The sequence below is a fragment of the Marinobacter sp. LV10R510-11A genome (assembly GCF_900215155.1).
Lineage (GTDB): Bacteria > Pseudomonadota > Gammaproteobacteria > Pseudomonadales > Oleiphilaceae > Marinobacter.
This window is the reverse complement of the sequence record NZ_LT907980.1, coordinates 688810-746480: the sequence shown is the minus strand read 5'-3', so window position 1 is coordinate 746480 and position 57671 is coordinate 688810. Positions and strand designations below refer to the sequence as shown.

The 57671-nt window shown below is 51.2% G+C and carries 43 protein-coding genes and 1 riboswitch (2 of these 44 only partly in view); of the genes, 16 read left to right on the top strand and 27 right to left on the bottom strand.

The window, feature by feature from the left end; translation table 11 throughout:
• From prsR to CPH80_RS03560, 6 genes are all read left to right on the top strand, one after another.
• On the top strand, positions 1-928 hold the 3' portion of the coding sequence (gene prsR, locus CPH80_RS03585; protein WP_096275654.1) for a PEP-CTERM-box response regulator transcription factor. 446 nt of this gene lie to the left of the window's left edge; the window shows 928 of its 1374 coding nt (coding positions 447-1374); its start codon lies off the left edge, out of view; its stop codon occupies positions 926-928.
• 51 nt (positions 929-979) lie between these two features.
• Positions 980-3616 carry a tetratricopeptide repeat protein gene (locus CPH80_RS03580; protein ID WP_096275653.1) on the top strand — a complete coding sequence of 879 codons (2637 nt, stop codon included), beginning with the start codon at positions 980-982 and terminating at the stop codon, positions 3614-3616.
• 188 nt (positions 3617-3804) lie between these two features.
• Positions 3805-3887: riboswitch (cyclic di-GMP riboswitch) on the top strand.
• A gap of 36 nt (positions 3888-3923) precedes the next feature.
• Positions 3924-4646: a PEP-CTERM sorting domain-containing protein gene (locus CPH80_RS22270; RefSeq protein ID WP_096275652.1), complete on the top strand. Its 723-nt coding sequence runs from the start codon at positions 3924-3926 to the stop codon at positions 4644-4646.
• 119 nt (positions 4647-4765) lie between these two features.
• On the top strand, positions 4766-6187 hold the full coding sequence (locus tag CPH80_RS03570; protein ID WP_096275651.1) for an exosortase/archaeosortase family protein: 1422 nt from the start codon (positions 4766-4768) through the stop codon (positions 6185-6187).
• Positions 6188-6426: 239 nt separating this feature from the next.
• Positions 6427-8052 (top strand): FAD-binding oxidoreductase, encoded by a 1626-nt coding sequence (locus CPH80_RS03565; protein ID WP_096275650.1) that lies wholly within the window; start codon positions 6427-6429, stop codon positions 8050-8052.
• A gap of 59 nt (positions 8053-8111) precedes the next feature.
• Positions 8112-8915 carry a PEP-CTERM/exosortase system-associated acyltransferase gene (locus CPH80_RS03560; RefSeq protein ID WP_096275649.1) on the top strand — a complete coding sequence of 268 codons (804 nt, stop codon included), beginning with the start codon at positions 8112-8114 and terminating at the stop codon, positions 8913-8915.
• 90 nt (positions 8916-9005) lie between these two features.
• Here CPH80_RS03560 and CPH80_RS03555 read toward each other — a convergent pair whose 3' ends face one another.
• Positions 9006-9812 (bottom strand): THxN family PEP-CTERM protein, encoded by an 807-nt coding sequence (locus CPH80_RS03555; RefSeq protein WP_096275648.1) that lies wholly within the window; start codon positions 9810-9812, stop codon positions 9006-9008.
• Positions 9813-10398: 586 nt separating this feature from the next.
• Between CPH80_RS03555 and CPH80_RS03550 the strand changes: the two genes are divergently transcribed.
• The 7 genes from CPH80_RS03550 to CPH80_RS03520 all read left to right on the top strand — a co-directional run bounded on the left by CPH80_RS03550 (position 10399) and on the right by CPH80_RS03520 (position 20223).
• Positions 10399-11325 carry a phosphotransferase gene (locus CPH80_RS03550; protein WP_096275647.1) on the top strand — a complete coding sequence of 309 codons (927 nt, stop codon included), beginning with the start codon at positions 10399-10401 and terminating at the stop codon, positions 11323-11325.
• A 201-nt stretch (positions 11326-11526) separates the two neighbouring features.
• Positions 11527-14112: a hypothetical protein gene (locus CPH80_RS03545; RefSeq protein WP_096275646.1), complete on the top strand. Its 2586-nt coding sequence runs from the start codon at positions 11527-11529 to the stop codon at positions 14110-14112.
• A gap of 2 nt (positions 14113-14114) precedes the next feature.
• On the top strand, positions 14115-14711 hold the full coding sequence (locus tag CPH80_RS03540) for an acyltransferase (protein WP_096275645.1): 597 nt from the start codon (positions 14115-14117) through the stop codon (positions 14709-14711).
• A complete protein-coding gene (locus CPH80_RS03535) occupies positions 14711-16444 on the top strand; it encodes a hypothetical protein (protein ID WP_096275644.1) in 1734 nt (577 codons plus the stop codon). Before CPH80_RS03540 ends, CPH80_RS03535 begins: the two co-directional genes overlap by 1 nt.
• Entirely contained in the window at positions 16431-17789 is a 1359-nt protein-coding gene (locus CPH80_RS03530) for a phenylacetate--CoA ligase family protein (protein WP_096275643.1), read from the top strand. The genes CPH80_RS03535 and CPH80_RS03530 overlap by 14 nt, the downstream gene beginning before the upstream one ends.
• A complete protein-coding gene (locus CPH80_RS03525) occupies positions 17786-18778 on the top strand; it encodes a glycosyltransferase (protein ID WP_096275642.1) in 993 nt (330 codons plus the stop codon). The genes CPH80_RS03530 and CPH80_RS03525 overlap by 4 nt, the downstream gene beginning before the upstream one ends.
• A 518-nt stretch (positions 18779-19296) precedes the next feature.
• Positions 19297-20223, top strand: coding sequence for a phosphotransferase (locus CPH80_RS03520; RefSeq protein WP_096275641.1), 927 nt, complete (start codon positions 19297-19299; stop codon positions 20221-20223).
• 59 nt (positions 20224-20282) lie between these two features.
• Here CPH80_RS03520 and CPH80_RS03515 read toward each other — a convergent pair whose 3' ends face one another.
• The 19 genes from CPH80_RS03515 to CPH80_RS03420 all read right to left on the bottom strand — a co-directional run bounded on the left by CPH80_RS03515 (position 20283) and on the right by CPH80_RS03420 (position 44652).
• Positions 20283-21434 carry a hypothetical protein gene (locus tag CPH80_RS03515; protein ID WP_096275640.1) on the bottom strand — a complete coding sequence of 384 codons (1152 nt, stop codon included), beginning with the start codon at positions 21432-21434 and terminating at the stop codon, positions 20283-20285.
• Positions 21435-21867: 433 nt separating this feature from the next.
• The gene (locus tag CPH80_RS03510; RefSeq protein WP_157746845.1) at positions 21868-22422 is read right to left on the bottom strand and encodes a glycosyltransferase family 4 protein; all 555 of its coding nucleotides are present in this window, start codon (positions 22420-22422) and stop codon (positions 21868-21870) included.
• A gap of 23 nt (positions 22423-22445) precedes the next feature.
• Positions 22446-24013, bottom strand: a protein-coding gene (locus tag CPH80_RS03505; protein ID WP_227520279.1) for an IS3 family transposase whose coding sequence is annotated in 2 segments (ribosomal slippage) — positions 22446-23525 and positions 23528-24013 — 1566 coding nt in all. Because the reading frame shifts where the segments join, the coding sequence is not laid out codon by codon here.
• A gap of 33 nt (positions 24014-24046) precedes the next feature.
• Entirely contained in the window at positions 24047-24607 is a 561-nt protein-coding gene (locus CPH80_RS03500) for a hypothetical protein (protein WP_157746844.1), read from the bottom strand.
• Positions 24608-24699: 92 nt separating this feature from the next.
• Entirely contained in the window at positions 24700-26166 is a 1467-nt protein-coding gene (locus tag CPH80_RS03495; RefSeq protein ID WP_096275637.1) for an oligosaccharide flippase family protein, read from the bottom strand.
• A complete protein-coding gene (locus tag CPH80_RS23260) occupies positions 26163-26549 on the bottom strand; it encodes a glycosyltransferase (RefSeq protein ID WP_157746929.1) in 387 nt (128 codons plus the stop codon). Before CPH80_RS23260 ends, CPH80_RS03495 begins: the two co-directional genes overlap by 4 nt.
• A 323-nt stretch (positions 26550-26872) precedes the next feature.
• Entirely contained in the window at positions 26873-28231 is a 1359-nt protein-coding gene (locus CPH80_RS03485; protein WP_096275635.1) for an O-antigen ligase family protein, read from the bottom strand.
• Between the two features lie 42 nt (positions 28232-28273).
• Positions 28274-29419, bottom strand: coding sequence for a glycosyltransferase (locus CPH80_RS03480; RefSeq protein WP_096275634.1), 1146 nt, complete (start codon positions 29417-29419; stop codon positions 28274-28276).
• Positions 29416-31311, bottom strand: a complete 1896-nt coding sequence (asnB, locus tag CPH80_RS03475) for an asparagine synthase (glutamine-hydrolyzing) (RefSeq protein ID WP_096275633.1) — start codon at positions 31309-31311, stop codon at positions 29416-29418. Before asnB ends, CPH80_RS03480 begins: the two co-directional genes overlap by 4 nt.
• Positions 31311-33668, bottom strand: a complete 2358-nt coding sequence (locus tag CPH80_RS22260; protein WP_227520335.1) for a glycosyltransferase — start codon at positions 33666-33668, stop codon at positions 31311-31313. The genes asnB and CPH80_RS22260 overlap by 1 nt, the downstream gene beginning before the upstream one ends.
• Entirely contained in the window at positions 33665-34771 is a 1107-nt protein-coding gene (locus CPH80_RS03460; RefSeq protein WP_096275632.1) for a FemAB family XrtA/PEP-CTERM system-associated protein, read from the bottom strand. Before CPH80_RS03460 ends, CPH80_RS22260 begins: the two co-directional genes overlap by 4 nt.
• Positions 34761-35888 (bottom strand): GNAT family N-acetyltransferase, encoded by a 1128-nt coding sequence (locus tag CPH80_RS03455; RefSeq protein ID WP_172898581.1) that lies wholly within the window; start codon positions 35886-35888, stop codon positions 34761-34763. Before CPH80_RS03455 ends, CPH80_RS03460 begins: the two co-directional genes overlap by 11 nt.
• A gap of 21 nt (positions 35889-35909) precedes the next feature.
• Positions 35910-37736, bottom strand: a complete 1827-nt coding sequence (locus CPH80_RS03450; protein WP_096275631.1) for a carbamoyltransferase — start codon at positions 37734-37736, stop codon at positions 35910-35912.
• On the bottom strand, positions 37733-38728 hold the full coding sequence (locus tag CPH80_RS03445) for a polysaccharide deacetylase family protein (protein ID WP_096281357.1): 996 nt from the start codon (positions 38726-38728) through the stop codon (positions 37733-37735). Before CPH80_RS03445 ends, CPH80_RS03450 begins: the two co-directional genes overlap by 4 nt.
• 8 nt (positions 38729-38736) lie before the next feature.
• Positions 38737-40092, bottom strand: a complete 1356-nt coding sequence (locus CPH80_RS03440; RefSeq protein WP_096275630.1) for a hypothetical protein — start codon at positions 40090-40092, stop codon at positions 38737-38739.
• Between the two features lie 4 nt (positions 40093-40096).
• Positions 40097-40978: a polysaccharide biosynthesis protein gene (locus CPH80_RS03435; protein ID WP_096275629.1), complete on the bottom strand. Its 882-nt coding sequence runs from the start codon at positions 40976-40978 to the stop codon at positions 40097-40099.
• The gene (locus CPH80_RS03430; RefSeq protein WP_096275628.1) at positions 40978-42561 is read right to left on the bottom strand and encodes an XrtA system polysaccharide chain length determinant; all 1584 of its coding nucleotides are present in this window, start codon (positions 42559-42561) and stop codon (positions 40978-40980) included. Before CPH80_RS03430 ends, CPH80_RS03435 begins: the two co-directional genes overlap by 1 nt.
• Positions 42561-43199, bottom strand: a complete 639-nt coding sequence (locus tag CPH80_RS03425) for an XrtA/PEP-CTERM system exopolysaccharide export protein (RefSeq protein ID WP_227520334.1) — start codon at positions 43197-43199, stop codon at positions 42561-42563. Before CPH80_RS03425 ends, CPH80_RS03430 begins: the two co-directional genes overlap by 1 nt.
• A 46-nt stretch (positions 43200-43245) precedes the next feature.
• A complete protein-coding gene (locus tag CPH80_RS03420; protein WP_096275627.1) occupies positions 43246-44652 on the bottom strand; it encodes a TIGR03013 family XrtA/PEP-CTERM system glycosyltransferase in 1407 nt (468 codons plus the stop codon).
• A gap of 302 nt (positions 44653-44954) precedes the next feature.
• On the opposite strand from CPH80_RS03420, the gene CPH80_RS03415 reads away from it, so the two are divergent.
• From CPH80_RS03415 to CPH80_RS03405, 3 genes are read left to right on the top strand one after another with little or no spacing between them, the layout of a single operon-like run.
• Complete coding sequence (locus CPH80_RS03415; RefSeq protein WP_227520333.1) at positions 44955-45863, top strand: XrtA system polysaccharide deacetylase; 909 nt, start codon at positions 44955-44957, stop codon at positions 45861-45863.
• 20 nt (positions 45864-45883) lie between these two features.
• The gene (locus CPH80_RS03410; protein WP_096275626.1) at positions 45884-46927 is read left to right on the top strand and encodes an ExeA family protein; all 1044 of its coding nucleotides are present in this window, start codon (positions 45884-45886) and stop codon (positions 46925-46927) included.
• Positions 46928-46976: 49 nt separating this feature from the next.
• Positions 46977-47366 carry an MbcA/ParS/Xre antitoxin family protein gene (locus CPH80_RS03405; RefSeq protein ID WP_096275625.1) on the top strand — a complete coding sequence of 130 codons (390 nt, stop codon included), beginning with the start codon at positions 46977-46979 and terminating at the stop codon, positions 47364-47366.
• A gap of 125 nt (positions 47367-47491) precedes the next feature.
• On the opposite strand, the gene prpD is transcribed toward CPH80_RS03405, so the two are convergent.
• The 7 genes from prpD to mdoH form a co-directional block, all read right to left on the bottom strand.
• Positions 47492-48976 carry a 2-methylcitrate dehydratase gene (gene prpD / locus CPH80_RS03400; RefSeq protein ID WP_096275624.1) on the bottom strand — a complete coding sequence of 495 codons (1485 nt, stop codon included), beginning with the start codon at positions 48974-48976 and terminating at the stop codon, positions 47492-47494.
• Positions 48977-49011: 35 nt separating this feature from the next.
• Entirely contained in the window at positions 49012-50187 is a 1176-nt protein-coding gene (prpF, locus tag CPH80_RS03395; protein ID WP_096275623.1) for a 2-methylaconitate cis-trans isomerase PrpF, read from the bottom strand.
• Between the two features lies 1 nt (position 50188).
• Positions 50189-52801 (bottom strand): Fe/S-dependent 2-methylisocitrate dehydratase AcnD, encoded by a 2613-nt coding sequence (gene acnD / locus CPH80_RS03390; RefSeq protein WP_096275622.1) that lies wholly within the window; start codon positions 52799-52801, stop codon positions 50189-50191.
• A 125-nt stretch (positions 52802-52926) separates the two neighbouring features.
• Positions 52927-54057 (bottom strand): 2-methylcitrate synthase, encoded by a 1131-nt coding sequence (gene prpC / locus CPH80_RS03385; protein ID WP_096275621.1) that lies wholly within the window; start codon positions 54055-54057, stop codon positions 52927-52929.
• A gap of 17 nt (positions 54058-54074) precedes the next feature.
• Positions 54075-54962, bottom strand: coding sequence for a methylisocitrate lyase (prpB, locus tag CPH80_RS03380; protein ID WP_096275620.1), 888 nt, complete (start codon positions 54960-54962; stop codon positions 54075-54077).
• Between the two features lie 33 nt (positions 54963-54995).
• Positions 54996-55676 (bottom strand): GntR family transcriptional regulator, encoded by a 681-nt coding sequence (locus CPH80_RS03375; protein ID WP_096275619.1) that lies wholly within the window; start codon positions 55674-55676, stop codon positions 54996-54998.
• A 142-nt stretch (positions 55677-55818) separates the two neighbouring features.
• A protein-coding gene (gene mdoH, locus CPH80_RS03370) for a glucans biosynthesis glucosyltransferase MdoH (RefSeq protein ID WP_227520332.1) crosses the window boundary here: on the bottom strand, positions 55819-57671 show its 3' portion. The gene runs 268 nt beyond the window's last position; only the last 1853 of its 2121 coding nucleotides appear in the window; its start codon lies off the right edge, out of view; the stop codon is at positions 55819-55821.

The window sequence follows — 57671 nt, the reverse complement described above, 5'->3', positions numbered from 1 at the left end:
AAGCCCGCAAATGGTGACCCTCTGCCGCACCCTAGAAAAAGTCGCCCCCACAGATATAACAACACTCATCACCGGCGAAACCGGAACAGGCAAAGAAGTCCTTGCCCGCGCACTGCACGACCTAAGCCCCAGAGCCAATCAGGTCTTCGCAGCCATTAACTGCGCCGCCATCCCCGAGAACCTTCTAGAAAGCGAACTGTTTGGCTTCGAAAAAGGCTCCTTTACCGGGGCGACACAAACTAAGAAGGGCAAGATTGAAAGCGCCAACGGTGGCACCCTCTTCCTTGATGAAATTGGCGATATGCCGATGTCGCTCCAGGCCAAGCTGTTACGCTTCCTGCAAGAACGGTCTGTCGACAGAGTGGGCTCAATAAAGCCGATACTCGTGGATGTTCGTGTCGTGTGTGCCACACACCAAAATGTCGCCCAATTGATTGCAAACGGTGAGTTCCGTGAGGATCTGTACTATCGGATTAGCGAAATAACCCTCGACGTCCCGGCCGTAAGAGAACGGGACGGCGACGCGTTGGTGATTGCCCAATCCTTGTTGAAATCCCTTGGCAAACAAATGGACAGGCAAAACCTCACGTTCGCCGACGACGCCGTAAACGCCATCAACAGCTACTCGTGGCCAGGCAACGTGCGAGAGATGATCAACAAGGTGAAGCGGGCCACCATCATGGCGGATGGTAAGCGCATAACCAGCGAAGACCTGGCGCTACCTGCGTGCGAGCAGCCCGAGGTAAGCCACTTAAACCTTCGCCAGGTGCGCGAACAGGCTGAAAGTAAGGCCATCATCCAGGCTCTTAAAACCAGCGGCTACAATATGACCCAGGCCTCCCGACTTTTGGGCGTCACCCGCCCCACTCTCTATAATCTCACCGACAAATATAAAATCGACACTGCGGCAGCGGCTTCGGAAGTCTGAGTAACTTTCCAGCATGCGATGGTAGCGAACGACTCAAGGAGCAGGGTTTACATGATAAAAAGACAAACAATCGTTAAGTCACTTCCCGGGCTGATGCTTGCAGGCAGCCTACTGCTTACAGCCCCACTACTCACCGGCTGTAACAATGGCCCAGATTCATCAGAAGCTCTGTCTCACATTAGCCGAGCAGAGACTTACTCAGAGCAGGGCCAATTTCGCTCCGCCCTGCTTGAAGTCAAAAACGCCATCCAGAAAGACCCCAGTAACGTAGAGCACATAGTGCGCTTGGCCGATCTGTACCTGCACGTAGGCGCCGCCAAACACGCCTCAGAGCTGCTCGAACCTTGGTTGCAAGAACAGCCTGATGCCGTGGCTCTCACCCTTGCCCGGGCCTACGTAGAACAAGGCAAGCACCTATCAGCCACAGAAACCCTTGCGCTAACAACACCAAGCACCCCAGAAGGTAAGCTGGAAGCAGCTTTAATACGTGCTGAAGCAATGCGGAAGTCTGGAGAAGCCGCCAAGGCGCTGGCCGCATACAACAACCTCGCCCCCAGCAACCCTGCAAATACAGAAGTGATCACCGGAACCCTGCAAGCGCAAATCAATCTTGGCCAAAACACACAGGCCATAAACACTGCCAGCGCATGGTTAGATAAAAACGCAAAAGCACCGGAAGTCCTGTACTGGAAAGGGCTGGCTCAGTACCGCATGAATCAACTGGAACAAGCATCCGCCACGCTCACAGATGCCGTGGGCGTACTCCCAACATCGGATATGTTCCTGCCCATACGCCGCAACGTGCTGACCACCCTCTCCCGAGTACTTACAGAACAAGGCCAAATTACCGAGGCCCAGATTTATAACCAAATATTGGCAGAGAACCAAAACACAGGCTCACAGGAACAAGCTGCGGCCGCAGTTGCTGCCCTGAAAGACGGCAATTTCGACGAAGCAAAAGCCATCCTTCGAGACATCCTTAAACTAGACCCGGAAAACGAAAAAGTTGCGTTAATGCTAGGAGCGATTTATGCAGGCACCGGCGAGTTGGAGGAAGGCACCCAGCTGCTCACAGAAAACCTAGACCCAGAAACAACACCCGTACAATTTATTCGGGCCGCCACCATGGCCCAGATTGATACAGGCGACAGAGAAGCCGCCCTTAAAACCCTAAGCCGCGCCATAGAAGCACGCCCCAACGACAATGAACTCTTGGCCATGCACGGCATTCTGGCGCTTAGCCTGCCAAGCCATGAAGACGCCGGCATCGCCAGCCTCAGCAAAGCCATCAGTAATGCCCCCGAACGCGTGCGGTTCCGGCTCGCACTTGCAAAACACTACTTACAAAAAAACATGCCCGAACAGGCACTTGGGGAACTTCGGATGGCCTTCACCGCCAACCCCGCAGATTGGGCCACCACCAGCACCTACCTTAACGTATTGCTGCAGCAGGGAGAGAAACAGGAAGCTGCTGAAATTCGCGACTCGTTGCTCAACGGTTATGGTAATCATCCCCGGGCCGTGTTGCTGGCAAGCCTTGCAGATACCCAGCTAGGGAACCCGGATGAAGCCACAGCACGGCTTGAGAAGCTTGTTAAGGAAAGCCCCGAGCTACAAGCTCCAAAGGTTGCACTTGCCAGTCTCTATGCCCAATCTGGCCAGCGCGAAAAGGCCATTGAGTTGCTGGTAGATGCCGCCACAATAACCCCAGACGCGATACGCCCGCTTCAGCAGGCTGGCCAAATCTATACGCTAGATCACTCAGCAGCCGAAGCCAAAACCTGGCTAACTGATGTGGCCAAAGCCCACCCGGAGTTGAAGCGCAACGCCGACACGCTTACGGCGCTGATAGACATCAGCCAAGGCGAACTGCAACAGGCACGATCTACCCTCGCTCAATTGAAAGACTCTGAATCAGCAGCCTCAAAACGCGCATATGGGCAACTGCTGTTGGCCGAAGCTCAGATGGCCGTGAACAACAAAGAATGGGGCGAGGCCCGGGCCAGAGCCGCCGAAGCCATAGCACTTGAACCCGAAAACCTCGCGCTCGCATTGTTACCGATAAGAATCGCCCAGATGGAAGGCAAGATCGACGACGCCTTCTCGGCTCTGGATGCAGTAGAGGAAACCCATGGCGAAGTGACAGCAACCATGCTTACCCGAGCAAAGTTGCTCACACAACAGCAAGGGTCAGAAGCCGCCTACGAATACCTTTCTGAAAGATGGAAAGACACCAAAGATATACAACTGATGCCCGCCCTTGTCGGGCTGGCTAAAGAGGAAGCCCCAAGCTCACTTGACGGCCTCACAGAAAGTTGGCTAAACGAAACACCACAAAATCTTGCAGCACACTTGGCGAGAGCCGAATGGCTGATGATGAACAACCAGGAAACAGCTGCAACAAGCCACTATGAACAAGTTCTTACACGGCAGCCCACTAACGTTGCAGCAATGAACAACCTAGCCTGGATACTTCGCGAAGAGAACTCAGAGCGAGCAATACAGCTCGCCGAGCAAGCAAGCGAATTGGCCCCCAATAGCGCGGCCGTTCTGGATACCTACGGCTGGATTCTTCACCTGACCGGCAAGCACGCAGAAGCCAAAACCGCCATAGAAAAGGCCTTTGCACTTGAGCCAGGCAATGAAGAAATAGCGGCGCATCTTGAGACAGTAAAAAAGGCGCTGTAAAGAAGTTCGGCGGTAGCGCCGAAACATGTAAAAAATAAAGGCCTGAGGTGTAAAGATTTCAGGCCTTTTTTTTATTTTACCGTCGAATTACTTTACACGCTCACCCAGGACATGCACGAATAATTCATTAAATCAATAAGTTGTAAAGTTGGCATACTTATCGCTATATGTATCCAAGATCGGCAGTTCCGGTCGTATGCCAAACCATTCGCGAGGATGGGACGGAAAGCCAAGGATCTCTTAAAAAGAATGAGACGGCCAGGTTGCAAGAAAAATGGAATTCGAATCAGACAACCGGAGTAGAAACATGAATATTAAAACCACGCTATGCGCAGCAGCGTTTTGCCTTAGCTCTGCAAGTGCTTTCGCTGTACCTAACTTAGGCGACATTCTAGGAGATAGCAGCTATAGCGGATACACAGATACAGGGTACGAGTCAGCTGTGCTAACTGACGATAGCAACACCAACGATGATATTACCGCTTTCTTGTTTCTTGAGTTCGCTGGGTTCAAGGACAACAACAATTTCGGCATATACGACTTTTCGTATGACGGCTCTGGAAACCTTGTTGTAGGTGACATGCTTGAGCTGTTTGCTGGCTCACAAAGCCCATCCACCGGCTTTGGCACAACAGATACTTCTGTGCATTTTGACCTTCTTGCAGGCACTGCGACAAATGCAAGCGCCGGCGATGTTAGAAACATTGGGCGGAACTTCGGTTTTTACCTTAACAACACCGTTGATAATGACGGGTTTACTTGGTATAGCCACTCAGCAAACAACTCAGATGGGTTTGATCATATGCTCATGTTCGACACCGCTGACAATGCGGTATCGGGCTTGAGCGGTAGCGACGTAGTCCTCGCCTTTGAAGATCTCTGTGAAACAGATTGCGGTAATGACAGCGACTTCAACGATATGGTCATTGGTATTTCTGACGTCATGCCTGTACCCGAGCCCGGCACCCTAGCTCTCCTAGGCCTAGGTCTTGCAGGTCTTGGTGCAGCTCGTCGTCGTCAGAAATCCTGATTTCGGTTGAGTAATAGAAAAGCCAGCTTCGGCTGGCTTTTTTTTGCTTTGAATTTGAGTTTTATGTAAACGCTTTACACAGTATCCTGTCGATTGGTTAGTAGTCTGGCGGAAAAGCAATGTTAAGGAAGACATTAAACAACGTACCTCTATCGAGGCCTTATCTGATTACCACAGCAATCGCTGTGCTGATCTTTTATCCTACCTGGATAAGGCTCGCGGAAGCTTGGCTTGAATTCGAGCAGGTTCTGGCGCACGGCCTTGCAACCGCCGTCATCTTTTTTGTCCTTTTGTTGATCCACCCGCCCGCTCATGCCAAACGCCAAACACAGCCAAAACCCTACCACCTTGCCGGTGCTGTGTTATTAGTCGTCACAACGTTGATTTGGGGCGTGCTCGAGCTGGTTCGCATCGATACCCTTGCCTACCTACTGCTCCCCGCCGGGCTAATTACCACTGCCTGGACGCTACTAGGGCTAGCGCGAACATTAATGTTCATTCCCTACATACTCCTTTTGTCCCTTTCTCTACCCATCTGGGCAGATATAGTTCCAGCGCTTGTAGAGCTCGCAAGCGTCGTTGTCGGAACCTGGGTAAGTTGGTTTGGAATGACCGCCCTTATTGAAGGGAACAGCATCACCCTGCCCTACGGTCGCCTTCTCATTGCCGATGGCTGCTCGGGAATACGCTATTTCGCGATTTCAGTTTTGCTGGCAATGATGTCATCCATCCTTAACGACTACCGCTGGCGCGGTTGGTTGATCACCCTGCTGGTCGCAGCCACACTTGGCCTTATCGCTAACTGGGTGCGCATAACCATCCTGGTCGTCGTTGCCTACGAAACCGATATGCAAAGCGAAATGCTCGCGGATCACGAAACCATGGGCTGGGTTGTGTTTGGCGCCTTCATCCTTCCGGCACTGTATTTTTCGCCGGTTCGCAAACGCACCATAACCTCAAACTTGCCGTCCGGCGGCAACCTATACAAGAAAGGCATTATCGCGGTTGCAGCCGCCATTGTGCTTGGCCCCATTGCACTCATGCTTGCTCAAAATACCGCCAGCCAAAAACCGGATTGGGTCATTAACCTCCCCGAGTTCCGGCAGACCCAAACCGGCAAATTGCCATTACCAATCTCTCTTCCCACGGAGCTAAATGCGCAAGCCTGGCAGTCAAACAATACCTGGGTCTCATTCGCACAAAGCCAGAAAAAAAGCGCTGATGAAAAGCTCGTACCCTACCTGCCGCAAATGTTCGACAAATCGATTTGGCAGGTTGAAGAGCAACTGGAGCCAGGCCTTAATGTTTACCGGAATATTCTAACCAGAAACAAAGTACTGATGGCCCAGTGGTACAAAGTGGGTTCGCGAAAAAGTTGGAGCTACCGTAACGCCAAATTACTCCAAATTCCGGCCGCTCTTAGAGGCGAAACGCGATTTGCATTGATTACTATACAAACATTCTGCGGCTCTCGGGACTGCATAGATGCGCTCCCCAAAATGCGCGACACAGTGACCGAAATTGAAGGGTTAAGGGAGTAAACCTAAGCTCACTTAACATTATTTAACAAAATCCCTCTCCGCAGCATTTCTATCATTTCGCTGCAACTCCCTGTTTACATTTCCATTCTTCAACGGAAATCGCTCGCCTCCCGATAATCACACTACATGTTTTGTCAACCCCATCTCATTTATAATTTTCGCCCACTTAATGAATAATTCGGCAGAAAAATTGATCGACACATTCATCTGAAAATTATCGACAAACCGTGGAAACGCCAGTGAATAGCACCTCTACAGAGTCTGCAATCGCCGAATGGACAACTATTCTAGGTGAATCAGGAGTCGTATCGGCTCGTGCAGCAGATTTCGGCGCCTCAACCATAGGAACCAAACGCTATATTCCGGCTGTGCTCCGCCCAGAATCCCAGGAGCAAATTTCAGCGGTTCTACAGGTCGCGCAACGCTGGGGCGTCGCTGTTTACCCCGTAAGCACAGGCAATAATTGGGGCTACGGCAGTGCCAATCCGGTTGAAGATGGCAGCGTTATCCTTGATCTTAGCCGGCTTGATAAAATTTCCGGTTTTGATCCCGAAATGGGCGTTATTACCGTTCAGCCAGGCGTAACCCAGGGCGCCCTGAGGGAGTTCCTAGATCAGAACGAAGGCAACTACCTCGTTCCCGTAACCGGAGCAGGCCCAACTTGCAGCATTCTTGGCAACGCGCTTGAGCGGGGTTACGGCATCACCCCGATCACAGACCATTTTGCTGCAGTGACAAAAATAGAAGCAATCTTGCCCGACGGCACCCTTTACAGAACGCCGCTTAGCGAGCTTGGCGGCGCGGAAGTAGACGGGCTTTTTAAATGGGGGCTCGGGCCATACCTAGATGGGCTTTTCAGCCAAGGGAATTTCGGCGTGGTTGTAAACATCACCATTGCCCTTGCGCCAGCTCCCGATACCGTAACTGCGTTTTTCTTTTCCATAAAAGACGACGCCAAGTTGGAAGCCCTAGTGCCGACCGTTAGGGCTGTATTGCGAACGCTCGGCGGCTCAGTTGTAGCGATTAACCTGCTCAACAGCCAACGCATGCTCTCAATGATGACCCCCTTCCCTGAAGACAAAGCCGTTGACGGTGTGCTCCCTGCTCACGAAGTAGAAAGTCTCGCAAACAGTCATGGCGTTCCGGCATGGAGCGGAATTGGCGCGATTTACGCCTCAAAGGAGGTAGCCCAAGCGGCACGGCGTACGCTACGCCGGCTTCTCGGCCCAGCGACCGACCGCCTCATTTTTATCAACCGGCGAAAAGTTGATGTCGCGCGGAAGTTTGCCCGCGTACTTCCTGGCAAGTTGGCAACACGGGTAAAGGGCATGGCGGATACGCTCGCAGGCGCGCTGGAAATCATGCACGGCACCCCCAATGATGTCGCGTTGGCACTGGCATATTGGCGCTCAGGCGCTCTACCCGCACCCGGGCAACCAAAGAACCCGGCACGGGATGGTTGTGGGCTTATATGGTTCGCACCGCTGGTTCCCATACGGGGCAAAGACGCTCGCCGCTACATCAATATGATTGAAAACATTTGCCCTCAGTACGGCATCAATCCGCTCATTACACTAACAACCGTAAACGATCGCTGCTTCGATTCTACCGTCCCCCTGCTTTTTAATCGCAGTGACGCAGATGCAACAGCTCGGGCCAACGCCTGTTATCGCGCACTGTTCAAGGCGGGGCAAAAGGAAGGCTTCCTGCCCTACCGCCTCAATATCGACGCAATGGACATTCTGAATCCCGAAGGCTCTGCCTTCTCTACGCTTGCCCGCAAATTGAAAGCAGCAGTAGACCCCAATTCCATCCTGGCGCCCGGACGTTACGTGCCCAGACTCAAGCGTTCCGAGGTCAGGTGAGTTGTAACCTCGATACACCCGGTATAACAGCTCCCTGAACGGGAACATGAGGACTTAAAATGCAAACAGACCAACAAGCCCAGGAAGACGTCAGCACCATTTTCAACTCGGTATTCAATGTCCAACTCGCGACGTCTCCAGAGATAATTAACGAAGTGTTCGAACTTCGGTATCAAGTTTACTGCATCGACCGACCCTTTGAGGATCCAGATTGCTTTGTAGACAACCGTGAGCACGATGCATACGACCCGAGATCTGCACACGCCTTGATCCGACACCGAATGACGGAAGACAGCGTAGCCGCTGTTCGTCTCGTTATGGCAGGTGATAACCCGTTGCAAGGCGATTTTCCCATGGAAGCCCCCTGCCTCCACCATATGGATCAGAATGCACGAAACGCAATTGCCGGTGCACCTCGAAACCAAGTAGCAGAAATATCCCGAATGGCAGTCAGCCGGGAGTTCCGGCGGCGTCTCACCGAAGACAAAGCCGTCTCCGGCATCAGCGAGCCGGCCTATTATGCCGATTCAGAAAACGGAAAACGCGCCATGCCCTTTATCAGCCTCGGGCTCTTTGCCGCTATTCTTCAGATGTCGGTCAAACATGGCATTACGCACTGGATGGCAGTGATGGAGCCTGCTCAGTTGCGCTTGTTAAAGCGATTTGGTGTGGAGTTTGATCACGTGGGGCCAGTGTTGGAGTATCACGGCCGTCGGCGCCCCGCCTTCACCGAAGCAGCCTCACTGATTGAAGGCATGAGGAATCGTCGCCCGGATGTTTGGTCTCTGGTAACTGACGGTGGGCGATACTTGCCTGCAGAACCAAATATCGACTACAGGGCAAACATCAGAAAGGTTGCATAACCCCGCATCACAAAAAAACCCCCGCTTCATCAATGTCGCGGGGGTCTCTTTTATCAGCTCCATCATCTAAACGTTATAATTTCTCAAACGTTATGACTTTGCTGCACTTTTCCTGCGTGACAGACCAAGCCCAGCGAGGCCCAAGCCCAACAGTGCTAGCGTGCCTGGCTCAGGTACCATTTCGGTAGCAGTAATACGGAACCGAGTCTGGAAGTTGTTAACGTTATTCTCTTCGGTCACGAGACCTATACATCCGGCTGGCGCACCCGCTGCTGCGCAGCTTGGACCGGCCAAAGCCGCCAGGCCAGCCAACTCCAAGAACACGGTGTAGGTGTAGCCGTCGAAGTCAAACGCCGAATTGAATTCGAAGTTACCAAATTCATTTAACGTTGAGCCCGTCACATCACCAATAGTGAATATGTCAGCGCACTTAGGACCTGCTGTCTCTACACAAGTACCCCCATTGCCCGTTTCGATAAAGAAACTCTGGAAAGTAGAATCAGCTGCTGGCAGAGAAGCACCAGGCGTCGGCGCAAACGGTGTCAGCGTAAGCGCGGATGATAGGTCAAAGCTACTCAGGGCAAGGCCGTCGGACGGGAGAATGTTGTTAGTATGAGTGAATATCCCACCGTCTACGTAGCCCCCACCGGTCATAAGACCGCTTGTTTCACTTACATCTGTGATCGAAACAGAGGACTGTGGTCCAATGCCCCATGTCAGGGTGTTAGTGTTGTTTCCGGTAAGAGTGCCGGTCCCGCTGGTGGCAGTCGCATTTTCGAAAATGCTGTCCACCTGATAACCCCAATCAGTAACCAATGCCGCGCTGGCAGATTGCGCGCTCAACGCAAAAGGCACGATAAGAGATGCTAAAAGCGTTTTTTTAAATGTGCTGTTCATTGTTATCTCTCCTTGATGATGGACGCTGCCCCTGTAATGCAAGTTAGTCAGCCAGCGGTAACTAGTTGATAGCAGCTTCCATGCCACGTATTTAAATCCGTTATCTTTCAATAATGTAAAACAATGTTAAATAAAAATTTAATGGGTCTGGGAATCCGAATGTAAGTATCTTCGACAAAGAAGCGGCGTATATATATCGCCTAAGATTGCATGTCCTTTAAAGCGAAGTATTAAAGGGGACCGATTAGACAAAAACATCTAAAAAAGTCGGTTTATAGCTATTTAAAGACTAAAAACGCACCCAAAAAGCGTGTTGGCCTCTAGGTACGTAAATTATGCTGACGCCATGGAAGCCTGCTTTTTAATGCATCCTGCAGAATATGGATCAGGTTAGCTTTTTGATTAGAACTTGAGTTTTATGTAAACTAAATACACAGTACGCTATCGATTCTTAGTAGCCTGGTGGACAAGCAATGTTAATGCATACCTCAGAAAAGCCATCCTCCACTAGACCCTTTGGAGAAATTCAAGCTCAGGAACACGCACTTCTGGTAGTATCTTTAATACAAGCAGAAGGCAATCCAAAATGAGCTTGTCAAATGCAAAGGTGCACGTTAACCCCCGCAGCACAGGGATCAGTTCGGCACAAACCTACGAGAAACATACCTCAGAACTGAGTCTCAAGCCCGAAGCACTGGAGCTCGCGCGCTGTCGCGACCTGGATATTCAGACGGAACATGTTAAAACGGTTGAGCTAATCAACTTTGATGAATCGACAAATCGCCTGACGACACGAAAGGTGGATGGGCAAGAGCTATTCCACACTGTATGGAACCCAACTTACCTTCTAGGGCGTCTCAAAGGCCATCAGTTAGATGATCCAGACGTGATTCGAGCTCGAATCATCGAAGCTGGTAGTTGGCTGCGGAAGTACCATGAAAGCTCTGCCAGCAGCCTACCAGAAGGCCCGGATGGTAATTGGATGGAGGCAGAGTTCTGTCGAAAAATTGAAGACATAAGAAAAGGTCGTCTAATCCCGGAAGCAAAGCTAGCAAGGATAGAAAAAAAGTTTGGCGCGGAATTGAGCAAACTGAGTCAGCCAGCTTACCTTGAGGCCAACAATGCATTTGCTTGTCGTGTTCATGGCGATTTCGTGATCTACAATATCCTGATAGATAAGCAAAAAAATCTTCATGTTCTGGATTTCGGCGAAACCTGTATTTCGGGCAACCTAGATGATGTAGCCAGATTTTACAGCAGCCTGTGGGCAATCGCTGAAACCAACTCGACTCGGCGCAAGCTCCTTGGGGATTTACCTGCGCGTTTTCTGAATGCCTATGGTGTATCCCCTGAAATAGTAGAGACGCCCTATTTTCGCTGTAGTCTGGTTCACAATTTCCTTACTCACTTCTCAGGACAGTTTTACATGAGAGACCTGCTGTCTTGGAACTCGAATCGGGAGATGAGTCAGATCACTCGGGCAGGTATTAAGTGGGTTTACAAGCAGATCTAAAGAAATTTGGTGCATCTCAGGAAGGGTCTTTAGGCGTTGATGGCGTTAAAATACAATAGTTGTGACTCTTCATACACGGCAAGTATTTAAGGAGCTTTTGCACGCCCACAAAGTAATAGCCTCATTAAAATGTAGCTTTATGTTACCAGTCTGACAGACTATCCTATACATCAAACAGGGAGTTAGGCAGTAGGCAGACTTATGGAAAAAATAGCCATTCGAATAGAAGAAAAAAACGGCATTGCTCGCATCAAAGAACCAGTAGGCCTTGGCATCCCACTACCGAAAGGCACCGTTCACGCTATCCACCAGCTTGCACTTACGGATAGCCATAAATCTATCAGCGTGCAGTTTGACCCTCTCGCACACTGGCCAGATGGCAGCATCCGGTGGGTTCACGCCAGTTTTCTGATCAGCCTGAACCCCGGCTGCCAAAAAGAACTATTACTGTCCAGACTACCGCCCCCCTCCACCGCTATCCCTGAACCTGTTTTTGACCAAACGGCCGAAGATCTTGTGATACACACCTCAACGGGTGGCGTCGCTTTACATTCCAGCAGTTTGGCTTGGCGGAACGTTAATGGCAGTGATACAGCGATTCCATCGAAGATCACTCTGCACGATAGCGTAGGTGTACCCTGCACCGCTAAATCGGAAACCAGCTGGGAGATTACCCACATAGGCCCCGTTTTTGTCGCAGCAACGTTAAAAGGGCAATGGTTACGGCAAAATAACGATTTGCTGGCTCGATTTGAATGTGAACTGCGTATTTTTCTAGAAACGGGTCTCGTTCAGGTGGAGCTGACAACACACAACCCAAAACGTGCCCGCCATCCTGCCGGTTTGTGGGATTTAGGGGATCCAAGCTCGGTATACTTCCGGGAATTGGCCGTAGTCACAACGCTGCCAGCCCAGAGCGTGGCCCAAGTGACTCCGCAGGCGACCGATAAAGCGCCTGAATTTTTTAACGTGCCCGATTTCAACCTTTACCAGGACTCCAGTGGCGGAGAGAATTGGCAAAGCCGAAATCATATAGACCGCAACGGTGAAGTCAGCACTCAGTTCTGTGGTTACCGGCTCTCAAACCCAAGTGAGCTCCTGTATGAGGGTAAACGTGCTAACCCGCTAGTTAGCATTGAGCATGGATGCGGACAGCTCGACGTGGCAATACGGAACTTCTGGCAAAACTTCCCAACTAGCCTTCGCAAAACAAGAAACGCGCTAACCATCGGTCTGTTCCCGAAAGATGCAAAAAACGCCTACGAGCTACAAGGTGGGGAACAGAAAACTCTCCACTGCTTGATGGCGTACAGCTCCAATAACAGTATTAGTTCAACAGCGTATGCCCCTCTCATGCCGGTGCTTACTTCAGAGTGCTACGAGCAAGCTGACGCCTTCCCATGGTTCAAGGCCAATACTCAACCGGATGCTCTCGACCAACTCATAGCTGAAGGGCTAAACGGAAGCTCTAACTTCTTTGCAAAGAGAGAGGTTATTGACGAATTCGGCTGGCGTAACTTTGGCGAAATTTTCGCAGACCATGAAACTCTCTACCAAGCCCAGGGAGAGCCAGCATTCATCTCTCATTACAACAACCAGTATGATCCAATCTACGGCTTCGCCAGGCAGTTCGCGCTCACAGGTGATAAGCGCTGGTTTGAGTTGATGGATGATCTAGCCCGACACGTCGTAGACATCGATATTTACCATACTGAAGAAGATCGATCGGAATATAACAACGGTCTATTCTGGCACACCGACCACTACCTAGATGCCCAAACAGCAACCCACAGAACCTTTTCCCGACACAATGACACCAGCTCTACCCCAGGACAAACCGGCGGAGGTCCCGCTCAAGAGCATTGCTATTCAACAGGCCTTCTCTATCATCATTACCTTACGGGTAGCGACAAATCACGGCAGGCCGTTCTTAAACTTGCGCGCTGGATGACAGCACTCCATGAAGGCCAAGGCGGGTTTCTTGAACAAATGCTGGCGTTAAAGAAAAGAGAAATTCCAGCCTTGAAAAAAATGATCCGCGGCAAGCAGGTATCCACCCATAGATACCCCTTTAACCGTGGAACCGGAAATTACCTCAATACCCTTCTGGACGCATGGATCCTTGATGAACATGGATCCTGGCTTCAACAGGCTGAAACGATAATCAGGAAAACGATACATCCTATGGATGTGATTGAGCACCGGGATTTGCTCGACGTTGAAAACAGATGGTCCTATCTCGTTCTCCTTGCTGCCCTTTTTCGCTACCTTTATTTGAAACGTCAGCTCGACGGCGAAGACGACCAATATGAGTACACCAAAGCATCACTTCTACATTACACCCACTGGATGCTTAAAAATGAACGCCCGTTCATGGCTGACAAAACTCAGCTTGAATTTCCGAATGACACCTGGGTAGCCCAGGACGTGCGAAAAGCGATGCTCATGTTCCAGGCGTCTGAGCTTGACCATGAAAACTCCGATCAGTATCGGAAACTAGGTCAAAAGTGGCTCGGAGAGTTTACGGGGACACTCGAACGCAGCCAGGAACGTCATTTCTCCAGAATACTCATCATTCTCATGCAGAATCATGGCCCCCAGTTACTAGCCGCTTCAAGTCCTCTAGCACAGGATCCGTGTACTTCCACACATCGACACTGGACTCCTCCGATCCTTACATGGAGACTCCTCATGGCACGAATCGGGGGTCGTGCGCTACGCGCTCTATTAACCTTTAAACTGTCTCGCGAGAGGCTCTGGCTGAACACGCGACTGGATCGATCCTGAACATGCGCCAGACACTCAAAAGAACGATCAAAAACATCTTCCTTTTGCTGGTTTTGCCTCTCTATGCGCTCTACTTACTCCTCAGCTTATTGGGAAGTCCAGACGGCACATTCCAGACCTTCTCTCAGGTACTTAGCCTGATTCCTGGGAAAGTAGGCATCTACTGTCGCGCTGCGTTTTATCGGCTTGCCTGCTCAAATACCTCCGACGATATCCTCGTAGGCTTCCTAACGGTATTCTCACATCGTGATACGTCTATCCATAAAGGCGTGTACATTGGCCCACAGTGCAATATAGGGAAATGTACGATTGGTGAGAATACGCTTCTAGGTAGTGGGGTACATATACTGAGTGGCAACGAGCAACACAATTTTCACGATCCGCAAACACCTATTCAGGAACAAGGTGGCAAGTATACGAAAGTTAGAATCGGCGAAGACTGCTGGATTGGGAATAGCGCGGTTTTAATGGCTTCTGTCAGTGACAAATCGATAGTTGCTGCAGGCTCAGTATTGACCCGGCCCATCGAGGAATTTGGGGCCATTTGGGGCGGAAATCCAGCCGCCAAGATCAGCTCAAGGAATAAAGAGAGCACATAATGTTAAAGCCGAACTCATTTCTCGTGATCGTTGGAACTGACGATACGAACACCGCTGAGATACAGTCTTCTGATACAAAAGTGTCCCTCCAAGTGAAGGATATCAATCCTTTCTATATCCGCCACGAAGCTCATGAATCTGGGGACTTCAAACTTTTTTTCGGCGAAAGAAAGGACAGCAAAACCGTGGATTTCGACGCGCCAATCAATGGGACATCGATAACCTACTCTGTCGACCGTAGAAAACTGACAGTCAGATCAGATTTGGCAGGCGCCGAACCGGTATACTATCGGAAAAGTGATTCCACAGTTCTGATATCGAATCGTCTGGACAACCTGATCGGAAACAGCGAAAGCCCCGACTGGGACGCGATTCACTGCTACCTCTCATTTGGCTACACATTGGGAGAAAGCTCCTTCTTCGAAAATACTCTGCAGACACTACCTAACCAAAGGTTAGAGGTAGACACTGAAACTCTGGAGATAACCAAGCAGGTTTCTGATGTCACGCCACAAAAACTAAATTCCGAAACGCTCCCGAATAACGGCAGAACGTTCGCCAAACTGTTTAGCGACATCATGCTGACCTACAGCCCAATGGTGTTAATGATGTCGGCAGGTTGGGATTCTAGAACACTACTCGCTCCCCGCAAGTCGCCCATAACCCTAGCCTATACCCATGGCGACACATCCAGCCGAGAATGCACTATTGCAAAAAAGCTCTCAGGTACTATTCGAACGGATCACTACTTTAAAGATGTTAGAGGAATGGTGATAGATACAGACTTGCTCGATGAGATGTTAGAGCTCCACGGACACTGCCTATGGCCGATTTGGCATTTATCCAGCAAGTTTTTATCAGAGAAATTATGCCTACCCATTGCCAGTGGCGTAATAGGTGCCAGGCTTGGAGGGCACAATGGTTTTCCAAGTGTAGGAACCCGGTTCCAGAAAACCTTTAATTCTTTACACCTAATGAACCCAAAAATAGCTTCGAAAGAAAAAATCATAAACGACGTCAAGAGAAGTGCGACCGCTCCTGAAAAATTCTGGTTTACCAGCGACAAAGGCGATCAGATTTTTAGCCGGACAGCTACAAGCACAACTCAAAAAATCCATGACACCCTAGATAATTACTTAAACGAGACTGACGATTTTTCTTTTGCGATCGAGAAATTCAACTACGACCACGTCAGTCGCCAGTACATGATGAAGCAGCCAAGCATGGCAAAGCCTTTTCAAGGGTATTACTCCCCTCTTAGCCATCCAGATTTACTCAAACTGGTCTACAACATTCCCTTCAAACAAAGGGTTCAAAACCGCTTAACCAAAAAGGTAATTGCCGAACTCAACTCGGATTTATTAGAATTTCCGATGGCGGCTACCCTGGTAAGAGCAAAACAGCCCATCTTCATCCAAGAGCTTTCAAGGATTTTACGAATAATTTTCGAAAAAACGATCTTTAAGTTAAAGAAAAACCGCCCTAACCTGGGATGGTTTAACTACGAACATCTCTATTCAGGCGACTTTTTCGAAACCACAATTCAATCGTTAAAATCCGATATTTGGTCTAAGGATCGAATGTTGAAAACGATCGCTTCAAATCAAAAAAATGCAATAGATGCTGGCTCGACCATGGACATGGTCTGTAAAATAAAAACAATCGATTATTTTTTAGCCATCGGCAATAAGGCTACCGAAGGCGGAGGCGAAGTTTACGATGAAAATCGCTGAAAACTTATACTTTAGATCTCCTCCATTGCTTCAGAATTTTTTGATATCAGCCTATGGGTATATGCTTTATCAGAGGCGATACAAAGGCCTGTATTACGAAATTCGCAAAGAGCTGGAAAGAGCCAAGGGATTTAGCGTAACAGAGATCAAAGCGTTCCAGGAAGAACGCCTGCATCAGATGGTAACCCACTGCGCAAACCAAATACCTTATTATCAAAAGCTTTTTGCGCAGCACGGGCTACGTCCAAACGATATTACACAGCTTCAGGATCTAAAAAAGCTGCCGATCCTGAATAAGCAGACAATACTGGAGCAAGATCATAACTTTCGGCCGAAAGATGCGCCAAAACCTTTTATGGTTCAGCATACAAGCGGTAGCACGGGTACACCGCTAGCGCTCCAGGTCGATGAGCGTACTTATAAATTAGCTATGGCGCTGCTGGTCGATCATGAAGAAAGTCACGGCGTTCCATTTGGCTCAAGACGAGCAACCTTCGCTGGAAGAATGCTCAAGCCCGCTAATGACATGCAGCCCCCTTTTTCCCGCTTTAACCGATCTGAAAATCAGCGACTGTTTTCCAGCTATCACCTTAATGAAAATACCTTTCCCCACTATAAAAAAGAGCTGGACAGGTTTCAGCCAAAAGAACTGATCGGTTACCCATCCGCGATTTATGATCTGGCAATTCACTACCTGAAGTCCGATTCTAAACCGGGCTTCCAACCGAAAGCCATTATTACGAACTCCGAGACACTCCTTTCATGGCAAAGGGAAAAAATAGAATCTGTTTTCAGCTGCCCCATTTACGACTACTATGGAACAGCCGAATATGTGATGTTTGCCGGGCAGGACAAGACTGGAATCTATCAGTCAAATCCGCTCATTGGCATTACAGAGGTTGAAATAAGTTCAGATTCAAATGACACAGGAGCATTACTGGCCACCTCTCTGACCAACGAACAAATGCCATTACTCCGATACAATCTTGGCGATACGGCAACGTTAGCGAATGCGTCCGAAGCAACGATTGGCACACCAGGGCTAAAATCCATCAACGGTAGGCTAGACGACTACATCGAAACAAGTGACGGGCGCCTAATTGGGCGTATTGACCATATTTTTAAGGGTGTCGAGGGTATTCGGGAAGCCCAAGTTGTTCAAAGTCAACCTGGCTGGGCGACCATAAAATTAGTTAAGGATCAGCTCGCTGATGCTGATGAGAGCGTCCTTGTTTTCAACTGTAAACAACGGCTTGGGGACGACTTTCAAGTGGTGGTAGAGCATGTGTCAGCAATTCCGCGTGGCCGTAATGGCAAATTCCGCTCGGTGATTAGAGAAAAATGACTGCACGAATCGAAGCAGAGAGTGCCTCTCCCTATTTTTCTATCGTGATACCCGCCTATAACGAAGAAGACCATATTGGCTCATGCCTTCAATCTATTTTCACCTTAAACTACGACAGTGCTAAATATGAGGTAATCGTAGTGGATAACGGCTCCCAAGATCGTAGCTATGAGATTGCTCTTAACTTCGATCAAGCAAAAGTGTTTCAGCTATTGGAAGGAAATGTCGGAGCGGTACGAAATCACGGAGCGGCGCAGGCCAGAGGGCAAATACTCATTTTCATCGATGCAGACTGCCTTATGGACGAGGACTGGTTAAATAGAGCCGAACAACTAATTAATGACTGGCCCAACTACGTTTATGGGGGCGGTGTCAAGTTACCCATCGACGCGACTTGGATTGAAACATCATGGTTGTTAGAGAGCAAAGGCCAGCCCACCTTGCCTAAACACCTAATTGGTGCGAGTACGGTACTGTCAACGAAACTTTTTTGGGAAATAAACGGTTATAATGAATTAGTATCATCTGGGGAAGACACGGATCTACACAATCGGCTAACTTCAAATAATTCACCTGTGCTTATTGACCATGCATTGGATGTTACGCATTTAGGCAACGCTAAAACCCTCATGCAGTTTTTACAGCGCCAAATCTGGCATTCGGAAAACTATATATCAAATATTATACAATCCGTAAAAGATCCAGTTTTTTTAGCAACGTCAGTCTTTATAATATTGCCATTTTTTGTGCTCATACAAAGTATTTTTCTATCAAGTTCAAATATAACTATTATTAGTCTATTATCATGGGGTTCTATTCCATTTCTACTATCATTAAAGCGTATGTCAAGATCGAGATACTTTACACTTAATCCAATAAATATATTTTCAATATATGTATTGGATTTTATTTATCTCGCGGGACGAAGCCTAGGCCTATTAAAAGGATTCTTCAATTTAGTAAGATTGCATGATTTTGGGAGTTCTTAATAACACTCCCCCTCTGCATACACAGGATTTATCGCAAGTAAGGTCTTTCGACAACTAAAGACAGAAAGACTTTACATGGAATGATCAAAATTTTTTGTAGCCAAATATTTAAAATCATGAAACAAGCCGAAATTTAAATACCGATTCCTTAGCTTTTTCGCTCGAGCGGATTGGCTAACGCAAGTTTCTACAAATGGCGTCTGAAGTTCAAGTGGGGTGGGTGGAGTGATCGACTGAATGTGCTGGAGAACAGGAACCGTCGCCTCAAAAAACGTACGCTGAACAGTGGCATCAAGTAGGCTCATACAGCGCGCGCTCAATAACTAAGTGTATGCTATCTATCTCTAAGTCAAACTCCTGCATATTGCCGCCCTTGTCAAAGGTGATAGTCAGTTTGGGCTATTTAATTTACAAAATCCGTGCAAGCAACGTCGTTGCGAGCATGCCTTTGCAAAAATCTAGATACAAAGACATATAATAAAGTCACGGCTATTAGTACAAACATAAGGTACCATCCAATGAGCCAGCACAATGCGAAAGTATGCGTTAACCCCCGCAGCACTGGAATCAGTTCTGAGCAAACCTATATAAAACACACATTGAAACTCAGCCTTAAGCCAGAAGCACAAGAACTGGCCCGCTGCCGCAACCTAGACATTCAGACCGAACATGTCAAAGCAGTTGAGCTGATCAGCTTCAATGAATCGACGAATCGGCTTACCACGCGGAAAGTGGATGGGCAAGAGCTATTTCACGCCGTCTGGAACCCTACGTACCTTTTGGGACGGTTGAAAGGTCATCGGCTACCTTACCCCGATACGGTTCGCGCTCGTATTACTGAGCTTGGTAGTTGGTTGCGCAAGTATCATGAAAGCTCCGCTAGTAGCCTATTGACGAGCCCCGATGGGGATTGGATGGAAGCAGAATTTCGTGGTAAAATTGAGTATATAAGAAAAAATCGCTTAATCTCGGAATACAATCTAGCAAAGATTGAGAGGCAGTTCGGTACAGAGTTCAGAAACCTGAGCAAGCCAGAATACTTGGCCGCCAACAACTCATTTGCCTGCCGCGTACATGGCGATTTTATTATCTATAATGTTCTGATTGATAAGCAACGGGATTTACATATTCTGGATTTTGGTGACACTAGGGTTTCAGGTAACCTAGATGACGTAGCCAGATTTTACAGTGGCCTGTGGGCGATAGTGGCAACTAACGCCACTCGGCGAAGGCTCTTCGGGGATTTACCTCAGCGTTTTCTGAATGCCTATGGTGTTTCGCATGAAATAATTGAGACCCCCTACTTCCGCTGCAATCTGGTCTACAATTTCCTTACTCACCTTTCAGGTCAGCTTTATATGAGAGACCTACTATCTTGGAACTCAAATCGGGAGATGAATCAAATCACACGGGTAGGCATTAAGTGGGTATACCAACAAATCTAAAAAGATTTGGTGCAACTCACAAAAAGAACTTCCTTCATCGAACACCATCAGGCATCCAATCACTCAATCTCAATGCCCAACGGCGGATTGGGTGCCACTGTGTGTTTTGAATTATCTCTTAGGTCGTCTGGTATATCAGTCAACACCCTAATATCATCAATGGCGTACCACTCCTCGTGACGGTCTTCGTTTGGATAGGATTGAAAGAAGTCATTACCACCAAACCCTATAACATTCCACGCAATACCATTCTTGTCCGATGGCACCCAGTTGATTGTGTTTTGATAAAGGATTTGAGTGTCGTCAATCCATTGAATAAGAACGCCATCATTGACGCCTTTCGCAGAGTTCAACTTCACAAAGAAAGCAACTTTGGTGTACGAGCCTGGCGGACCAAACAAGCGCTCCATCGTCGCGCTGCCTCCACCCGGTAGCATGTACCCGCTGCTCTCTTTATCTTGTAGCTTGGCGTCACCGCCGTCGAGGGCCATGTCTGCCAGACTCGATATGTAACTAAGAGAGAAATCCCCGCCGTGTTGCCTGCTCGGCATATCGGGGTAATTCGCATCATCGTTGTGCATTCCGTATAGCGACAGCTTGTTACGGAGTCCGTATTTAAATGGTTCTCCGTCGATTGCCCAAACAAGCTCTGGATGCGTTGCGCCAGCGAAATAATCAAACGGGGCGTCCCAGTCGCCTGTGAAGCCATATATTCGAAATATCTTTGAGGTGCCTACCCCCTCAGGGTTGTTATTGAAGGTGTCATAGGTTTCTGGCGAGAACGCAACATAGAACTCAACGTACACCTGATTTTGGTTTCCTATCCTTTTGAGCAATATGCCATCGGAGTTCCATCGTTTCCATCCAGGGTCATGGCTGTCTCGCCAGTTCACCATTGCCTTACCCTTACCACCGCGAGCTTTGGCGGAATCTGCCCTCTTGATCTCAAACGACTCGTGACGATCCATGTGCCCGCTAGAGGGCGCCCACGTCGCTTCAGATCGCACCAAATCCCACCCTACAGGTATAATGTCTCCCTTTGATACGTGCCGAGAATTATCACTGCTTGGGCTTGGATCCGTCATTTTATCCCAGTCCGGCTGATCATCGAAGTTTTCTGAGAAGATGACCTCTGCATGAATAACTGATGCATCCAACAGCATAACGCTCGCCAAGATGCAGCTAATGAGTAATTTGTTTTTCAAAATCATAGTCCGTTCCTTCACTCAGTATGAGTGGAGATTAAAGATAACCAAGATACCTGAGCTAAACCGTAACAGGAAACAAGTTATCTAAAATAGTTTCGAATAACTGTGTTGCATTCGTGACTGTCTATCAACGCTACGAAAATATATAACTTTTTACACATCTGTTACATCGAGAAATTCGGCTTCCTCTACTGTAAGCTTAGAATACTCATTTTACCCAGAATTAAAATAAAATAGTGTATTAGCCCCGCAATAAGAAAACCCGTAAGCGCTCGACAAACTACACTGGAATGGTTTTGCCCTGGTTCAAAGGCAACAGCCGGTCGAGTTCATCGTCGGTTGTCGGTGTTGGCAGGTTGCCGCCAACCTATTAACATCCCTCACCTCTAAAAAATGTTGGAGTTATTGACCTTGCCCGCAGAATAATTTAGCAACGTTACGGCGCAGCTGATATGAGCCTAAGGTATTCTCGAGCGATTGTTGCCCAGTCAAATCGACCTTCCGCATAGGATGTGCGCTCAGCATTGCTGTTTGCATCGATGGACGACGCACCGTAAAGAGAGAGTGCTGTAAGCCATTCATTCACATTTATATTTGGCATAAGGCAGCCCTGAACTTTTCCCTCAATGATGTCTACCGGCCCTACGGTTCTTGTACTTACCACGGGCGTACCGAAAAATAGTGACTCAGCCACTACCATTCCATAGATTTCGTAATTGCTTGGTAGAATGAATACATCTGACTGCTCGTAAAGGGCAGGCAGTTCCTGCTGGTTCAGCCGACCGATCAGATGGAGGTTATTAAGAAAACGTTCCTTTTGGACTGCTACGACTTCAGCGCGGCAGAGCCCCTCACCCACCATAACAAAATGCTGATCAGGGCTAGCTTTGCTCGCCAACTCGGCGATGAATAGGGGGTTTCTGCGCTGCTCAAGGCTACCTACGTACAAAATCAATTGTTCATTTGCCCCGATATTTACGGTGATTTGCAACCCAGTTGTCCATATAGCTGCGTTTAAGCAGCCTGTTTATTGCGCTCAATTTCCTGCAATTTTCCAGGGTTGAGGGATACGGCTCCGGCGACTGCCCAGTTTCGAGTATCACCAGACCAACGCCTAGGATTCAGACTCTTTGCTCGTTCATAAACCGCTTCACGTTTGGCTAACAACTCTGCATCAACACCCTGGTGCCGTTGTGCGGGCGTCACGAAGTTGATGCCGCTGTGCAGGTGCTCTTCGTTGTAAGCCTGCTCGAACAACAGCATCCATTTGCGCACCGCCGTTAGTGATGAAAAGCCCTTGGCTGGCCATTTTGGACAGTACTTTAGCGTCTTGAACAACGACTCTGAGTAAGGGTTGTCGTTGCTTACTCTGGGTCGGCTGTGAGACATCAGCATACCCAGGTCTGCCAGCCGCGCTTTCAGCGTGTAGGACGTCATCGGCGCGCCGTTATCTGAGTGCAGCACCGGTGGGTTTTGCCAACATCTCTCGCGTAACAGAGCTCGATCAATGAGCTTTTTGGCAAGCTCGCCAGACTCTGATTCGTGGATTTCCCACGCCACGATTTTGCGACTGTAGATGTCCATGATCAGGTACAGATACCAGTGCTGACCGCGCACCTCTGAGGGGCAATAGCTGATGTCCCAGCTCCACACCTGGTTCGGGCCTGTGGCGGTAAAGCTGGTGGGCTCAGGGACCTTGCGCGGCGGTTTCATGCGGCCCCGATGATTCACTTGCTGGTACTTTTTGAGCACTCGGTAGAATGAGGACTCAGAGGCCAGGTAAAGCCCTTTATCAGCCAGTCGAGGCACGATCTGGGACGGTGGCAAGCTCTGGTACTCCCGTTCATTGCAGGTGTCTAGAATGGCCGCTTCTTCAGCGTGAGTGAGCTGGTGTGGCTGCACAACGCGCTCCGCTTGCGGGCGTTGATCTTCCGCTACAGCGCCATTAGCCTGTCGCCAGCGCTTCAACGTGCGCTGACTCAGCTCCATCAAGTCGGCCGCCTTGTACCGGGCTGCGCCACTGGCGACAGCTTCGTCATAGTCGTTTAAAAGCCTTGTACGTTCGGTCAGCGGTGTTAACTGTCCTCGCTGTCCGGGTCCTCGCCGTACAAGGCTTCGAGCTTTTTTGACAGCACCAACAATGAGGTCGTTTCTGCCAGAACCCGATCCTTACGGCGCACTTCCGCTTGCAGCTTCTTGATGGTCTTACGGGCATCACGCTGCTGCTTCTGAGCGGCTTTCCCTTGCCCTTCTTGCAGACCGGCACCGTGTAGGCAGGCGTCTTTCCAGCGTTGTACCTGCTCGGGATACAGACCTTTCTGGCGGCAATACGCACTCAGTTCAGCTTCGGACATAGACGCCGTTTCGATCACGACGGCTAACTTGGCATCAGGAGACCCATCGTCTCCAGCATTACGATAACCCGGCACAGGCACCCCTTGTTGTCGACACTGTTTTAACCAATTGTACAGAGTCACTTCGGATATGCCTTCCTTTGCGGCCACCGACACCACACTGCGGTTCTGCGGAGGTAACAACTTCTTCAACACGGCCGCTTTACGTTCCTCGGAATAACGTGGCATGACTACTCTCATACCGCCCAATCTGACATGAATTCAGGCGAAATCGCCAACTGGACATCTAGGCTGGCAGAGGGGGTTTAGGTTGGCTCTCCAATCGCGATTCTTGCGATTCTTAAATTTGGAAAAGTCCAGTCCGACCGGCACTACGTGAGTGTTTTTATAACCTTTAGAATTCAAAAAGCTCTTCGCTTCAGCCGTTTTGCAAAACGCACCAACCGAAGTAGACCGAAGCATAGGGCGAAAAAGCTTGTGATGAATCGTCCCGTAGAAAGCCCATTTTCGGCCCGGCAAAATCCGATACATCCCCTGATATATACCGAACTTCAGACCCTGTTTGTGGCAAGCCCGAGCTATAAGATAGGACGCAAAATTACCTTCTTCGTTGATTTGTACATAGTCGTATTGCTCCCTGCCCAGCAGCTTGCCAACTTTTAAGTATACCGCTTCGTTAAGCACAGGAATTAAACGAAAGGGAAGCTCAATGACTCTTATAGCGCCTTCGGCTTTCTCTACCAATTTCTCGCTGCATCGGTGCGTAGAAGACGCCATGATTATGTCAACAGTGTGCCCGAGTTCCTGGAATCCTTTTGCCAAGCCCATTTCCTGGGAGTTATAGGAGGTTGGATCCTGCGTAGAGGAATCCGTCCTGAATATTGCGATTTTCATGAGATCCCTTTCAATCTAACTCAATGAGTACGGTTTTTTTTGCGCAACTGACGAAAGAGTTTCAGGCTGTATTCGTATACGTAGCCCCAAGTAGAGCTGCTCTTTGATAGAAAATACGCCAGCGCAAACATCACGCTGCCATAACACAAGACAAATACGACGCCGCTAAGGAATAGAGACAGAAAGCTGTGCTGGAAAATCAAGAGATGTGCCAACGAGGCGCCAGCAAAAGACGCTACCAAAGGAGTCACCAAGAGTATTATCTGAGTTGTAAATCGTGCCCTTATAAGGCGGCTGCAGATGTAAAGAAAGATAATAACTGCGACGAGGCCAATGAAGCTCCTTAACCAGATGAAGCTTGTGAGAGCAAGACCTTGAGCGGCCAATAAAGTCCCAAAAATCAGTATTAAAGATACAGCATCGTACCAAAACACGATCTTGACCTTTGCCAGCGCAAAGCAAACATTATTAAGGATGCCTCCAAGAGCAAACGCAAACAAAAGAGGTGTCATCGCCTGCATCAGTGGAGCAGCCTCAAGCCAATTCTTACCCAGGAGATAGAAAACAATTGGCTCGTAAAACTGATGAATGAAAGCAACAAACGGGGCTGTAAATATCGATATAACCAACAATGCAAGAGAGACCTGTTGCGCCATTTTCTGACGGTCTGTTCGTACGCTGGAAAACATTGCCAGAAGCGGTTCAACGGCCGGCTTAATAATTTCATTCGCCGGCATAATAGTGAACTCCCTTGCAATGTTGAACTTTCCCAATTGTGCAAGCGAGTAAAATTGTGAGATTAATAGAGTATCAGCCTGCGCCCGAAGGTATCCAAGGCTCCCCCGCGCCAGCATCCACTTCGAAAACCCCCACTGCCTACTCGCATTCCGCATCGATAGCCCGGGACGCCTGGCACAGTAGTAATAACTCAGAGCAACGCTCACAAGACTCGAAACAATATCTCCCGCAATGATCGCCCAGAAAGATTGCGTCAATAGCGCAATCACTACAACCACAAGGAAGCTGATTAGTTTCTGAATCACACCAATTTTAAAAATCACTCCGTAGTTTAGATTCCGTCGCTGAACATGAAGCTCAGGATTCATGATAGCTCTTATTAAAATGACAGGAATAAGCGCCCCTACCGCGAAAACAATATTCGGACTCTCATAAAACCAGCTGATCCCTGGAAGCAATAGATAGAGAAGCACACAAACAGACACTTTCAAGAGCAAGTTGAGTGTCCATGCCGTATTAACTGTTTCTTCGCTCGCATCTTCTGACTGGACTAGATACTGCTGAATACCTGTATTTGATAGAACTTCTGAGAAATGAATAATCAGCGCAGCAACTGCGACAATCCCGAAATCCGAAGGCGTAAGTAGTCTCGCCAGTATAAGCGTACTTATTAGACCAAGAGATCGCTGAAAGAAGCGAATCCCAACGAGCAGCCCAGAACTCTGGAATAGCTTCTTGGCGGTACTCACAGGCCCAACATTCCTTTGTCACTATCACATAGGCACTCGTAGCAACCTATCACCCGCTTTGGTGAGAGCGTCCTGACGAATTTTTTAGCGCTTTCCCCCGAATGCTGCGCACTTAATGTTCGATCAGCATTCAACTGATGTAATACAATTGCAAAGCTTTTTATATTACTGGCGCCAGGCAACAGACCGGTTTGCCAGGGAGAGGCGAGATCACGATTTTCCGAGACCCACCGCGCGAGCGGCCAAGCTCCACAAATCATGCCTTCCAACAGTTTCATTGAGGTGCCCTCGGTTTTAGCGCTAAGAAAAAAGTCCATAACGGCGAGTCGCATAGCCGGCTTTGGTATGAATCCTGGAAAAATGGCATTGGTACTGAGGCCAATTTCTTTATCCTCTTATTCGAGCAAACCGAGATTGGGACGGAAGCGCTCATGCTCTGTAAAATAATTTTTACTTTAACGTCTATTGCAGAGATAATAGCGTATACAAATTAGTGTAGTGTTCGCGTCGATTTCGCGCCCTCGGATGTTCTATCTTATTTTATCGACATTGCAATCTATGCGAACTGTAGGATTTTGAAAATTACTCCTCGATAGTCTATTAAAAGGTTTCGAATAACTTGTCGAACTCCTCCTATTTCAATATTAAATACCACTTTCAGAATATTTATAGGCATACGATAATTTCTTATGCCTCAATATTCACTTCATTCACTCTTATGGCGTGTAACAGGTAGTGCATAGCGGTTAGTATTTTTTAGCTTCCTGTTTTCGGGATTGATTGACCTTAGATAATAAATATTGGAAGCTACCGCAATAAACAGAATCAGCCAGTAGAGCATCTCAGATCTCCCACGATCAATAAAACTCGCGGTAATCAAAAAACTCAATAAAGCTCCTTCTAGAGCCAACATCTTAAAATAGGCATCGTAATGTTCAATATTAACCAAATACCGCTTGGTTTTCCGAGATAGATTTAACGTTGAAATAAGTAGTGCCAACAAGACAAAGAATCCTAGCCAACCGATTTCAGAAAGAATCTGAAACCAAGTTGAGTGAGTTGCTTTGCCTTTCTTTCGGCCCTCAAAATAATGCTCAGGAAGATAGTTTGGGCTCAATTCAATGAAGCCTTGGATACCTACACCTAGCGGATAGTCTTGCAATACATCAAACGTTGCCATCCAGAAATCCATTCTGTGAGAACCACTCTTTCCTCCGTCACCAACGTCTTGAAGCGTTTCCATGCGAGACCAGAATGCATCGTCTGCGACGTAGATTGTGCCGGAAAACGCCACCAAAATAACTAGAATTGCCGTTCCTCGTTGTCCTTTTCGTTGATGTCTGGAAAAGATCATATAAAAAAGAAAGAATAATATGCCCACTACTGCTCCGAGAAATGCTCCCCGACTGTTAATCAGAACAATGCCGTTAGCAATTATAGCGCCACAAAAAACTGCCAAAAATTTAATTTTTTTGTTACCCAGCCAAGCCATGTAAGTAAGAATAATCAATGCTGGAACCATAGCCGCTGCGGTCATGTTACCATCACCGCCGGTATCAATCATCCCGATGCCCTCGACCCGTCCCTGCCAGTCCCTACCGACGGAATACGCCATGTAGCCTATGTATGTCACGCCAAAAATATAAACCCAAAGACAGGCGTTCAGAGCCTTTTCTGAATTGATCAGCTTGTAGCTAGCAAGAATAATTACCACAAGCTTTGCGAAATCGTAAGTGAATGCTTTATGAACTCCAGGGACAATAGCAAAATTAGTCATAAGCGAATAGATGACTAGCATTACTAACATCCATTTGAATACTGGCTGTTTTTTCCATTCGGCCTGAGTTGATAATTCTTTATATCGGACTGTCAACATCGTTAGTATCACCAAAGAGGCGATGAAAGAGTACTGGATACCAGGTATGCTAGCGGCCCACCATCGGCTATCTGGGTTTACAAAATAGACCATCTGGTAAACGAGTACCGATGAGACAGGCGTAATGAACAGAGCAGCAAAGATTCCTGCCGTAAATAAAAACAAAAAAAGGAGCGCGAACTTACTCATGGGCTAGTCGATCCAGATGTGAAATATAGATGTTGGGATCATTTAGCATTCACCGTAAATTTCTTCATACTGACAGACCATTGCCCTTGCACTGAACCGGTCTTGAAAGCGTTGGAGAGCAGCACTTCCCAGACAACTTCTAAGAGATGCGTCCTTATGCAGGATTTCTAAAGCTGATGCGAAGAATTGGTACCGGTCTGGTTCTGTCAGTATCCCGGTTACACCGTTCTCAATGATTTCAGGGTTACCACCCACCCGGGTCGCTATCGCTGGTATCCCCAAACTCATGGCCTCAAGTAGTGTCATGGATGTACCTTCTGTATGAGAGGAAAGAAGAAAAACATCCATTGCTGACAAATGGTGTTCCGGCCGATTGAGGAAGCCGGTGAATATGGTGCGACCGCTAATACCAAGTTGACCAGCCAACGCCACAAGCATTGCTTTATCAGGACCATCACCCACCATCAACAAATAGGCATCCGGGTGCTTTTCCGAAAATGCATGAAATGCTGTGAGCATCATCTTTTGGTTCTTTACCGGATCCAGCCGGGAAACCGTTCCTACAACAAATGCCTCAGGGGGTATTCCGAGTTCCTCACGAACTCTTTGAGCTTCACACTCGTTCCGGTTCAGCGGAGCGATTCCGTTATAGATTACCCGGATTTTGCGCCCTGGAATGAACTCATACTTTGTGAGCGCTTCCTTTGTTGCTTCCGAAATGGCGATAACAGCCGGCGTTAGCAAGGCAACAAGTGGATTAATAAGTGCAGCTTTATAGCGATAGCGGTCTGGATAGAAGCGGCCATGCTCGGTAAACACGACGCGCGCCCGCGTACCTATAGCCCCAAGCCAGCCATAAAACCAAGGTGTGTACTGATGGCAATGCACCACATCGAAACGCCCTGCCCTCAAACGCTTTCGGATGGCCGCAATTAACGACCAGTCAAAACCCTGCTTTCGCACCACTTTATGAACGGGTACACCTGACTGCTGGAGTGTTTCCCCAATAGGCCCTATCTGGCCGTCAATACAGAGAATTTCAGATTCGACCCCTTCGGGCGCCATGCCCTGAATGAGCTGCCGGATAACCTGCTCCGTGCCACCGATTCCCATATTGAAGGTAACGTGGAGAACCCTCAGTGGCTTTTGGAGCGGGCGTGCTTCTACCTTGCTCCTATCGCCCGTCATGCGTTCACCTGATACTGCTGCCACCAGAGTTCAAAGGTCAGTAAAGACCACAGCTCCTGCGTAAACTGATCGTCATCCGCCAGGTGTTTTTCCCAGAGTTTGCGGATACCTGCAGGTTCGAAAAAATTGGCAACGCCGCTATTTGGAGATAATAAAAGCTGCTCAACGATAGGCTTTAGCTCATGGCGCAACCAATGTGCCAAAGGAACCGAGAAACCCATTTTCTTTCGATACAGAATGTCTTCTGGCAGCATGCGCTCAAACGCTTTTTTAAGAATGTACTTCTTTTCTTTGCCGTGGAGTTTTAGTGCTGCAGGTATCTGCGCAGCATACTCCACCACCCTGTAATCCAGAAGCGGGGCTCTGGTTTCCAGCGAATTTGCCATGCTCATGCGGTCTACCTTTACCAGGATATCTCCTGGAAGGTAGGTTTTGATGTCGGTATAGAGAATGCTGGAAAGGTGATCGTCTGTGTCGGCATTCTGGTAATGAGCACGGGTGATATCTGCAGGATCGTAATCGCGGGTTTCCCGTTTTAGCTCGCCCTTCACAAGATCATTCCACACATCTCTTCGAAAGAAGCTGTTCGTGATGAAAAAAGCCTCGTCCGGATCCATTGCCAGTGTTCCTAGGAGTGATTTGGCTTTCCGCGTTGGGCCGCTGTTTACCATTCCTGCCAGGCGGGCGAGCCCTGGAAATAGGCTGTGGCGAAGTGCGGCGGGGAACATACCTCGTAACCGATTTTCAACGTGGTCTGTGTAGTATTTGCTATAACCTGCAAAATTCTCATCGCCGCCGTCGCCAGCCAGTGCAACAGTAACTTTTTGACGGGCTAGTTGTGATACGAAGTACGTGGGAACAAATGAAGGATCCGCAAAGGGCTCGTCAAAGAAGCGCGCAATATTGCTAAGGCTCTCCGCAACATTGTCTTTAACGGTAAATTCGTGGTGATCTGTTTTGAACTGCTCGGCAATTTTTTTGGCCCAGTGCACTTCATCAAATCGTTTTGAATCAAACCCGATAGCGCAGGTTGTCACCGGCTTATTGGTGTGGCCAGCCATTAACCCGACAACCGCACTCGAATCAATTCCGCCGCTCAGGAATGCTCCAAGGGGCACATCACTGACCATGCGTAGGCGAACTGCATCGTCAATCAGGTTGTAGAGGCCATCCTCCAGTTCGCCAAGGCTAGCGCTTGAGGGAGACCCGAACGATACATCCCAATACTGTTCCTGGTGTGTGCTAATTCCATCTGTCATCAGCCAGTGGCCAGGGGCCAGTTTGTGGACGTTTTTGTAGATGGTTTTCGGGTCCGGTATGTACTGGTAGAAAAAGAAATCTTTGATTGCGTCGTAGCGCAACTCGGTTTTAACGAAGGGTGCAGGTGTTAGGGCCTTTAACTCTGAGGCAAAGGCAAACTGGCCGTCAGCTTCGTAAAAATACAGTGGTTTTTTACCGAGGCGATCTCGTGCCAAAAAAAGCTTCCGGGCTGTGCGATCCCAAATGGCCAGGGCAAACATGCCATTCAGCAGATGGAGACATTCCGGGCCATGTAGTTCGTAGAGCGCCAGCAGAACTTCTGTATCGGTTCTTGTGCGAAAACTATGGCCTTGGCTGAAGAGCTCGTCACGCAATTCCTGAAAGTTGTAAATCTCGCCGTTATACGCAACAACGTAGCGCTCTGAGCCAGACACCATGGGCTGAGTGCCTGCATCACTGAGATCAAGTATGCTCAGCCTGCGGTGTACGAGCCCGACTGCATCATCCAGCCACGTTGAGCCGGCATCTGGCCCGCGGTGAATGATTGCTTGCCCCATGCTCTCCAGCCAAAGCTGGTGAGCATCCCGATCAGGTGTTGAGGCAGTGCGCAGGAAACCGGCCAGTCCACACATCAGTTGGCATCCATTTGAGGCGATGGTATTTCTTTGGCTTTGCCTGTCAGCGTTCGGAACAGATCCTCATACTCGTTCGCCATCCGGGCAGCGGAATAACGCACATTTATCATTTTCCGGGCATTGCGGCTGAGGGTCGCCGCTAACTCGGGATCACCGAGAAATTGTTTGCAGCAGGCCGCTAGCGCGGCCTTGTCACCAAACGGTGCAAGTAGCCCGGTTTTGCCATGTTCCACCAGCTGATCAACACCGGGAATGTCATAGGCAACCACCGGAACACCGACTGCCATGGCTTCCATCATGCACCGGGGAATGCCTTCCAGTGAGGAGGTCATGACAAACAGGCTAAACTTTGAGAGCAGTGCCAACCGGTCGCTGCGAAAACCCAAAAACTCAACAGCATTTACACTACTCAACGCTGCGGCCTGGCGTTCCAGTTCCTGCCTTTGGCTGCCATCACCGAGAAGTTGCAAACGCAGGTCTGGCTCCTGTTGATAGAGCTGATCAAAAACCTCGATAAGGTCTGGGATGCCTTTCCGGGGAATCATCTGGCCAATAAAGCCGATGATTCGGGAGTCTGTATCGGGGCCCCTATCTTCTGGCAGATTTGCCAGCGCTGCGTCAATTTCCGTGAGATCAACGCCGTTCCGAATAAAGGACGTTTTAGACTCGGGCACTTTGAACCGCTTCATATCTTCCATAAGCTCCTCGGAAAGAGGAACGACCTGGTCAAAGTAGCGAAGTATATGAGTGCCAATGCGGATAAATGTCGCAAGCTTGAAGCCAACATCGCCCGAGAAACCGTGAGGGGTGCTCACACAGGCAATGCCTGCGCGCTTAGCCGCGAGAAGCCCTAATATGTCGGATTTGTATCCGTGGGTATGAATAACGTCAATCTGATTTTCGCGTATGACTTTGCACAACCTGCCAACTACCCGGAAATCGAAACGGCCGTGCATATCCAGGTAGTGAACCTGCTGGCCGTGATCGTGAGGATAATATTCGGCCACGGATAGGTCTTGATCAGGAGATTCCCGAGTAACCGCGAGATCACAGATAACGTCGTCATGGTTGATGTTGTTGGCCATGGCAAGAACCCAGCGCTCTGCCCCATAGAAACCCGCTGGGGTTATGAACTGAAGTACGCGCAGCTTTCTCTCTGACTCTGACACTGATTCCGACACTCTGAAGTTTCCTTTTTCGGTGTTTCGTGCACTATTCCACGTTACTTGGGTCCGCCCCTGAACCGCCTTCACAATGCCTCTTACGGCATAGCCGTTCACCATCACAAAGTAATAAGGGGTAGCAATCCAGGTGGGCAGTTGGTTGCGGTTATCCGATAGGTGCCCTACAAGCGTAAGCGTCAGTATTACTAATGTCCCTACGGTTATCAGCTGAAACAGTCCGAAACCTGCAAAGGCCAGAACAATGCTGCCTGCAACCCCCACGAGTAGGAACAAGGGAATCAGCCAACGCAGCAACTTGTGAGATATAACCTCAAACGCGAACACACCGCTTTTCGCAGGGTTCATTACCTGCCCTACCCGCATCAGGCCGCGGATGCTGCGGTTTACGATGCGTTCTTTACGGGCCACTTCCCGGTCGAAATCGCCGGCTGTTTCTTCAAAGCAGCGGGCCTCGGCATCGAACACGCCCCGGTAGCCTTTGGCGATAATCTGTAGGGGATTCACAAAATCGTTGATGTCCTGCTGCTGCAATGGTTCCCAGAGCTTGGTGCGAATGGCGTAGATGGCGCCGTCTCCGCCCACTACGGAATGCAGGCGGGATTCCATGGCTTTGATGGCCAGTTCATAGCGCCAGTAGAGGTTTTCATTGCGGGCGCTGGCGCCTTGGTTGCCGTCTGTGTATAAGGCGGCACCCACTGCATAGCCCACATCCAGATCTGCAAAGTTGCGCACCAGTTTGCTGATTGCGTCGCTGGCGTACATGGCATTGGCGTCGCTGAACACGGTTATGTCGGCTTCAATCTGCTCCATGGCCAAGTTGATGCCCATGGTTTTACCTAGCCGGCCTTCTTGGCGAATGAGCAAGATACGCTCGTCCTTAAACTCTTTTGCTGCCTCATCGGTTCCATCGTCTGAGCCGTCTGATACTACGATGATTTGAAGCAGTTCTTCTGGGTAATCTAGCTCCAAAGCGTTCTGCAGTTTCTCGCGGATCACGCTTTCTTCGTTGTAGCAGGAGATAACCAGAGCAACGGAAGGTTTGTGCTCGCCGCGACGGTGAGTGATCTCCGGCAGGCCCCGGGTTAGCAGCCACAGTAAGGCCGGGTACCCGAAGTACACGTACACGGGAACCGCAAGGCAAAGCAGTGTTATCAGCAGTACAAACGTCATAAGGTGATATACCGTCTTAGTTTTGGGCCGAGCCAGTTGGTAAACGGCAGCGGCATGCGGCGCCAGATGTTTTCAATTAGGGGCCTTAGCCGGGATGTGGCAGATGCCCTAGTGCCGTTTAGCTCCACGCTGGCCGGGATTGCTTCGCCGTTACGATAAGTGGTCCAGATGAGCTCATAAGGTTGCGCGCCCCACTGCTTTTTGAAGCGGTAGGTACCTTCATTCAGGGTGGAGCGGCCAAAGTCGAACTGGGTATAGCCCAGATCACACACGTGGCTTAGCAGGGTCCAATACAGCAGCATATTGGGCGCTAGTCGGTTGAACTCTTCCAGTGTAGAGGCCCAGGGAATGCAGGCTTGTTTGCCGCCAAGCAGAACAATGCCGGCGCCTACGGGCGTATCGTTCTGAAACACCACGCCAATCACCATGTGCTCACCGTAAGCGGCCTTCAACTCCTGAAACCACTGCAAGCTGTGCACAGGCGAGCCTAGCCTTCGCATGTTCTGGGCGAACACGTCGTAAAAGAGGTTTACGGCATCCGCTTCTGTGCGCAGTTCAGACCTGAGGCCGTTTTTCTCCGCCTTGCGAATCTGGCTGCGTAGCTTGGGCTTGTAGCTTTTGAACAGGGCCTCGCTGCTTTCTGGTAAATCACACAGCATTCGCACTTTTGTGTTGCCTGGCAGCGCCTGGGCTGTTTGTTCGGTTTCCAGCGCAGCTTCTCTTTCCAATACAGCTCCGCCTTCACGGATTTCCAAGATTTTGATGCGATTGGTCTTTGCCAGTGTTTTGGCTTCGGCAATCAGCCGTTCGGCAATGTCTGCGCTGTCTGCCAGTGCACCGGCCAGATCGCAGAATGGCAGAGAGACCAGGCTTGCTGTTCCGATGGGTGGTTTTACTTCGACCAAGGGCAGCACACCACACAGGCTTCCGTTGTGGTGAACGGTTATCAGCCAGCCGGTATGGCCATAGGCACGTTCTGTGGCCTGCAGCCAGGCGCTGCGGTGATACGGCGTTGCCTGTGGATGGCTAGCCACATACCGGTCGTATTCGTGTTTCGGAAATATGTTAAATCTTGACGCCTGTGTTTGGAGATCAGCGCTCATAGCCTGCACCAGCCTCCTTTAGCCAACGGTGTTTTGCTCGCCTTGCAACGTCTTCTAGCTTCAGTTTGAAGCGTGGGCGCTGCAGGGCGATTTGAACCAAATTGCGATGAAAACGACCCAGGTTGGATTTATAACGCTCATCTCCACCCATAAAATCGTAATAATGAAAGCCGTGATGGCGATAATCTTCAATGCACAGGCTGTGGCCCAGCAAACCGGGTTTGAGGCGGTTATCGCTTTCAACGGCCATGCCGCCCAGGTAGAAGTACACTACCTGGTTGTGCAACAGGTTATAAAAGCAGGCGATCTCTTCATCGCCGGCCATTACCGTAATCAAATCAACGCCGCCTTCGGACCACTGCGTTCGAACCAGCTCCCGGTGGAAGCGCACAAAATCTGGGTTGGCAAACCCGCTTTGGTCTGGCCCGTGGCCCCAGCGTTCAAGATGCTTGGGCCCGATGGCATCAAATACTGCCAGCGCCTCTTCTGTGGAATCTGGGCGCACCAGTTTTACTTCGCCGCGTTCGCCATAAAGCCGGTGGGCGCGATTTATTTGATGGCGAGTATTGCGAGAGAGCGTATCGAGATAATGCTCACCACTTCGGCGCAGGCCATCAAGGTCCACCCCGAAACAGGGGGCTTCCCAGCGCAAGTGCTTGAACAGGCCGGTGATCTTGGCATACCGGTCGGCTTCCTCGGCATCAATAGCACCGAGCACAAATTCGTCCCAGCCTGGCATGGCCTCGCACAGGTGTTCTAGGCAGGCTTTAGCCACTGCATCTTCTTTGCCGCGCTCGGCCAGGAATCCGTTGTACTCAATCCAGATCTGATCGAGCAGTTTGTGGCCGGTTTGGTGCAGGCGCAGGCAACGGGATTTCAGAACCCCATGGCGGCGCTCGTCGGTTTCTACCACTAATCCCAGGCCAACTAGCCGCTCCCCTTCCATTACGCGAAGCACCAGCGCATCTGGCTTATAGACATTGAGCCAATGCCCAAGCCATTGCCAGGAAAGAAACACCGTGGGTTGTGCACGGTGCTCCAAGTCCAGCCAGTCGCTACGCAGTGTTGCGCACCCGGCGGCTGGCTCTGTTGTCACGGTCAGCAATGCTGCTGTCATGGTGTTACATCCGTTACCAGATCAATGTTCCGGGTTCGGGTGTTTTACCAAGAACGGGCCTATCGCAAGATAGTCCAGCGCGCCCTGAATGAAGGCTCTCACGCCATCTTTCGGGGTATTGACGATGGGCTCTTCGTGCATGTTGAAGCTGGTGTTGATCAGGCTGGGAATGCCGCTGAGCTTTTCATATTCACTCAATATGTCGTAATAACCCGGGTTGGCTTCGCGACGGATAAGCTGCGGCCTGGCTGTGCCATCCACGTGCACAGCTGCCGGGCAGCTTTCACGCATGAAGTCGGTGCAGTCGAAGGTGACTGTCATGAATTCGGCGGCGTGCTCTGCGCCTTTGATGTTCAGGTAGCACTTTTCCCGGGCCTCGTAGAGGGTGACCGGGGCAAAGGGCATAAATTCGGTGCGGCCTAGGCGCTTGTTCAGCCACTGGTTCACTTCTGGCTCACGGGCGTGATACAAAATGGAGCGGTTACCCAAGGATCTGGGGCCGTATTCCATGCGACCGTCGAACCGTGCAACCACTTCGCCGCCGTGAATCAGTGCGGCAACCTCTGCGGCTAGGTTCTCAGGGCGCCTATATTGGAGGTTTTCAGCCTTCAGCGCTTTTTCGAGTTCAGCTTCGGTATAGTCCGGGCCCATGTAGGCGTTGGTAATGGAGGGTTTCACCCCGCCCGGCCAGCTGTGATAGAGCGCAGCACCGGTACCACAGCCACCGTCTCCCATATTCGGGTACACGAAGATGTGGTTAACGCCTTCGATTTCAAAGATGCGCTGGTTCAGTTTTACGTTAGCGGTTACCCCACCCGAGAGTACGATGGTGTCGATCCCAGTTTTCTCTACCCAGTAGCGGATATAGTTGGTGGCTACTTTCTCGAGTACATATTGGTATGCAGCAGCCACGTCGATCTTCGGAAACTTTGACGCCAGGTAGCGGGAGAAAAACACGTTGTTGGCTTCGTAAATCCGGAAATCGCCGGGTGTTTGTTCGATGCGCGAGAGAAGAATCTCCCCCAGAATTTTGGGGTCGCCGTAAGAGGCAAGGCCTACAATTTTGCCTTCGTGGCGGCTGGGCTTAAAACCAAGGCTGGAGGTAACGTGCTCGTAAAGCGTACCCAGGGAATTCGGGAATGACAGGCCATGCAGCCGGTGAATTTTGCCATCGTGCCCTTCGCTGACGGAACCGGCAAGCCCAGAACCATAGCCATCCAGAGTCACACACAGTGCCCGCTCATAACCGCTGCACAGAAAGCTGTTGGCAGCGTGGGACAGGTGATGATCCATGCGTTTAACCGGGCCGGTCCAGCCCATGTCGCTCAGGCCCTGAGTCAGGTCTTTTTCCCATTGCTGGAAAGACTCTGTGGCGCCTTCGCCCCAGTGTCGGGATGACTTGAGCGCCGCGTTGTTTGAAGCCAGCTTCTGCACGCCCGCCATGTTGTAGTAGGAGTTATGGAGAAAGCCCTTTTCCATAATGGCATTTGGATGCTCAAGGCCATGAATGGGCTGATTGCGATCAGGCACCTGGCTTAGTGCTTCTTTAATCTGCGGGCCCATGTCCTTTGGCTGGAAACCTTTGATAAAGGTTTTCTCATCTTCCAGGTTTTTGGTGAACAGTTTTTGCTCGTTCTCCCAAGTGAGGAATGGGTAGCACACGAGATCTATGTCGCTCATGGAGAGCCCCGTGTACGCAAGCGCTTTTTCCAGTGCCAGGCGCGGGAAGCCAGACTGCTGTTTGGTTCTGGTAAAACGTTCTTCGCCGGCGGCAAAAAGAATGTTGCCATCCTCAACAATTGAGACCGTTGAATCCTTGTCTAGCGGGGATATCCCGAGCACCTTCATGCCTTACTCTCCATATGCTTGCGTATGCGGATGGGCGATGACGCCTGGCCGCCTAATTCGTTGAAAAAGAAGTCGAAAAATCGACGAAAACTGTCTAAAAATGCTTTTAGCTGGGCTTCATTTTGTACGTACGAGGTATTACCCGGTACGACGCTTGGGCTGTGGAAGCTCCAGGTAAATGTTCGCACGCCCTGCTTGTAGAGCGCTCTTACAAGTTTGATGTGCTCTGCGGGCGTATAGCCCTCCGGCGAAAGCATAAGCCTGTCCACTGCGCCGATTCGCGACAGAATGCCCGGCGCTTTGAACTTGCGCAGGCGCTGGGCCGCTTCAAACAGTGGGATTGCCACAGGCTGAGCCCAACCGATAAACCCGCCGGTGCAGGGTATTTCTAAGATGGGCTTATCCGAACCCCCGAACCAGAATGGGTGCGCATCAAACCTGCGATAATCCGGCCCGCCGTCGCCACGGGCATCCAGAGGCGGGCAAACCGACAGATCAATATTGAACCCCAGCTCTTGAAGAATGCCTGTGGTGTTCGGCCCAAAGCCATATCGCCCGGCTTTGTAAGCCACGGGCGCCTGGCCAAAGTTTTGTTTAACGGTGTCGCGCAAAAGCCGAAGCTTTTCCCGCTCCAGAGCTTCCGGAAGGTTGCCGGGGTACATATTCGACCGGGAAAGCACTTCTTCTTGGGGTGGATTCACCCAGGGGTGGAGATGGGCTCCAATTTCGCACTGGCCTTTTTCTGCAAATTGTTTCAGCAGCCCATAGCCCTGGGGCTGGCTGGCAACTGGATAGTCGATAACGTAACAGGGGCAAATGCCGTACTCGTTGAAGATGGCCTGGGCGCGATCGATGTGCGCCATGGCAGATACCCGGTTAGCGTTGGCGTCTGGCTCGGCGCTCCAATCAAACTCTTCTTCGGTATCGATCACCACAACCAACTTTGGTGGTGTCTCCGGCGGAAGCCGTATATCCTTTTTTTGCTCAAACATGATGGTGCTCAACGTTGCCCGTTCAGTGCGAAACCGCGACTCAATACGAAGCGAAGTACAAATTGATCTTGGTCGTTTCTGGCCAGACGAGAGCGCAGGTATGACTGGTTAAATTGAACACCAAAGGTTGTATATTCTGCCAGTTGCCGCGTCCAGCTGGTGCTTAAGCGATGTATCTGATCGACGATAATATTGGCGTCTTCATTAGCATCGCCCTGCCAGCCGTACCCTATGTTGAGCCTTTGAAGTGCGGTTAGCTGAAGCCCAAGATTAATGCCAGCACGGTATTCGTGGGTGGTCGCTCCCAAAACCTGAGATTCGAGTAGAGAACCCTCTGCGTATACCCCAAGGTCGCAAATATCACACGCCCGTTGGTTGTTGTGGGTAAGCAGTAGTGAGTCACTGACCACAAGGTCTCGTGTTCGAACCGTATCTGGCAGAAACGAAAATACCGGCGGCAGGTTCAGAGAAAGATCCGTGGCGCTATCGGACATTCTGCGGTTGTATTGCACCGATGTACGCCAGTCTTCGGTTACCCAGGTGCGATCTAAAAAGCCTATTACCGCCTCATTTTCGCTTGTGGTTCCATCCGTGTACTCGGTATCTGCTCTGCTACTACCCGCACCTATACCAAAAGATCCATTTTTCATCTGGAGGTTATAAGCCAGCTGCGCCGAATCAATCGTTATATCCGTACCACGCTCTTCTGACCAGCTTCGGCTAACGTTCAGGCTACCCATGGAACGATCACTTAGCCGTCGCGAAAGCTCGCCGGTGCCGGTTAATGACTCCTGATTGTTGAGATCGTCTTCACCAAAGCTCCGGCCCGCCTGGCCGGAAAAGCGCAGCGTTGACAGGTCGCCTGGATAAAAGCGCAGCCCTGCACCGGCACTCAGAGTGTTCTGGGTATCATAATTGGAAGGATTAACCACAAACCCTGTGTCGTTGCGGACAGAACTGACCGTATGGCCCAGATTAAAATCTAAATGACTGCCGGGATCAAAATGCGTGTAGCGAGACGCACCTGTGATGGAACTGTTTTCGCTTTGCTCGCCATTTGCTGTGTCTCGGCTGGTTTTTAGGGAGCCACCGTACTGCAACACGAGAGCGTTCGCGCCTCTCTCTAACGTACCGCCCACTCGCCCAGACACTCCGAGCCCCGGCTCCGTGTTGGTATCGGTGGTAGTGCCCCTATCCGTGCGGGTGTGAGTGACATCCGTAAACACCGAGGCTGAACCCGAGAGTGAGGTGACATCGTCACTTAGGCTCTGGGCCGTTGCCACACCCGACCCTGCAGCGCAGCAAGAGCCAATCAGAAGAGAGGCGAGGCTGAAGTTATTTGCATTCCCTGCTTTACGTTCCATCACGTTACTCCTGAAAAATCAGGCCGGAGAATTTATCAGACCCGAGAGCGTCCACGGCGTCTGTAATGATTTCTCCAGTGACTTCTCCAAAAGGAACACCGAAGACGATTTGATCTGCAAAACGTTCAATAATCCTTGCTTCTGTATTTTCCCGGAAAGGCGGCGCATTAAGCACAATACAACGATCCGGGTAGCGGGCTTTCAGCTCAGTTATCAGTTCTCGCATTCGCACGGCAGAAAACAGTTCAACCGCTGAGGAGGCGTGAGTACCTGCAGGAATCACCGTTAGGCGCTCAACACCACTGGGATACAGAATGGATTTGATGGCCATGGAGCGGTCGCCAACAAAATCTGTCACGCCTGCACCCATCGGGCTGGAAACCAGACCTCCCAGCTCATTGCTGTATGGGTCGCAGTCCACAAGCAACGCAGAGGTTTGCGAATCTAGAGCAAACGCGGCCGCCAGGTTAAAAGCCGTGAGAAGGCCCCCGGGGCCATTACCCAGGCTACTGAACATAATCGTAAAGTTGCCCTCACCGGCTCGGTTGCGCAGCTGTATGCGCAGCTCTCGGTAGGCGTCCATCACTTCTTTGTCGGGCATACCGGAATAAATGATCTTCCGTTCCCGTAATTGTTCACGGCTCCAAGGCTTGGGGTTACCAATAAGCCCCAAAGACATCGATGAATCGTAAACCGTTGGAGGGTTTTCATTCTCGTTGGTGTCGACCCTGGTTTGAGTGTGGACCAGCCTGTCCCGCTCAGAGACCGCATAGGGGCGCTCTTTGCGGAAGTTTTCTTCGGCCCTTGCTTCCCCACGGTCAGGCTCAAGTCGGCGACGCTCATCCTGGCTTTTCAGAAGTGCATTATAGAGCTTGTTGTCTTCCATCACTTACCGTCTCCCCCAAGCCCAAGCCCGGTTATTTCGCTGGCTTTATTGATCAGCTGTTCGGGGGTAATACCCATAACACTGAAGACCAAAACGGCGAGATAAGCTGCCATGAAGATCGCCAGCACGATTAGGATTGAGAGTACATCTTTACGCAGTAAGCGATCCGTCCACGTGCTGCGGTAATGGGGAATCGTAGTCAGCACAGGAATGCTTTCCGGCAGCGCCAGCTGCAGTGCACGGGGTGAGCGCACACGTTGATCAAACATAACCAGCAAAACCAACAAACCCAGCACCATGGCACTGCCTAGGAACGGGCCCGCAAGGCCGACCTGGTATAATTGAAGGCCATCCCAGCGCGTGGGGTAAGATGCTGGCTCTTGAATTTTGTAGCTTACGCCTTCGCCCTGCACATCCAGCGTCATGGATAGCCGTGCTTTTTCCCGGCGCTGAAGCATGTCTTCGTATACACCCCGGGTAACATCGTAATCTCGGGTAAGCTCTGAAAGCTGGGCCTGGTTTTCTGCCACTCGTTGGGAGCGCTCGAACCCTTCCTCGAGAAGTCGTTCCAACGACGTCAAACGGTTTTTCTGAACGGCCAGCCGCGTTGTGCTATCGGCCAGCTGAATTTTAAGGTTTTCGTAGATCGGGTTTTCCATGACCTCGGTAACGCCGCCGTCGCGATCATCGTCGGTTTGTGTGGAGACGCGTTTTTCCAGGTCTGCTATCTGGCCCTGAACACTCACAATATCTGGATGACGCTCATGATAGCGCAACAACAGGGAATCCAGCTCTTGGCGCATGGCGACTAACCGTCGCTCGGCGGAAGACTTGCCCGGGTCGACGGTGATGCGGCGCACTGACTGCTCATTATTAAGCTGGCGACGGGTAAGCGTCACTTCGGATTCGGTTTGCTGGATTTCTAGCTTTAGGTTTTCAATATCCCGGCGCAGGCTTTCAATTCTGGAAAGCACACTGCTCTCGGTTCCATCCTGATTGGCGGATTTGAATTCCTTCAGCCGTTGCTCGGCCTCCTCAAGCTGGCGCTGGTAGGTTTTAACCTGGGAATCGATAAACTCAAACGCGCCCTGGCTTTCGGCGCGCTTCTTGCGCACTGTGCGCTCCACAAAGCGGTTCAGTACCGCGCTGAGAACCTGGAAAGACTCATCAGGGCTACCGCTGGTGTAATTCAGTTCGAGAAAATTCCGATTGGATACTCGTATACCGACCCGCTCGCGTAAGATGCTGATCTTTCCGTTACGGATAGCATCCGTCTCGCCGCCTGTGACCAGCCCGGTATCCAGACCGATCTGCTCCAGAAAGGAGCGACTTTGCATCATCTCCCGGGCTTCGTTGATGCGATCGAGCTGAGTTAATTCAGCCTTGCCCTGGAGTAGTGGCTGTAGAATATTGGACTGGTCTGCGTACAAAACTGCCTGGGACGTATAGCTTTTTGGAGTTACATAGCCCAGCGTCAACACCCCTGCCGTCACGATCATAAATATGATAACCGCTGCCAACCTGTGCCGGTAAAGCTCAAGCTTAACCGCACGGAGGGTATCTAGGATGAACTGGATATCCATCAGAGCTCGCCCCGGAAGAGTTGTTTGCGGGGCACGCTGATTACGTCACCTGGCTGCAAGCCGTGGTTAGTGCGCATGTCGCCATCCGTAAGAATGGCTTCTAGGTCCAAACCGAAACTTTGATACTCGCCGTTTATCTGGCGGTGCAGAACCGCGCGGCTTTCTGCGGCAAAGTCGGTAATGCCGCCGGCCAGCAGTACAACATCTAGTACGGTCATGCCTGGCTGAAAGGCAACGGATTGCGGCGCGGCAATCTGGCCGGTAATCCGAATACGATTGCGGAATTCTTTACTGAGCGGGTTGGTGACCATCACGGTCACCTCTGGAGTACGGATAAATTTGCCCAGGGTATCGTTGATTTCAGCAGCCAGCTGCTCCGGCTTCTTGCCTTCGGCTTTTACGTCGCCCATCAGGGGCATGGAGATAAATCCGTCTGGGCGAACCACGATGGACTGGCCCAACTCGGGATTTCGCCATACGTGAATGGAGACGGTGTCCCCTACTCCAATTTCGTAAGGCTCTGACTCCAGCTCAGATGCCGGTGGCATTTCCGACGACGATGGCAGGCCTGAGCATGCCGTGATAAACAAGCTCAGTATCGCAACCAAGCCAGCTCGCAAAAACGTAATAGTGATCATAAACGCCCTCCAACTCATGTTGTTCTATATTTGTGGTACCGAATGATTACCGAACGCCTTTGCCGAGGAGAATCACCTCTACGGTTTGGATCATGATTAGAAAATCCATTAAAAGGCTGTGGTTTTTGGAGTAGTAAAGATCGTACTCCAGCTTTCCCCTGGCATCCTCAACCGAGGCGCCATAGGGGTATTTAAGTTGTGCCCAACCCATCAGGCCAGGCTTTACGTAATGCCGGGTATCGTAAAACGGAATCTTTTCTTTCAGCTCAGAGACAAATTCTGGCCTTTCTGGGCGCGGCCCAACGATGCTCATCTCGCCTTTGATTACATTGTAAATCTGTGGCAATTCATCTAGGCGGGTGTTGCGTATAAAGGCGCCCACACGGGTTACTCGGTTGTCATTGGCGGAGGCCCAGCGCGCTTTTCCGTCTTTTTCGGCGTCTTGCCGCATGCTGCGAAACTTGTAGATGCGGAACTCTTTACCCAGCATTCCAACGCGGGTTTGGCTGTAAAGTATGGGGCGCCCAGTTTCCACAAACACGGCGAAGGCCGTGAAGATAATGAACGGCAACATGACGACCAGAAGCGAAAGGCTGATCAACAGATCTAGCGATCGCTTGGCGAAATCCCGAGTTCTTGAGGCTTTGAAGCCCTCCGAAAACACGATCCAAGAGGGATGCACCATATCCAACTTGGCTTTTTTCAGTTCGCGCTCATAAAAATCTACGCCGTTGGTTATGGCGATACCGCGAAGCTTGCACTCCATCAGATCTGGCACTGGCAGCCCCGCGCCTTCATTACGACGGCGCTCCTGCTGCGCGATAACAATTTCTGAGACCCGGTTTTGCCGGCAGAATTGATATAAATCGTAAGGTGTGGGCAGCAGTTTATCGGCACCCACCGCCCCACTAGGATCTTCCGAAATACAACCAATTATCCGCACACCCAATGCGCGCATGTTGCGCTCATATTCGTCGAGAAGGTTGGCGGCAAAATCTCCAGCACCAAAGATGACCACACGGCGCACAAGCTGTTCTGAGTCGACAATCCGCAGAAAAATAAGCCGCAGCAAGATCACGATCAAGGAGGCGAGAATAACCGCCCAAAACAGGTTTGAGCTGCCCGGGTTTGTCGATGGCGCGACCATATAGAGCAATTTCAGGCCGATACCCCCCACAAAGCAGTAGGCGATCAATGTGCGAAAAAACAGCGCAGACACATTTTCATGAACCATGGCGAGGTAGCCACCCATGGCAAGTGTTCCACAGCTCAGAACCAGTGCGAACAGAGTGGCTGACAGGATATCGGTCTCAACAGACGGATATCCGACGCCTGCAACCGAAAGGAGCAGCCCAAGAAAGGAAAAAATAGAAAATAGAACGACAAATTCGAGTGCAGCGAGCACCAGATAAGGAATATGAAGGTAGTGTTTTCTAAAACGTATATACGACACGCCGAACTTCCTTGTCGCCTGCACCAAAACTGGCGGCAGACCTACATCTGTTTCTCCGGCAGCGCACGCTCAAATTGGCTAAGAGCGACCCCGTTAACCGCCGGTTCTTTTTTTATCTTATGACCCATCTTGCTCTGACCAAGATATAATCACAACTTATTGTATCTTTATGTAACATAGCTTTACATTGTTTTTTTCGTTACCGGGAATTACTCGTATCGAGAATTGTATTTGCACGGTCCGTAGGTGAAAATCTGGCCATCGGTGCTGTTGGTTACTGGTACCACTGGAAAGGAGAGCCCATGCCCGGAACGGAAACATCCTCACCCCTACACGCCATGAGTATAGACGTAGAAGACTACTTTCACGTTGCTGCACTTTCTGGCGTTATCCGCCCGGATCAGTGGGACTCTTTGCCCTCGCGGGTTGAACAGAACACGGAGCGCCTGCTATCGCTGTTTGAAAAGCATGACGTGAAAGCGACTTTTTTTGTGCTTGGATGGGTTGCCGAGAGGTTTCCCGCACTCATTCGCAAGTTGTCTGACCATGGCCACGAGATTGCCTCCCACGGTTACAGCCACCAGTTGATTTACAAGCAGTCGCAGGATGTGTTCCGGGAGGAGACTATTCGCTCCAAAGCCCTGCTTGAAGACATCACTGGCAAAGCCATAGAAGGCTACCGTGCAGCCAGCTACTCCATTACCCGGGACTCTCTTTGGGCCTTGGATATTCTAAGTGAAGCGGGCTTTACTTGGGATTCGAGTATTTTCCCGATTCGACACGATAATTATGGCATACCGGATTCGCCCACTGCGCCCTACTCCATCGAAACTGCCAGTGGTGCCATTATTCGAGAATTTCCTCTAACCACTGCTCACATTTTAGGGCTTTCAATACCGGCAGCCGGGGGCGGTTATTTCCGCCAATTCCCCTACCCGGTATTTCGCTACCTATTTCGCAATGCATCAGGCTTTGGGGCGCGGCCGCAGATGTTTTACCTGCACCCTTGGGAGATAGATCCCGATCAGCCACGCTACAATAACGCAAGCTGGTTTTCCCGCTTTCGTCACTACACCAATCTAGATCAGTGCCACGACCGTCTCGAGCGTTTACTGGGAGATTTCAGGTTCGGAACCGTGAGCGAAAGCTATAATGCCTACGAAACAGACAAAACCCTGCTGCGCAGCGATCAGTTGATCCGCCTCGCCTGATTCACAGACAGGAATTGACGATGTATCTGGAATTTTTCGGCCTCCATAGACACCCCTTCCGTATTACACCGGAAGACGATTTTATTTACATGAGCCAGCAGCATTCTCGGGCTTATGTATACATGTCTTCCGCGATTTGGAGCTCGGAAGGTTTTGTGGTTATCAGTGGTGAGATTGGCTCGGGCAAGACAACTCTGCTGAAAAAGACCATCCGCAATCTCGAAGGCGATTTGAAGCTTCTCAACATTTCCTACACCAATCTGGAATCCAAGGATCTGTTTGCCCTAATTCTTCGCAAAGCCGGGAGGAACGTGGAGGACGACAGCAAGGTGGCCATGCTGTTCCAGATCTCGGATTACCTAGAGAGTATGGCGACGGCGGGCACCCCTGTGGTGCTGACCATTGATGAAGCGCAAAACCTTACCCGGGAAAACCTTGAAGACATCCGTATGCTGGCCGGAATGGAAAGCATGGGCGGGCCTTCAATGCGGGTTATTCTGCTTGGCCAACCGGAGTTAAAGCAGGCCGTTCTGGATATCCCCCAGCTTGCTCAACGGGTAAAGCTGTTCTTCCACCTGGAAGGGCTAACGCTTGCAGAAACCACCGAGTACATAGACTACCGGCTTTTGGTTTCTGGCCACGGTGGCGGCAACAAGCTTTTTGATGCCGATACGGTTCGGGAGATACACAAGCTGAGCAAAGGCATTCCGCGGCTGATTAACAAGCTGTGTGACGGCATGATGATGTGTGCTTATGCGGAAGACCGGCCCTTTATCGACCCCCACGATTTGAAATCCATTCGTAGGGACATTCTGGGCGATGACGTGTCTGAAAAATCGCCGAAGCCGGCCGAACTGCAAAAGCGAGAGCACGCTACAGCAGAGAAAAGTGCGCATGATGCGAGTGAACTGGCTGGCGCAACTAATGCGCTGTTGCGGATGGCCGAAGCGCTTGAGCGGATTGATAAGCGCTTGACTAAAATCTTCCCGGATGAGGAATCTCCCCTCCGGGCAAGCAGAAGCGCACCCGATAACGTAAAACCCTTGTCACCGGGCCGCAAATAGGCGTAGTAGCCAGCAGGCCGGGGGAACTCTGCTATAGGAGTGCCGTAGAATGCTTGCAGCCAGAGAGTTCCTAGAGGACAAAGATCCGAAGATTGTCTCCCACACGGCTCTTGAAATATTCTTCAACATCACAAAGTCTTGGGGCTTAAAGGCTCAGGAAGAGCGTATTTTACTAGGTGACCCGGCTAGCTCAACGTTCTACAAGTGGCGCAATGGTGAGGGGCCGGCGATTTCTAAGGATACCCTGGAGCGAATTTCTTACGTAATGGGTGTCTATAAGTCCCTGAGGCTACTGTTTCCCACGGAATCCCAGGCAAACGCTTGGCCTAAGAAAGAAAACCGGGACTTCAATGGCGAATCAGCTATGAACGTTATGCTTAAGGGCAGCGTCGCCAACCTAATACACGTTCGCCGTTACCTTGATGGCATGCGGGAATAACGGCGCCAATAACCTTAATACCGCCATAGCCGAGACGGTATATCACCGGGAGTGATTTATATCTGCACCGCACGAGACAGATATAGAGCTAACAATGCGTCAGTACGTTAAGCGCTACAGACTGCCTAAATAATAAACAGCTCCACAAACTCGTGAACCGCCGTTTGCTCCAGCCCCTTCTGCTCTTTGCACACGTTAAAAATCTGCTGGCACTGTTGCGCGGGGAAGCGGGTCGCCAGATTAGACCGGAATTTGTCTTCCAGCAGCGGAATGCCTTCTTTTCTGCGCCGGTGGTGGCCTATCGGGTACTCCACAACAACCTGTTCTGTGCTTGAGCCGTCTTTGAAGAATACCTGAATGGCGTTAGCGATGGAGCGTTTATCTGCCTCTAGATACTCTTTGGTGTAGCGCGCATCTTCGATTACTTCCATTTTTTCCCGCAGCATATCAATTTCCGGATTAGCCTCGTGGAATTCGTCTTCGTAATGTTCGGCGTTTAGTTGTCCGAAGATCAGCGGTACTGCTGTCATATATTGCAAGCAATGGTCGCGGTCTGCTGCGTTGGCCAGTTTGCCTACTTTTGAGATGATCCGGATGGCGGATTCGTGGGTGGTGATCACAATTCGGTCGATCTCATCAAGCCGGTCTTTCACCTGCGGGTGAAGCGTAACCGCCGCTTCAGCTGCGGTTTGAGCATGAAACTCTGCCGGGAAGGAAATCTTAAACAGAATGTTTTCCATCACGTAGGAGCCGAACGCTTGAGGCAATGAGAACTGGCGTTCGCCTTCTGGTTTGATGGCCTGATCTTTATTGGTTTTGCTGAACAGCACGTCGTAGAAGCCCCATTGGGGCGCTGTTAGCGCGCTAGGAATGCCCATTTCGCCGCGCATGGCAATATCTGCAAGGCGGACGGCCCGAGAAGTGGCGTCGCCGGCGGCCCAGGATTTACGGGAGCCGGCATTCGGCGCATGGCGATAGGTTCGCAGCGCTTGGCCGTCTACCCATGCATGGGAAAGCGCAGAGAGCAGCTGGTCTCGGGTGGCGCCCATAAGCTTGGCGGTAACCGCCGTAGAGGCAACCTTCACCAGCAAGACATGATCCAGACCTACTCTATTGAAAGAGTTTTCCAGCGCTAATACGCCTTGGATTTCGTGGGCCATGATCATGGCTTCGAGAACCGTACGCATGGTGATCGGTTCTTTGCCCTCGGCGACCCGTTTCTGAGAAAGGTGGTCGGCCACCGCCAAGATGCCGCCAAGGTTATCTGAAGGGTGCCCCCACTCAGCCGCCAGCCAGGTGTCGTTGTAATCCAACCAACGGACGATGCAGCCGATATCCCAAGCGGCTTTAACGGGATCTAGGCGGAACTGAGTGCCGGGAACACGGGCGCCGTGGGGAACAACCGTGCCTTCCACCAACGGCCCGAGATGCTTTGTACATTCGGGGAAACGCAGTGCCAGCAGACCGCAGCCAAGCGTATCCATCAGGCAGTTGCGTGCTGTATTCCAGGCTTCTTTGTTTTTTACCTTATAAGTAAGAACGTAGTCTGCAATCCGCTGCAGAACGTCGTCGTAATCAGGCCGTTCGTTAAGTTCGAATGTTGCAGCCATATTAATTCCTCCTATCGGGATTCACGATGTCAGGTTCAAGCCTCGTCTGGTATGCGTACCCACCCTTCCATCAAAATGCGAGCACTGCGGCTCATGATGGCCTTGGTAGCTGTCCACTGACCATTCACTTCTTTTGCTTCTGCGCCAACCTGCAGCGTACCTGATGGATGGCCGAAGGTGACAGATGTACGATCACCGCCGCCAGCCGCCAGGTTAACCAAGGTTCCGGGAATGGCGGCTGCGATAGCGATAGCAACGGCTGCGGTACCCATCATGGCGTGGTGTAGCTTGCCCATGGAGAGCGCGCGTACCAGCACATCGATATCACCTGCGGCTATCTGCTTACCACTGGATGCAGTGTAGTCCACAGGTGGCGCTACGAAGGCCACCTTGGGGGTGTGCTGCCGGGATGCGGCTTCTTCAATATTCTGGATCAGCCCCATTTTTAGCGCACCGTGGGCACGGATGGTTTCAAACATCGCCAGGGCTTTGGGATCGCTGTTGATGTCGTCTTGCAGTTCTGTGCCGTTATAGCCGACGGCCGCTGCATTGATGAACACCGTGGGAATGCCGGCATTGATCATGGTGGCTTTCAGGGTGCCCACGCCGGGTATTTCCAGATCATCCACCAGGTTGCCGGTAGGGAACATGGAACCCTCGCCATCGGCGGGGTTCATGAATTCCACTTGGACTTCGGCGGCGGGGAACGTGACGCCGTCTAGTTCGAAGTCGCCGGTTTCCTGCACTTCACCGTTGGTGATAGGCACGTTCGCAATGATCGTTTTGCGGATATTAGCCTGCCAGATACGCACGATCGCTGTGCCGTTTTCGGGGACGCGGTCGCTTGGAACATAGCCGCTGTTGATGGCAAACGCGCCCACGGCGGCGGTGAGGTTGCCGCAGTTGCCGCTCCAATCCACGAAGGGCTTATCGATGCTTACTTGGCCGAAGAGGTAGTCCACATCGTGATCTGGCTGAGTGCTTTTGCTCAGGATGACAGTTTTGCTGGTGCTGGATGTGGCGCCACCCATGCCGTCGGTTTGCTTTTGATAGGGGTCTGGGCTGCCGATGACTCGCAGCAATAAGTTATCCCGCGCTGGGCCTGGTGTTTGGGCTTTCTCGGGAAGGTCGCTCAGGCGGAAGAACACGCCTTTGCTGGTACCGCCACGCATGTAAGTGGCGGGGATTCTGATTTGGGGGGTGCTGGGCATTTTAAGCCGCTCCTTCCGACTGAAGGAAGTCCTCAGCAAACCGCTGCAACACGCCACCAGCAGAATAAATCGACAACTCTTCCGCAGTATCCAACCGACAAACCATCGGCACTCGCTCAGAGCCGCCATCTTTCCGGTGGATAATCAGCGTTAGCTTCGCGCCAGGCGCAGCTGTGCCTTCCACATCAAAGGTTTCGGTACCGTCGATATTCAAGGTCTTGCGCGTTGTGCCTTCCTCGAACTGAAGGGGCATCACACCCATACCAACCAGGTTGGTACGGTGAATACGCTCAAAGCCTTCGGCTGCGATGGCCTCTACACCCGCCAATGCCACACCTTTGGCGGCCCAATCACGGGAGGAGCCCTGACCGTAGTCGGCACCGGCGATGATGATCAGCGGCTGTTTGCGCTCCATGTAGGTTTCAATAGCTTCCCACATGCGGGTGACCTTGCCTTCTGGTTCGATTCGCGCAAACGAGCCCTGTTTCACTTTGCCGCTTTCATCCAGAACCATTTCGTTGAACAGTTTGGGGTTGGCGAAGGTGGCGCGCTGGGCCGTCAGGTGGTCGCCACGGTGGGTTGCGTAGGAGTTGAAATCCACTTCTGGCACGCCCATTTTGTGCAGGTATTCACCGGCGGCGCTGTCCATCATGATGGCGTTGGACGGCGACAGGTGGTCCGTGGTGATGTTGTCTGGCAGCACCGCCAGCGGGCGCATGCCTTTGAGCATCTTTTCGCCGACCATGCCGCCTTCCCAGTACGGCGGGCGGCGAATGTAGGTGCTCTCTGACCGCCAGTCATACAACGGATTGGTTTTAGCTTGGGCATCGCGGGTGATATCAAACATCGGAATATAGATGCTGCGGAACTGCTCCGGCTTCACTGATTGCTTCACGATGGCGTCGATTTCGGCGTCATCTGGCCAGATGTCTTTTAGGGTGACGGGGTTTCCGTCTTTGTCGTAGCCCAGCGCGTCTTTTTCGATGTCGAAGCGGATGGTGCCGGCAATGGCGTAGGCTACGACCAAAGGCGGTGACGCAAGGAATGCCTGCTTGGCGTAGGGGTGAATCCGGCCGTCGAAGTTACGGTTACCGGAAAGCACCGCCGTGGCGTACAGGTCGCGCTCAATGACTTCTTTCTCGATTTCCGGGTCCAGCGCACCGCTCATGCCGTTACAGGTAGTACAGGCAAATCCCACCACACCGAAGCCAAGGTTTTCCAGCTCGGACATTAGCTTGGCGTCTTCTAAGTACATGCTGACGGTCTTGGAGCCTGGCGCCAGAGAGGACTTCACCCAGGGCTTACGGGTCAGGCCGAGCTTATTGGCGTTACGGGCAATCAGGCCCGCAGCCACCATGTTGCGTGGGTTACTGGTATTGGTACAGCTGGTGATGGCGGCGATGATCACCGCGCCGTCTGGCATTTTGCCTTCTTCCTTTACCCACGCACCGGCAATGCCGCGCTCTGTCAGCTCGGAGGTCGGCAGGTGTGCGTGCGGGTTGGAGGGGCCGGCAAGTGTGCGAGCAACGGTAGACAGATCAAACTTCAGAATGCGTTCGTACTCAGCATCCTTCAAATCATCTGCCCATAGGCCGGTATGTTTGGCGAAGGTTTCTACCAAGGCTACCTGCTCGTCTTCACGGCCGGTGAGCTTCAGATAGTCGATGGTCTGGCCGTCGATGTAAAACATGGCTGCCGTGGCACCGTATTCCGGTGTCATGTTGGAGATGGTGGCGCGGTCTCCTATGGTCAGGCTGTCTGCGCCTTCGCCGTAGAATTCCAAATACGCACCCACCACTCGCTCTTTACGCAAAAACTCGGTCAGGGCCAGCACCATATCTGTGCTGGTAATGCCGGGGTTCAACTTATTGGTGAGTTCAACACCCACGATATCCGGCAAGCGCATCATGGAGGCGCGGCCAAGCATGACGCTCTCGGCTTCGAGGCCGCCCACACCCACGGAGATAACACCCAGAGCATCAACCATTGGGGTGTGGCTGTCTGTGCCTACGCAGGTATCCGGGAAGGCTACTCGCTTGCCTTCGCCATCTGCGCGCGCCTGAATCACCGGAGACATTTTCTCCAGGTTGATCTGGTGCATGATGCCGTTGCCTGGCGGAATCACGTCGACGTTTTCAAACGCGGTTTTCGTCCAGTTGATGAAGTGGAACCGGTCATCGTTGCGACGGTCTTCGATGGCTCGGTTTTTCTCGAACGCGTCTTCCTCGAAGCCTGCGTGTTCAACGGCCAGAGAGTGATCAACGATTAGCTGCGTGGGAACCACTGGGTTCACCTTGGCAGGGTCACCGCCCTTCTCGGCTATGGCGTCACGCAGGCCAGCGAGATCAACTAGCGCGGTTTGGCCCAGGATGTCGTGGCAGACTACGCGAGCTGGGTACCATGGGAAGTCTAGGTCGCGTTTGCGTTCGATAAGCTGTTTTAGGGAATCTGTGAGTGCATCTGGGTCGCAGCGGCGAACAAGTTGTTCGGCTAGGATTTTGGAGGTGTACGGCAGCTTGTTGTATGCGCCGGCCTGGATGTCTTCCACGGCCTGGCGGGTGTCGAAATATTCCAGGTCGGTGCCTGGGAGGGGTTTGCGGTAATTGGTGTTCATGGGCGGTGCTCTTGTTCGGTATATGTTGACCCCTCTCCCCCAGCCCCTCTCCCGCAAGGGGCGAGGGGAGTAAAATCAGTATTCCTTCGCCCCTCGCGGGAGAGGGCTAGGGAGAGGGGGGATTCTTATGGCCGCTTATCAATCGGCAGCCATTCCGCACTCTCAGGCCCCGTGTAATCGGCACTTGGGCGGATAATCCGGTTGTTAGCCCGCTGCTCTTTCACGTGGGCTGTCCAGCCTGATACGCGGGACATCACAAAAATCGGCGTGAACAGCTCAGTCGGGATGCCCATGAAGTGATAAGTCGAGGCATGGAAGAAGTCGGCATTGCAGAACAGTTTCTTCTCGCGCCACATGACTTCTTCGCAGCGCACGGAGACTGGGTACAGAACCGTATCGCCTATGTCCTTCGACAGCTTTTCAGCCCATTGCTTGATAATCACGTTGCGAGGATCGGATTCGGTGTAAACCGCGTGGCCGAAGCCCATGATCTTTTCCTTGCGCTCGAGCATGCCCATCACGCCCTTCTCAGCTTCGTCGGCGCTCTGGAATTTTTGAATCAGCTCCATGGCCGCCTCGTTGGCGCCACCGTGCAGCGGGCCACGTAGGGTGCCGATTGCTCCGGTTACGCAGCTGTGAATATCAGACAGCGTGGACGCACACACGCGGGCGGTGAAGGTGGAGGCGTTGAATTCGTGCTCGGCGTACAGAATCAGAGACACGTTCATGACGCGCTCGTGCAGTTCACTTGGCTTCTTGCCGTGTAACAATTCTAGGAAGTGGCCGCCGATGGAATCCACATCGCTGCTGGTTTCAATGCGTACGCCTTCGTGGACGAAGCGGTACCAGTAGGTGATGATGGACGGGAACAGGGCCAGCATGCGGTCGATTTTGTCGTCTTGCACGCTGAAGTCTTGTTCCGTTTCAAGAGTGCCCAACATGGAGCAGCCGGTGCGCATTACGTCCATTGGGTGGGCGTTTTTGGGAATGTTTTCCAAAACGGTTTTCAGGGCGTGGGGCAAATTACGGAGGCTCTGGAGCTTTTTCTTGTAGGCATCCAGTTCCTGCTGATTCGGCAGCTTTCCGCGCAACAGCAGGTAGGCTACTTCTTCAAATTGGGTGTTGTCTGCCAGGTCGCTGACATCGTAACCGCGATAGGCCAGGCCAGTTCCGGTTTTACCTACGGTACACAGTGCCGTTTCACCAGCTACCTGACCGCGCAAGCCTGCGCCACCTGATTTTTTTGATTCTGCCATGGATGCTCTCCCTTAAATTATTTGGACTGTTTAAACAGTTGATCCAGCTTCTGTTCGAAATCGTGGTAGTTCAGGAAATCGTACAATTCCATACGCGTCTGCATCAAATCAACCACGTCTTTCTGGTCGCCCTTCTCAAGAATATTCTGATATACGGTTACCGCGGCTTTATTCATGGCGCGGAAGGCACTTAGCGGGTACAGCACCATGCTCGCACCGGCGTCGCCGAGCTCTTTACGGTTGTACAGTGGCGTGGCGCCAAACTCGGTGATGTTGGCGAGTAGTGGAACGTCACCCAGGGCTTCCGAGAAGGCTTTGTAGTGTTCCAGCTCGGTCACCGCTTCGGCGAAGATGCCGTCAGCGCCGGCTTCGATGCAGGCTTTGGCGCGATCGATGGCCGCTTCTAGGCCTTCTTTTTGGAAGGAGTCGGTACGGGCCATGATAAAGAAGTCTTTATCTACACGGGCATCGGCGGCTGCCTTTATGCGATCGACCATTTCTTCTTTGGAGACAATTTCTTTATTCGGGCGGTGTCCGCAGCGCTTTTGGGCAACTTGGTCTTCAATGTGGACAGCGGCCGCACCGGCACGTTCCATTTCGCGGATGGTACGGGCGATATTAAACGCCCCACCCCAACCGGTATCGATATCTACCAGCAGAGGCAAATCGGTTGCAGCAGTAATGCGGCGCACGTCTTCTACCACGTCGTTCATGGTGGTCATGCCAAGATCTGGCAGGCCATAGGAGGCGTTTGCGACGCCGCCACCGGAAAGATAGATAGCCTGGTGCCCGATTTTTTCCGCCATCATGGCCGCGTAGGCGTTGATGGTTCCTACAATCTGCAGGGGCTTGTTGTCGTTCAGGGCTTTGCGGAAACGCGCACCCGGGGAGAGCTTTCTGGACATATTATTTTCCTTCTATTCAGATAGATAAAACTGTCAGATTGTTAACACGCCTTCCTGAATCTTTTTCTCGATATTTTTACGAGCGGCGTTGATGTGTCTTTTCATTAAAAATTCTGCAAGTTCGCCATCGCGCTGGGCAATGGCTTCAACAATACGGCGGTGTTCGCCAAGGGCACGATGGGGGCGACCAGCGGAAGTGCTTAGCCGGTAGCGGTACATACGCACCATGTAATAGAGATCACCGAGGAGCATCTGGGCCAGCTTTGTATTGCGGCTGCCGGTGGCAATGCGATGGTGGAAATCGTAGTCGCCTTCAGCCTGATAATAGGCCTGCCCGCGCGCTTCGTCGATCATAGCTTCGTGGGTATCAAGAGTGGCTTGAAGATCGGCGATTTCTTGGTCTGTCATGCGTTCAGCGGCCTGGCGCGCTGCCAAGCCTTCCATAACTTCCCGTATGTGGTAGAGCTCTATCAACTCTGACGCACTTACCGAAACCACTTTTACGCCCGCATGGGGGCGGCGAACAAGAAGCCCCCGGGACTCAAGGCGGCCTAGCGCTTCTCGGAGCGGGCCACGAGTCAGCTCGAAGCGGGAGCAGAGATCCAGCTCGCCGATCTTGTCACCCGGTGCAAGATCTCCCTTAACGATTGCCGTTTGCAGACAATCAAAGGCTTCGTCTGCTCGCGTGTAGGTTTGAGACGTGATATCCGGCATAGTTTGTCGACAATATGAACTTGGTACGTCGAAATTTACGCCGGATACCGCATATTGTCAACAATCCTTGAGCGGCATTGTTAACAATCGGTAGAAAAGCTAAACGAATGACTGGCAGATTGAATAAGTAAGCCAAATCAAACTAAGTGTCTTTAACGTGAGCGCTCAGCCGTGCTATGGAGCGACCCCAGAAGCTGTCGGGTGACGCTCGCCAAGCACCTTCATGTAGCGCACTCAGGGATTGCCGATCTCTGGCAATCTGGCTCATCTCTAATCGTGAAAGTGCGCCCGGCCCTTCTTCAAGACATCGCGCCACGCACGACTCCAGCTCCGCCTTTCGCGAACCGTGGCGGTGGTCCCACGCCAACGCCTGGTGCAAACGATTGTGATCCAGCCTCAGCACGGCTTGCTCAAGTGGCGTAAGGGTTGGATTCAATAGCTGGTGGGAGCGGTACCAAACGGCATCCTCAAGCAGAGGCATTGTCTTGCGCTCCTCGGGTATAAGCAGAAGGCGGCGTTTTTTTAACGCCTGCCCGAGTGAATTCCGGCTGAGATACACGGCAGTCGGCGCAGCCAGAATCAACGGCAAAGCGACAGGCAGCGACCATAAAAAGAACATGGTATCCAAGCTCCAGGCGAACGAGGACCACCCTGCACCCAGTAGCATCCCCGGCAGTTGCGTTACAAAGGCCTCTTTCCAGCCCGTTTCCTCAGTTCGGTTTTGCCCCGCCCATTGCAGAGAAACGTTCAGCAGTGCTGAGACGACATAACGACTGTGTGCCCACATGCGCAATGGCGCCAGCAATACTGAAATCACGATTTCCAACATGACGCTGCAGAACAAACGAAACAGCCCACCGAACTCTTTGGTAAATCTATGGATAACGGCATCAAGAATTGCCAGAAACTTTGGGAAAAACAACAGGGCGAGGGTGCTCAGCGCGAGGCCCAACGCCCATTCGGGCCGCCATTCAGGCCACAGCGGGAAAAGCCCCTGATGCCCATCAGGAAAGTATTCGATGGGCGACAACGTCATATTGGCCGCCGCGACGGTGGTAAGAATCAGAAACCCGAGCCATAGCGGTGAGGCCACATAAGCCATAATGCCATTGAGAAAAGCCATGCGATGAGCGAAGCGCAAACCCGGCTCCCGCAACATGATCCAAAGATGCTGAAGGTTGCCTTTCGCCCATCGGCTGTCCCGGGCAAGTTCGTCGGCCAGGGTTGGTGGCGACTCTTCATAGCTGCCGCCCAGACCCGGCTCCAGCCAAACTTCGTAGCCGGCACGCCCCATGTAAGCAGCCTCAACAAAATCGTGGCTCATGATGGGGCCGCCGAAGATCCCGATGCCGGGCAGCTTGCGCAGGCCGCAATGCTTCATAAACGGTTCGATGCGAAGAATGGCGTTATGGCCCCAGAATGCGGCATCTCCCATCTGGATAGCTGCCAGCCCATTGGCAAATAAAGTGGAGTAGAAGCGGTTAGCAAACTGCTGAATTCGAGCGAACAGTGACTGCCCGTTGATGATGCTCGGGTTGGTTTGCAAGATGCCCACATTGGGCTCGCGCTGCATAAGCCGCACCATACGAACAATGCTGCTACCGGTCATCAGGCTGTCTGCATCCAGCACCACCATATACTTGCAGCGCTTACCCCAGCGACGGAGAAAATCGGCTACGTTGCCGCTTTTGTAGTTGAGATTCACCGGCCGCCGGCGGTAGAAGATTCTGCCCTCACCGCCAAGTTCTATCGCCAGTTTGCTCCATGCAACCTGCTCCTCCAGCCAAACGTCGGGGTTTCGGCTGTCGGAAAGTATGTAAAACTCGAAGTGATCGATCTGTCCGGTGCGTTCAATGTCACGGTACACAGCCTTAAGGCCGCTGAGTGTCCAGTGCACCGGCTCATGGTAGATGGGCAATAGCACGGCCGTTTTCGCCAGCGGTGTTTCCAGCAGTTCTGCGTCTGTGTGGCGTTTGAGGATGGAGTGTCGGTCAC

Excerpts from the sequence above, each read along its gene's own strand:
- CPH80_RS03580 (WP_096275653.1), top strand. The coding sequence starts at position 980 with ATGATAAAAAGACAAACAATCGTTAAGTCACTTCCCGGGCTGATGCTT.
- CPH80_RS22270 (WP_096275652.1), top strand. The coding sequence starts at position 3,924 with ATGAATATTAAAACCACGCTATGCGCAGCAGCGTTTTGCCTTAGCTCT.
- CPH80_RS03570 (WP_096275651.1), top strand. The coding sequence starts at position 4,766 with ATGTTAAGGAAGACATTAAACAACGTACCTCTATCGAGGCCTTATCTG.
- CPH80_RS03560 (WP_096275649.1), top strand. The coding sequence starts at position 8,112 with ATGCAAACAGACCAACAAGCCCAGGAAGACGTCAGCACCATTTTCAAC.
- CPH80_RS03555 (WP_096275648.1), bottom strand. The coding sequence starts at position 9,812 with ATGAACAGCACATTTAAAAAAACGCTTTTAGCATCTCTTATCGTGCCT.
- CPH80_RS03550 (WP_096275647.1), top strand. The coding sequence starts at position 10,399 with ATGAGCTTGTCAAATGCAAAGGTGCACGTTAACCCCCGCAGCACAGGG.
- CPH80_RS03545 (WP_096275646.1), top strand. The coding sequence starts at position 11,527 with ATGGAAAAAATAGCCATTCGAATAGAAGAAAAAAACGGCATTGCTCGC.
- CPH80_RS03540 (WP_096275645.1), top strand. The coding sequence starts at position 14,115 with ATGCGCCAGACACTCAAAAGAACGATCAAAAACATCTTCCTTTTGCTG.
- CPH80_RS03535 (WP_096275644.1), top strand. The coding sequence starts at position 14,711 with ATGTTAAAGCCGAACTCATTTCTCGTGATCGTTGGAACTGACGATACG.
- CPH80_RS03530 (WP_096275643.1), top strand. The coding sequence starts at position 16,431 with ATGAAAATCGCTGAAAACTTATACTTTAGATCTCCTCCATTGCTTCAG.
- CPH80_RS03525 (WP_096275642.1), top strand. The coding sequence starts at position 17,786 with ATGACTGCACGAATCGAAGCAGAGAGTGCCTCTCCCTATTTTTCTATC.
- CPH80_RS03520 (WP_096275641.1), top strand. The coding sequence starts at position 19,297 with ATGAGCCAGCACAATGCGAAAGTATGCGTTAACCCCCGCAGCACTGGA.
- CPH80_RS03515 (WP_096275640.1), bottom strand. The coding sequence starts at position 21,434 with ATGATTTTGAAAAACAAATTACTCATTAGCTGCATCTTGGCGAGCGTT.
- CPH80_RS03485 (WP_096275635.1), bottom strand. The coding sequence starts at position 28,231 with ATGAGTAAGTTCGCGCTCCTTTTTTTGTTTTTATTTACGGCAGGAATC.
- CPH80_RS03480 (WP_096275634.1), bottom strand. The coding sequence starts at position 29,419 with ATGACGGGCGATAGGAGCAAGGTAGAAGCACGCCCGCTCCAAAAGCCA.
- asnB (WP_096275633.1), bottom strand. The coding sequence starts at position 31,311 with ATGTGTGGACTGGCCGGTTTCCTGCGCACTGCCTCAACACCTGATCGG.
- CPH80_RS22260 (WP_227520335.1), bottom strand. The coding sequence starts at position 33,668 with ATGACGTTTGTACTGCTGATAACACTGCTTTGCCTTGCGGTTCCCGTG.
- CPH80_RS03460 (WP_096275632.1), bottom strand. The coding sequence starts at position 34,771 with ATGAGCGCTGATCTCCAAACACAGGCGTCAAGATTTAACATATTTCCG.
- CPH80_RS03455 (WP_172898581.1), bottom strand. The coding sequence starts at position 35,888 with ATGACAGCAGCATTGCTGACCGTGACAACAGAGCCAGCCGCCGGGTGC.
- CPH80_RS03450 (WP_096275631.1), bottom strand. The coding sequence starts at position 37,736 with ATGAAGGTGCTCGGGATATCCCCGCTAGACAAGGATTCAACGGTCTCA.
- CPH80_RS03445 (WP_096281357.1), bottom strand. The coding sequence starts at position 38,728 with ATGTTTGAGCAAAAAAAGGATATACGGCTTCCGCCGGAGACACCACCA.
- CPH80_RS03440 (WP_096275630.1), bottom strand. The coding sequence starts at position 40,092 with ATGGAACGTAAAGCAGGGAATGCAAATAACTTCAGCCTCGCCTCTCTT.
- CPH80_RS03435 (WP_096275629.1), bottom strand. The coding sequence starts at position 40,978 with ATGGAAGACAACAAGCTCTATAATGCACTTCTGAAAAGCCAGGATGAG.
- CPH80_RS03430 (WP_096275628.1), bottom strand. The coding sequence starts at position 42,561 with ATGGATATCCAGTTCATCCTAGATACCCTCCGTGCGGTTAAGCTTGAG.
- CPH80_RS03425 (WP_227520334.1), bottom strand. The coding sequence starts at position 43,199 with ATGATCACTATTACGTTTTTGCGAGCTGGCTTGGTTGCGATACTGAGC.
- CPH80_RS03415 (WP_227520333.1), top strand. The coding sequence starts at position 44,955 with ATGCCCGGAACGGAAACATCCTCACCCCTACACGCCATGAGTATAGAC.
- CPH80_RS03410 (WP_096275626.1), top strand. The coding sequence starts at position 45,884 with ATGTATCTGGAATTTTTCGGCCTCCATAGACACCCCTTCCGTATTACA.
- CPH80_RS03405 (WP_096275625.1), top strand. The coding sequence starts at position 46,977 with ATGCTTGCAGCCAGAGAGTTCCTAGAGGACAAAGATCCGAAGATTGTC.
- prpD (WP_096275624.1), bottom strand. The coding sequence starts at position 48,976 with ATGGCTGCAACATTCGAACTTAACGAACGGCCTGATTACGACGACGTT.
- prpF (WP_096275623.1), bottom strand. The coding sequence starts at position 50,187 with ATGCCCAGCACCCCCCAAATCAGAATCCCCGCCACTTACATGCGTGGC.
- acnD (WP_096275622.1), bottom strand. The coding sequence starts at position 52,801 with ATGAACACCAATTACCGCAAACCCCTCCCAGGCACCGACCTGGAATAT.
- prpC (WP_096275621.1), bottom strand. The coding sequence starts at position 54,057 with ATGGCAGAATCAAAAAAATCAGGTGGCGCAGGCTTGCGCGGTCAGGTA.
- prpB (WP_096275620.1), bottom strand. The coding sequence starts at position 54,962 with ATGTCCAGAAAGCTCTCCCCGGGTGCGCGTTTCCGCAAAGCCCTGAAC.
- CPH80_RS03375 (WP_096275619.1), bottom strand. The coding sequence starts at position 55,676 with ATGCCGGATATCACGTCTCAAACCTACACGCGAGCAGACGAAGCCTTT.